General features: G+C 57.3%; 53 protein-coding genes and 4 tRNA genes (1 of these 57 cut by a window edge). 27 read left to right on the forward strand and 30 right to left on the reverse strand.

Going from position 1 to position 56,020, the window contains the following annotated elements; all coding sequences use genetic code 11:
* Together AC2FFA_RS18935 and AC2FFA_RS18940 are read right to left on the reverse strand one after the other, a co-directional pair.
* A tRNA-Asn gene (locus AC2FFA_RS18935) sits at positions 1 to 75 on the reverse strand.
* 76 nt (positions 76 to 151) lie between these two features.
* On the reverse strand, positions 152 to 1,066 hold the full coding sequence (locus AC2FFA_RS18940) for an MBL fold metallo-hydrolase (RefSeq protein ID WP_496852782.1): 915 nt from the start codon (positions 1,064 to 1,066) through the stop codon (positions 152 to 154).
* A gap of 44 nt (positions 1,067 to 1,110) precedes the next feature.
* Between AC2FFA_RS18940 and AC2FFA_RS18945 the strand changes: the two genes are divergently transcribed.
* Positions 1,111 to 2,430 carry an ATP-binding protein gene (locus AC2FFA_RS18945; protein ID WP_496852784.1) on the forward strand — a complete coding sequence of 440 codons (1,320 nt, stop codon included), beginning with the start codon at positions 1,111 to 1,113 and terminating at the stop codon, positions 2,428 to 2,430.
* A gap of 97 nt (positions 2,431 to 2,527) precedes the next feature.
* Positions 2,528 to 3,085 carry a hypothetical protein gene (locus AC2FFA_RS18950; protein WP_117868833.1) on the forward strand — a complete coding sequence of 186 codons (558 nt, stop codon included), beginning with the start codon at positions 2,528 to 2,530 and terminating at the stop codon, positions 3,083 to 3,085.
* Positions 3,086 to 3,138: 53 nt separating this feature from the next.
* Here the strand turns inward: AC2FFA_RS18950 and AC2FFA_RS18955 are convergent.
* A tRNA-Ile gene (locus AC2FFA_RS18955) sits at positions 3,139 to 3,215 on the reverse strand.
* A 107-nt stretch (positions 3,216 to 3,322) separates the two neighbouring features.
* Between AC2FFA_RS18955 and purM the strand changes: the two genes are divergently transcribed.
* The 3 genes from purM (at position 3,323) to rnd (ending at position 6,234) form a co-directional block, all read left to right on the forward strand.
* Positions 3,323 to 4,369, forward strand: a complete 1,047-nt coding sequence (gene purM / locus AC2FFA_RS18960; RefSeq protein ID WP_496852786.1) for a phosphoribosylformylglycinamidine cyclo-ligase — start codon at positions 3,323 to 3,325, stop codon at positions 4,367 to 4,369.
* Positions 4,366 to 4,962 carry a phosphoribosylglycinamide formyltransferase gene (gene purN, locus AC2FFA_RS18965; protein ID WP_496852787.1) on the forward strand — a complete coding sequence of 199 codons (597 nt, stop codon included), beginning with the start codon at positions 4,366 to 4,368 and terminating at the stop codon, positions 4,960 to 4,962. Before purM ends, purN begins: the two co-directional genes overlap by 4 nt.
* Positions 4,963 to 5,076: 114 nt before the next feature.
* A complete protein-coding gene (gene rnd, locus AC2FFA_RS18970; RefSeq protein WP_117868836.1) occupies positions 5,077 to 6,234 on the forward strand; it encodes a ribonuclease D in 1,158 nt (385 codons plus the stop codon).
* Between the two features lie 6 nt (positions 6,235 to 6,240).
* On the opposite strand, the gene AC2FFA_RS18975 is transcribed toward rnd, so the two are convergent.
* A complete protein-coding gene (locus tag AC2FFA_RS18975) occupies positions 6,241 to 6,771 on the reverse strand; it encodes a hypothetical protein (protein WP_117868837.1) in 531 nt (176 codons plus the stop codon).
* A 139-nt stretch (positions 6,772 to 6,910) separates the two neighbouring features.
* Here AC2FFA_RS18975 and AC2FFA_RS18980 point away from each other — a divergent pair, with 139 nt between their 5' ends.
* The gene (locus tag AC2FFA_RS18980; RefSeq protein WP_117868838.1) at positions 6,911 to 7,321 is read left to right on the forward strand and encodes a SufE family protein; all 411 of its coding nucleotides are present in this window, start codon (positions 6,911 to 6,913) and stop codon (positions 7,319 to 7,321) included.
* Position 7,322: 1 nt separating this feature from the next.
* Here AC2FFA_RS18980 and AC2FFA_RS18985 read toward each other — a convergent pair whose 3' ends face one another.
* From AC2FFA_RS18985 to AC2FFA_RS18995, 3 genes are all read right to left on the reverse strand, one after another.
* Positions 7,323 to 7,982, reverse strand: coding sequence for a DUF1638 domain-containing protein (locus AC2FFA_RS18985; RefSeq protein WP_299893660.1), 660 nt, complete (start codon positions 7,980 to 7,982; stop codon positions 7,323 to 7,325).
* A 77-nt stretch (positions 7,983 to 8,059) separates the two neighbouring features.
* Positions 8,060 to 9,097 (reverse strand): Hint domain-containing protein, encoded by a 1,038-nt coding sequence (locus AC2FFA_RS18990; protein WP_496852788.1) that lies wholly within the window; start codon positions 9,095 to 9,097, stop codon positions 8,060 to 8,062.
* 146 nt (positions 9,098 to 9,243) lie between these two features.
* Positions 9,244 to 9,942, reverse strand: coding sequence for a corrinoid protein (locus AC2FFA_RS18995; protein WP_496852789.1), 699 nt, complete (start codon positions 9,940 to 9,942; stop codon positions 9,244 to 9,246).
* A 274-nt stretch (positions 9,943 to 10,216) separates the two neighbouring features.
* Between AC2FFA_RS18995 and AC2FFA_RS19000 the strand changes: the two genes are divergently transcribed.
* Positions 10,217 to 11,284: a PA0069 family radical SAM protein gene (locus AC2FFA_RS19000; protein WP_496852791.1), complete on the forward strand. Its 1,068-nt coding sequence runs from the start codon at positions 10,217 to 10,219 to the stop codon at positions 11,282 to 11,284.
* Positions 11,285 to 11,414: 130 nt separating this feature from the next.
* On the opposite strand, the gene gltA is transcribed toward AC2FFA_RS19000, so the two are convergent.
* On the reverse strand, positions 11,415 to 12,710 hold the full coding sequence (gltA, locus tag AC2FFA_RS19005) for a citrate synthase (RefSeq protein ID WP_117872740.1): 1,296 nt from the start codon (positions 12,708 to 12,710) through the stop codon (positions 11,415 to 11,417).
* Positions 12,711 to 12,831: 121 nt separating this feature from the next.
* Complete coding sequence (gene gltX / locus AC2FFA_RS19010) at positions 12,832 to 14,232, reverse strand: glutamate--tRNA ligase (RefSeq protein WP_496852792.1); 1,401 nt, start codon at positions 14,230 to 14,232, stop codon at positions 12,832 to 12,834.
* 78 nt (positions 14,233 to 14,310) lie between these two features.
* Here gltX and AC2FFA_RS19015 point away from each other — a divergent pair, with 78 nt between their 5' ends.
* Positions 14,311 to 16,359 carry a ComEC/Rec2 family competence protein gene (locus tag AC2FFA_RS19015; RefSeq protein ID WP_496852793.1) on the forward strand — a complete coding sequence of 683 codons (2,049 nt, stop codon included), beginning with the start codon at positions 14,311 to 14,313 and terminating at the stop codon, positions 16,357 to 16,359.
* Here the strand turns inward: AC2FFA_RS19015 and lexA are convergent.
* The 6 genes from lexA to AC2FFA_RS19045 form a co-directional block, all read right to left on the reverse strand.
* Entirely contained in the window at positions 16,353 to 17,051 is a 699-nt protein-coding gene (lexA, locus tag AC2FFA_RS19020) for a transcriptional repressor LexA (RefSeq protein ID WP_299893653.1), read from the reverse strand. The two genes, AC2FFA_RS19015 and lexA, sit on opposite strands and share 7 nt — an antisense overlap.
* A 78-nt stretch (positions 17,052 to 17,129) precedes the next feature.
* Positions 17,130 to 18,302: a molybdopterin molybdotransferase MoeA gene (locus AC2FFA_RS19025; RefSeq protein WP_496852795.1), complete on the reverse strand. Its 1,173-nt coding sequence runs from the start codon at positions 18,300 to 18,302 to the stop codon at positions 17,130 to 17,132.
* On the reverse strand, positions 18,299 to 18,772 hold the full coding sequence (gene moaC, locus AC2FFA_RS19030; protein ID WP_496852796.1) for a cyclic pyranopterin monophosphate synthase MoaC: 474 nt from the start codon (positions 18,770 to 18,772) through the stop codon (positions 18,299 to 18,301). The genes AC2FFA_RS19025 and moaC overlap by 4 nt, the downstream gene beginning before the upstream one ends.
* On the reverse strand, positions 18,772 to 19,584 hold the full coding sequence (gene trpC, locus AC2FFA_RS19035) for an indole-3-glycerol phosphate synthase TrpC (protein WP_496852797.1): 813 nt from the start codon (positions 19,582 to 19,584) through the stop codon (positions 18,772 to 18,774). The genes moaC and trpC overlap by 1 nt, the downstream gene beginning before the upstream one ends.
* Positions 19,581 to 20,600 carry an anthranilate phosphoribosyltransferase gene (trpD, locus tag AC2FFA_RS19040; RefSeq protein WP_496852798.1) on the reverse strand — a complete coding sequence of 340 codons (1,020 nt, stop codon included), beginning with the start codon at positions 20,598 to 20,600 and terminating at the stop codon, positions 19,581 to 19,583. Before trpD ends, trpC begins: the two co-directional genes overlap by 4 nt.
* Positions 20,597 to 21,178: an anthranilate synthase component II gene (locus tag AC2FFA_RS19045; protein ID WP_257600807.1), complete on the reverse strand. Its 582-nt coding sequence runs from the start codon at positions 21,176 to 21,178 to the stop codon at positions 20,597 to 20,599. The genes trpD and AC2FFA_RS19045 overlap by 4 nt, the downstream gene beginning before the upstream one ends.
* 174 nt (positions 21,179 to 21,352) lie before the next feature.
* Between AC2FFA_RS19045 and AC2FFA_RS19050 the strand changes: the two genes are divergently transcribed.
* Entirely contained in the window at positions 21,353 to 22,810 is a 1,458-nt protein-coding gene (locus AC2FFA_RS19050; protein WP_254683796.1) for a polysaccharide deacteylase family 2 protein, read from the forward strand.
* Positions 22,811 to 22,868: 58 nt separating this feature from the next.
* Here the strand turns inward: AC2FFA_RS19050 and trpE are convergent, their stop codons facing one another.
* The 5 genes from trpE to fabI all read right to left on the reverse strand — a co-directional run bounded on the left by trpE (position 22,869) and on the right by fabI (position 28,831).
* Positions 22,869 to 24,380 (reverse strand): anthranilate synthase component I, encoded by a 1,512-nt coding sequence (gene trpE, locus AC2FFA_RS19055; protein WP_496852801.1) that lies wholly within the window; start codon positions 24,378 to 24,380, stop codon positions 22,869 to 22,871.
* A gap of 11 nt (positions 24,381 to 24,391) precedes the next feature.
* Entirely contained in the window at positions 24,392 to 26,233 is a 1,842-nt protein-coding gene (locus tag AC2FFA_RS19060; RefSeq protein WP_496852802.1) for a peptidylprolyl isomerase, read from the reverse strand.
* Positions 26,234 to 26,313: 80 nt separating this feature from the next.
* Positions 26,314 to 27,489, reverse strand: a complete 1,176-nt coding sequence (locus tag AC2FFA_RS19065; RefSeq protein ID WP_496676100.1) for an aminotransferase — start codon at positions 27,487 to 27,489, stop codon at positions 26,314 to 26,316.
* A gap of 21 nt (positions 27,490 to 27,510) precedes the next feature.
* Positions 27,511 to 28,020: a xanthine phosphoribosyltransferase gene (gene gpt, locus AC2FFA_RS19070; RefSeq protein WP_117868852.1), complete on the reverse strand. Its 510-nt coding sequence runs from the start codon at positions 28,018 to 28,020 to the stop codon at positions 27,511 to 27,513.
* Positions 28,021 to 28,024: 4 nt separating this feature from the next.
* A complete protein-coding gene (gene fabI, locus AC2FFA_RS19075; protein ID WP_299893634.1) occupies positions 28,025 to 28,831 on the reverse strand; it encodes an enoyl-ACP reductase FabI in 807 nt (268 codons plus the stop codon).
* A 135-nt stretch (positions 28,832 to 28,966) separates the two neighbouring features.
* Here fabI and pdxH point away from each other — a divergent pair, with 135 nt between their 5' ends.
* The 4 genes from pdxH to AC2FFA_RS19095 all read left to right on the forward strand — a co-directional run bounded on the left by pdxH (position 28,967) and on the right by AC2FFA_RS19095 (position 30,814).
* A complete protein-coding gene (gene pdxH / locus AC2FFA_RS19080; protein ID WP_496852804.1) occupies positions 28,967 to 29,572 on the forward strand; it encodes a pyridoxamine 5'-phosphate oxidase in 606 nt (201 codons plus the stop codon).
* A 142-nt stretch (positions 29,573 to 29,714) separates the two neighbouring features.
* Positions 29,715 to 30,221 (forward strand): cold-shock protein, encoded by a 507-nt coding sequence (locus AC2FFA_RS19085; RefSeq protein ID WP_371415306.1) that lies wholly within the window; start codon positions 29,715 to 29,717, stop codon positions 30,219 to 30,221.
* 5 nt (positions 30,222 to 30,226) lie between these two features.
* Positions 30,227 to 30,694 (forward strand): DUF192 domain-containing protein, encoded by a 468-nt coding sequence (locus AC2FFA_RS19090; protein ID WP_117868855.1) that lies wholly within the window; start codon positions 30,227 to 30,229, stop codon positions 30,692 to 30,694.
* Between the two features lie 43 nt (positions 30,695 to 30,737).
* A tRNA-Pro gene (locus AC2FFA_RS19095) sits at positions 30,738 to 30,814 on the forward strand.
* Positions 30,815 to 30,825: 11 nt separating this feature from the next.
* Here AC2FFA_RS19095 and AC2FFA_RS19100 read toward each other — a convergent pair.
* A complete protein-coding gene (locus AC2FFA_RS19100; protein ID WP_496852805.1) occupies positions 30,826 to 31,260 on the reverse strand; it encodes a hypothetical protein in 435 nt (144 codons plus the stop codon).
* Positions 31,261 to 31,802: 542 nt separating this feature from the next.
* Here AC2FFA_RS19100 and AC2FFA_RS19105 point away from each other — a divergent pair.
* On the forward strand, positions 31,803 to 35,423 hold the full coding sequence (locus AC2FFA_RS19105) for a vitamin B12-dependent ribonucleotide reductase (protein WP_496852806.1): 3,621 nt from the start codon (positions 31,803 to 31,805) through the stop codon (positions 35,421 to 35,423).
* Between the two features lie 540 nt (positions 35,424 to 35,963).
* Positions 35,964 to 36,209: an EF-hand domain-containing protein gene (locus tag AC2FFA_RS19110; RefSeq protein WP_496852808.1), complete on the forward strand. Its 246-nt coding sequence runs from the start codon at positions 35,964 to 35,966 to the stop codon at positions 36,207 to 36,209.
* Positions 36,210 to 36,254: 45 nt separating this feature from the next.
* Here the strand turns inward: AC2FFA_RS19110 and AC2FFA_RS19115 are convergent, their stop codons facing one another.
* Complete coding sequence (locus AC2FFA_RS19115) at positions 36,255 to 37,799, reverse strand: trimethylamine methyltransferase family protein (RefSeq protein ID WP_496852809.1); 1,545 nt, start codon at positions 37,797 to 37,799, stop codon at positions 36,255 to 36,257.
* Between the two features lie 401 nt (positions 37,800 to 38,200).
* Between AC2FFA_RS19115 and AC2FFA_RS19120 the strand changes: the two genes are divergently transcribed.
* Positions 38,201 to 38,731, forward strand: a complete 531-nt coding sequence (locus AC2FFA_RS19120) for an outer membrane protein (RefSeq protein ID WP_496852810.1) — start codon at positions 38,201 to 38,203, stop codon at positions 38,729 to 38,731.
* An 8-nt stretch (positions 38,732 to 38,739) separates the two neighbouring features.
* Here the strand turns inward: AC2FFA_RS19120 and AC2FFA_RS19125 are convergent, their stop codons facing one another.
* A complete protein-coding gene (locus AC2FFA_RS19125) occupies positions 38,740 to 39,927 on the reverse strand; it encodes a pyridoxal phosphate-dependent aminotransferase (RefSeq protein WP_496852812.1) in 1,188 nt (395 codons plus the stop codon).
* 56 nt (positions 39,928 to 39,983) lie between these two features.
* A complete protein-coding gene (locus AC2FFA_RS19130; RefSeq protein ID WP_496852813.1) occupies positions 39,984 to 40,481 on the reverse strand; it encodes an MmcQ/YjbR family DNA-binding protein in 498 nt (165 codons plus the stop codon).
* 66 nt (positions 40,482 to 40,547) lie between these two features.
* Here AC2FFA_RS19130 and cysS point away from each other — a divergent pair, with 66 nt between their 5' ends.
* The 3 genes from cysS to AC2FFA_RS19145 are packed head-to-tail and all read left to right on the forward strand — an operon-like array spanning position 40,548 to position 44,358.
* Positions 40,548 to 41,945, forward strand: coding sequence for a cysteine--tRNA ligase (gene cysS / locus AC2FFA_RS19135; protein ID WP_496852815.1), 1,398 nt, complete (start codon positions 40,548 to 40,550; stop codon positions 41,943 to 41,945).
* Complete coding sequence (gene cimA, locus AC2FFA_RS19140) at positions 41,945 to 43,579, forward strand: citramalate synthase (RefSeq protein ID WP_496852816.1); 1,635 nt, start codon at positions 41,945 to 41,947, stop codon at positions 43,577 to 43,579. The genes cysS and cimA overlap by 1 nt, the downstream gene beginning before the upstream one ends.
* Before the next feature lie 2 nt (positions 43,580 to 43,581).
* Entirely contained in the window at positions 43,582 to 44,358 is a 777-nt protein-coding gene (locus tag AC2FFA_RS19145; RefSeq protein ID WP_496852858.1) for a squalene/phytoene synthase family protein, read from the forward strand.
* Here the strand turns inward: AC2FFA_RS19145 and AC2FFA_RS19150 are convergent, their stop codons facing one another.
* Positions 44,359 to 45,585 (reverse strand): MFS transporter, encoded by a 1,227-nt coding sequence (locus tag AC2FFA_RS19150; RefSeq protein ID WP_496676074.1) that lies wholly within the window; start codon positions 45,583 to 45,585, stop codon positions 44,359 to 44,361.
* A gap of 97 nt (positions 45,586 to 45,682) precedes the next feature.
* Here AC2FFA_RS19150 and AC2FFA_RS19155 point away from each other — a divergent pair, with 97 nt between their 5' ends.
* Genes AC2FFA_RS19155 through AC2FFA_RS19170 form a run of 4 tightly spaced genes read left to right on the forward strand, consistent with a single transcriptional unit; the run spans position 45,683 to position 47,479 of the window.
* Entirely contained in the window at positions 45,683 to 46,315 is a 633-nt protein-coding gene (locus tag AC2FFA_RS19155; RefSeq protein WP_299893608.1) for a DNA-3-methyladenine glycosylase family protein, read from the forward strand.
* A complete protein-coding gene (locus AC2FFA_RS19160) occupies positions 46,312 to 46,977 on the forward strand; it encodes an alpha/beta hydrolase (RefSeq protein ID WP_117868865.1) in 666 nt (221 codons plus the stop codon). The genes AC2FFA_RS19155 and AC2FFA_RS19160 overlap by 4 nt, the downstream gene beginning before the upstream one ends.
* 11 nt (positions 46,978 to 46,988) lie before the next feature.
* Positions 46,989 to 47,360 (forward strand): GNAT family N-acetyltransferase, encoded by a 372-nt coding sequence (locus AC2FFA_RS19165; protein ID WP_496852864.1) that lies wholly within the window; start codon positions 46,989 to 46,991, stop codon positions 47,358 to 47,360.
* Positions 47,306 to 47,479, forward strand: coding sequence for a hypothetical protein (locus tag AC2FFA_RS19170; protein WP_496852859.1), 174 nt, complete (start codon positions 47,306 to 47,308; stop codon positions 47,477 to 47,479). The genes AC2FFA_RS19165 and AC2FFA_RS19170 overlap by 55 nt, the downstream gene beginning before the upstream one ends.
* Here the strand turns inward: AC2FFA_RS19170 and AC2FFA_RS19175 are convergent.
* Both AC2FFA_RS19175 and AC2FFA_RS19180 read right to left on the reverse strand, forming a co-directional pair.
* On the reverse strand, positions 47,464 to 47,889 hold the full coding sequence (locus tag AC2FFA_RS19175; protein ID WP_496852817.1) for a VOC family protein: 426 nt from the start codon (positions 47,887 to 47,889) through the stop codon (positions 47,464 to 47,466). The two genes, AC2FFA_RS19170 and AC2FFA_RS19175, sit on opposite strands and share 16 nt — an antisense overlap.
* A 32-nt stretch (positions 47,890 to 47,921) precedes the next feature.
* Entirely contained in the window at positions 47,922 to 48,527 is a 606-nt protein-coding gene (locus tag AC2FFA_RS19180) for an rRNA large subunit pseudouridine synthase E (RefSeq protein ID WP_496852861.1), read from the reverse strand.
* Positions 48,528 to 48,740: 213 nt separating this feature from the next.
* Between AC2FFA_RS19180 and AC2FFA_RS19185 the strand changes: the two genes are divergently transcribed.
* Positions 48,741 to 49,328 (forward strand): HNH endonuclease, encoded by a 588-nt coding sequence (locus tag AC2FFA_RS19185; RefSeq protein WP_117868868.1) that lies wholly within the window; start codon positions 48,741 to 48,743, stop codon positions 49,326 to 49,328.
* Here AC2FFA_RS19185 and AC2FFA_RS19190 read toward each other — a convergent pair.
* Together AC2FFA_RS19190 and AC2FFA_RS19195 are read right to left on the reverse strand one after the other, a co-directional pair.
* On the reverse strand, positions 49,325 to 49,795 hold the full coding sequence (locus AC2FFA_RS19190; RefSeq protein WP_117868869.1) for a disulfide bond formation protein B: 471 nt from the start codon (positions 49,793 to 49,795) through the stop codon (positions 49,325 to 49,327). The genes AC2FFA_RS19185 and AC2FFA_RS19190 overlap by 4 nt on opposite strands.
* A complete protein-coding gene (locus AC2FFA_RS19195) occupies positions 49,792 to 50,370 on the reverse strand; it encodes a YqaA family protein (RefSeq protein WP_117868870.1) in 579 nt (192 codons plus the stop codon). The genes AC2FFA_RS19190 and AC2FFA_RS19195 overlap by 4 nt, the downstream gene beginning before the upstream one ends.
* Before the next feature lie 147 nt (positions 50,371 to 50,517).
* On the opposite strand from AC2FFA_RS19195, the gene AC2FFA_RS19200 reads away from it, so the two are divergent.
* Positions 50,518 to 50,603: transfer RNA gene (locus AC2FFA_RS19200), tRNA-Leu, on the forward strand.
* Positions 50,604 to 50,994: 391 nt separating this feature from the next.
* On the opposite strand, the gene AC2FFA_RS19205 is transcribed toward AC2FFA_RS19200, so the two are convergent.
* Positions 50,995 to 51,612 (reverse strand): DUF4329 domain-containing protein, encoded by a 618-nt coding sequence (locus AC2FFA_RS19205; RefSeq protein ID WP_496852818.1) that lies wholly within the window; start codon positions 51,610 to 51,612, stop codon positions 50,995 to 50,997.
* A gap of 994 nt (positions 51,613 to 52,606) precedes the next feature.
* Here AC2FFA_RS19205 and AC2FFA_RS19210 point away from each other — a divergent pair.
* Positions 52,607 to 53,575 (forward strand): TAXI family TRAP transporter solute-binding subunit, encoded by a 969-nt coding sequence (locus AC2FFA_RS19210; RefSeq protein ID WP_117868872.1) that lies wholly within the window; start codon positions 52,607 to 52,609, stop codon positions 53,573 to 53,575.
* 98 nt (positions 53,576 to 53,673) lie between these two features.
* A protein-coding gene (locus AC2FFA_RS19215) for a TRAP transporter permease (protein ID WP_117868873.1) crosses the window boundary here: on the forward strand, positions 53,674 to 56,020 show its 5' portion. The gene runs 263 nt beyond the window's last position; only the first 2,347 of its 2,610 coding nucleotides appear in the window; it begins with the start codon at positions 53,674 to 53,676; its stop codon lies off the right edge, out of view.

Genomic DNA, 56,020 nt, shown 5'->3' on the forward strand with positions numbered 1-56,020 from the left:
TGGCTCCGGCGGTAGGGATCGAACCTACGACCAATTGATTAACAGTCAACTGCTCTACCGCTGAGCTACGCCGGAACTGAGGCGCGTATAGCAACCCCGATTCCAGACGTCCAGTGGTTAAGTAAGAGAACGATCAAAAATTTTTGCTGTTTTAGAGAAACCGTCGAAAAACAGATGCAACCGACAGTGGGCCAATGGGCGCCACTTTGGTTTTCCCAGTCAGATCAACGAGATGAGCGAAAACATTTCGCTCGGCCGCTGGCAACAATGCCGCTGGCGTATCCGTATAGATGCGCTCAGCCAGATGCCGAGCTGTCCCGTCTGCATCTTCCAACGCGCTCAGGATCTGGGCCTCGCGGGTCTGGCGATGCGCAATCAGCCAGTCCAAACGTTCGGCAGGGCTGGTGATCGGTGCACCATGGCCCGCGTGGAAAACCGACCAGTCGCGCGCGCGCAGCCGATGGCAGGCAGCCATGAAGTCGGTCAGATCACCATCCGGAGGGGACACCAACGAGCTGGCCCAACCCATGACATGATCCGCTGTGAAACAGATGTTCTGCCAGGCCAAGGCAATGTGATTGCCCAGATGGCCCGGAGTGTGAATGACTTCGAGCTGCCATCCGTCACCATTGATGAACTCACCGTCCGCCACTTCGACATCCGGGCGAAACGTGCTGTCGATTCCTTCGCCGCCGCCAGTCAGCCCCTGCGCGGCAAGATCGGTCATGACGGCGCTGCGTCCTGCCTCGGGCCCACCATAGGAATAAATCACTGCCCCCGTGCGCGCCGCCAGCGGAGCCGCCAGAGGTGAATGGTCCACATGCGTATGTGTGACAATGATATGGCTGATCCTTTGACCCGGCGCCAAGGAATCCAGAATCGCGCCCAGATGTGCTTCGCTTGCTGGGCCTGGATCGATGACCGCGATGTCGCGATCACCCAGCAGGTATGTGTTGGTGCCACGATAAGTCATCGGAGAGGGATTCGGGGCCAGAATACGCCGCAAACCCGGGTGCAGTTCCTCGGGTTTTCCAACGGGTGGATTGAAATCATCTGGTGATGGCATTCTGTGCTCTTCCTCTTGTCCGGGCAGCCCGCTAGGTTTAGCGCATGTCTTCGCACTGGCTCAAACCTTATATGCCTCGCAGTCTTTACGCCCGGGCGGCGCTGATCCTGGTTTTGCCTGTGATCGTGCTGTTGCTGGTCGTGGGTATCGCTTTCCTTCAAAAGCATCTTGAGGATGTCACCGGCCAGATGACGCGCGCGGCATCCCGTGAGGTGACGTTGATCACGACAATGATCGAGGGCGCGGAAACACAACAACAGGCGCTGGCGCCGATTCGTCCCGATTTGCAGGCCCTTGAGATGAAGGCCAGATTTCTTGGCGTTAACGAAGAGCCTGCGATCGGCGCGCGGCGATGGTATGACTTCATCGCACCACAGGTCGAATCTGAACTACATCTCTGGCTGCCCGATCTCGTCGCCGTCGCTTTGCCCAGCAGCAAGGAGGCTCGGGTTTACCTGGATACGCATCTGGGCCTGCTGCAATTGACATTTGATCGGCGCAGATTGTCGCCTGCGGCTCCGCATCAATTGATTGTCACCATGGTGTTCTTTGCGGTCATCATGACGACGATCTCGTTTCTTTACATGCGAAACCAATTGCGTCCCATTACGCGCCTCGCCGATGCGGCGCAGGCATTCGGGCGGGGGCGAATCGTTCCGTATTCACCCGGCGGAGCAATCGAGGTACGCGCGGCGGGTAACGCGTTTCTGGATATGCGATCCCGGATCGAACGCCAGATGGAGCAGCGGACGTTGATGCTGTCTGGTGTCAGTCACGATCTGCGTACTCCGTTGACTCGTCTGAAGCTTGGACTGTCGATGTTGCCCGAAGATGAGGCCGCACCATTGCAAAAGGATGTGACTGAAATGCAGTCCTTGCTGGATGCGTTTCTGGAATTTTCGCGTGGGGCCGCCGAAGGATCGACGGAAGAGGTCCGACCGGATGAATTTCTCCGCCAGATCGTAGATGACGCGAAACGGACCGGTCATCAGGCAGACCTGATTGCGGTCGAAGGGCAGGGTACAGTCATGCTGCGCCCCATGGCTGTGCGCCGGGCGGTCGAAAACCTGATAGGAAACGCCGTTCGCTATGGCAGCCGGGCCGAGGTCAGCCTGTTTCTGAACGCGAAATCGATGCGAATCCGCGTTGAGGATGACGGCCCCGGTATACCGGCGGACCAGCGTACTGAAGCGGTCAAGCCATTCACGCGTCTCGACCCGGCACGCAATCAGAATCAGGGCAGTGGCGTTGGCCTGGGTCTTGCGATTGTGGCCGATGTCGCACGCGCGCACGGCGGTACTTTGCGTCTGGGCAAAAGCGAACGTCTGGGCGGGCTGTGCGCGGATGTAATCATAGGCCGATAAATCCCCATTATGTCTGTGTATTGAATTCAATTTTGCTAATTTGTCTGTCCATGGCATCCTGTTCCCATATTTTTTTCATTTTTGGGGGACGCATGAGATGGTTATCGCAGGATTCGTAAAACTGGCCGAAAAGGGGTTCGTTGGTTGCGCAACAATTGCGGCCTTGCTGCCACTTTGGCAGTGGTATGAAGAAACCGATGAAAGACGGGTCGAACGTCTGATCGGCTTTATCGGTTCAGGCGATACCTGTCTGAAATGGTTGCGGTCCGACCTTGTTGAGTCGCTGGCGTCCGAGTTGTGGTACGCGTCGCAGCAGGAAGTAGTTGATGGCGACGAGGATCTTGCGCCGCTGCCGGTTCAGGTGCGTGCCAATATGGCGATTTTTTGTGCTGAAATGCTGGACTATTTGCAGAATGATTTTGGCAAGTTCGATGAACCTGTTGCCTTCGACTATTACATGATGATCATGGATGCTTCGTTCTGGGTCGATCCTGCGGATTTTGAAACGTATTTGGCTGCGGTGCATCAAGATCCGGACCTGTCCGGCAGTCACGAGAATTACAGCTTTGGTGGGCGCGACGGCTATTCCTTTGAGTGGCAAGTGACACAAGAAAAGTTCGACGCGTATTTCGGAATCGAAGAATCGAGTGAATGAGGCAACGCATTCGCGTGCAGGCGATAAAAGCTGATCCTGATGTTTCGGCGAAATGGTAGGCCCGGAGGGACTCGAACCCCCAACCAAAGCGTTATGAGCGCTCTGCTCTAACCAATTGAGCTACAGGCCCGCCTAGGCGCCTTGGGTATCACGGTGAACAGCCGCGTCAAGCCTGACCGTTGCAACAAACGCCACAATCGAATAACCCGCCCGCAAAGCTTTCTTGAGGGACCGAACATGACAGCGGGTAAAAACGGAATCACCTATGCCGATGCAGGTGTGGATATCGACGCGGGGAATGCCCTGGTCGATCGGATCAAGCCCGCCGCCAAGCGGACCAACCGACCCGGTGTGATGAGCGGCCTGGGCGGATTCGGCGCACTGTTCGATCTGAGGGCTGCCGGATACCAAGACCCTATCCTGGTAGGTGCGACGGATGGTGTGGGCACCAAGTTGCGGATCGCGATCGATACTGGTGTCGTGGACGGAGTCGGGGTCGATCTGGTGGCCATGTGCGTCAATGACCTGATCTGCCAGGGGGCCGAGCCGCTGTTCTTCCTCGACTATTTCGCAACCGGTAAGCTGGATACCGATACGGCGGCACGGATCATCGAAGGGATTGCCGACGGATGCGCACAGTCCGGCTGTGCCTTGATCGGTGGTGAAACCGCCGAGATGCCGGGCATGTATCCAGATGGAGATTTTGATCTGGCCGGTTTTGCGGTTGGTGCGATGGAACGCGGCGCAGATCTGCCTGCGGGCGTTCAATCCGGGGACGTGTTGTTGGGTCTGGCCTCGAACGGGGTGCATTCCAACGGCTATTCGCTTGTGCGTAAGCTGGTCGAGCTGTCCGGTCTGGGCTGGGATTCGCCGTCGCCCTTTGGTGAGGGGATTCTGGGTGAGGCGCTGCTGACGCCCACACGCCTTTACGTAAAACCGGCTTTGGCTGCGGTTCGTGCGGGTGGTGTACACGCGCTGGCGCATATCACCGGCGGTGGATTGACCGAAAATCTTCCGCGTGTGCTGCCCGAAGGGTTAGGGGCCGAGATCGATCTGGACAGCTGGCGGTTGCCGCCCGTCTTTAACTGGATGGCAGAGACCGGTGGCATCGTAGAGGCGGAAATGCTCAAGACCTTCAATTGCGGCATTGGCCTGATTGTCGTGTGCGCTGCGGACAAGGCTGATGACCTGTCGGCCCTGTTGACGGATGCTGGTGAAACCGTCGCTCGGATCGGTACCGTCACCGAAGCGCCCGGTGTTGCCTATTCAGGCAAACTGCTGTGAGTCACAAGCGCGTCGCGATCCTGATTTCCGGGGGCGGGTCGAACATGTTGTCGCTGGTCGACAGCATGACCGGAGATCATCCGGCGCGGCCTTGTTTGGTGCTCTCCAACGATGCGCAGGCTGGCGGGCTGAAAAAAGCTGCGGACCGTGGCATTCCGACCGCAGTGGTTGATCATCGCCCGTTCAGGGGGGATCGCATCGCGTTTGAATCCGAGCTTCTGAAGCCCCTGCAAGAGGCGCAGCCTGACATTGTCTGTCTGGCTGGCTTCATGCGGGTTTTGACAGCAGATTTCGTGTCCCGATTTCAAGGTCGGATGCTGAATATTCACCCTTCATTATTGCCCAAATACAAAGGGTTACACACTCATGCGCGCGCGATTGAGGCCAGGGATTCAGAGCACGGCTGCTCGGTGCATGAGGTGACGGCGGCGCTGGATGACGGTCCGATTCTGGGCCAGGCGCGGGTTCCAATTGAAACGGAAGATACACCAGAGTCGCTGGCTGCGCGGGTGTTGGTGTGGGAGCATAAACTGTACCCCGAAGTGTTGCGGCGCTTTGCAGAAGGCAACAGGTCGCCAGTCCTGTTGCCCTGAACACGTTCTGGGTGATTTACACCCGTATAAAAATCGGCCTATGGTCGTCGACAACGCTCGGGACGACGACAATAACGGGCAGTCACAAAAACAAGAGCGATTCTAGTACGGCGCATGAAAACCCTGACGACGACGCAAGAGCTGGCCGATTTCTGCAAGGCCGCTGCAGACAATCCCTATATCACAGTTGATACCGAATTCCTGCGCGAGCGGACCTATTACTCCAAATTGTGCCTGGTGCAATTGGCTGTCCCGTCCGAGGATGAAGACAGCGCGGTTCTGGTTGATCCGCTTGCCGATGGCCTGTCGCTTGAACCGCTTTATGACCTGTTCCGGAACGAAGACGTAGTTAAGGTGTTCCATGCTGCCCGTCAGGATCTTGAGATATTCTGGGTCGAAGCCGGTGTTTTTCCCAAGCCACTGTTTGACACACAGGTCGCAGCGATGGTGTGTGGCTTTGGCGAACAGGTTGGCTATGAAACTCTGGTCCGGAAAATCTGCAAGCAGGGCGTTGATAAGACTTCTCGGTTCACCGACTGGTCCCGTCGTCCTCTGACTGATGCTCAAAAAAACTATGCTCTGGCAGACGTGACGCATTTGCGCGGGATCTATGAATACCTGGCCGCAGAACTTGAAAAGACAGAGCGCAGCCATTGGGTTGCCGAAGAACTGCGGACGCTGACACAGCCCGCCACATATGACATCCGTCCCGAAGAGGCCTGGAAACGGGTAAAGACGCGTACGAACTCGGCCAAGTTTCTGGCTATCGTGCGCGAACTGGCGCAGTTTCGAGAAGCCTACGCACAGGAAAACAACGTGCCCCGGAACCGTGTGTTCAAGGACGATGCCTTGGTTGAGTTGGCTTCGACCAAACCCAAAACGCATTCGGATTTGGGCGGATCCCGCCTTTTGCTGCGCGAAGCCCGCAAAGGAGCGATTGCCGAAGGTATTCTGGCCGCAGTCCAGCGTGGCGTGAATTGCCCGGCCGACAAATTACCGAAGGTCGACAATTCGCGCGACAAGCTCAAGGTCAACCCGGCACTGTCAGACCTGTTGCGGGTTCTTCTTAAATCCAAAACCGAAAGCTCTGGTGTGGCGGCGAAATTGATCGCCACAAGCTCGGAACTGGATCAGATCGCGGCCGGTGAGCGCGATCTTCCGGCGATGTCCGGTTGGCGGTTCGAGGTCTTCGGCGAGGACGCGCTCAAGCTGTGTGAAGGAAAAATTGCCTTGGCGGCCAAAGGGCAGTCGGTCAAGGTGGTTACGCTTTAACGGCGCTTACCGGCGCCGTGATTCCAGAGCGTTCTGTTGCCCAACCACACGGACCAGACGAATACCTTCCAGTTCCTGTTTCGAGACATTGATGGCGTCTGATACCATCCGTGTACGCTCTGACCCTTGCGGTGTCTCATAGCTGGGGTAGGTCACGCGGAATACGAACTCCAGTGTTCCTTTTTTCTGGTTTTCGTCCGATTCAACAGGAACCAGACGCGCATCGTACGCCCCCTGTCGGACAGCCGTGCCGGACGCATAGATGATCGCGCCGGTGGGTGTTGGGTCGATGCGCAATTCGTCAATCTGACCAATTGGAATGCTGGTGTCTTCGGCATCGGGGCGTGAAAACAGACCGGTACCTTCGCTTTGCTGAGGAACGAGTGCGTCGGCGGCATTCGGATCGCGTGGGGTATCGGCATCAACAGATCTGCTGGATCCAAACCAGTTCGACGGGTTTACCCGAGAATCACGCCAGCTGCTGCAGGCAGTCAGGGTCAGCGTGGCGATGATGAGAACGGACAGAGATTTTTGCATGGACCCACAGACTTTCACACGAGTTCAGGCAATGGGTTAGCGCAATTTCTTCGCGTTGAAAAGCCACCGCGGGGGCTGGACAGTAGCTGGTCGTCGGCTTACGTCACAATTATGAATGTAACCGAAGGACCACCGCATCATGGCCACGCCCGCCTTTGAAGAGATTGTCGAGGATTTCGAATTTCTCGAGGATTGGGAAGACCGGTATCGCCATGTCATCGAGCAGGGCAAGGCGATGGAGCCTCTGGACGACGCGTTCAAGGTTCCGGCGACAAAGGTGCATGGATGTGCCAGTCAGGTCTGGTTGCATCCGATGATTGAGTCCGGTGTCTTCAAGTTTGATGGCGACAGCGATGCACTGATCGTGCGCGGGCTGATCGCGGTTCTTCGGTCTTTGTACAACGGGTTGCCGGTAGCCGAAGTTCCCAAAGTTGATGCAGGGGCTGAACTGGCACGCCTTGGGCTGAACGACCACCTGTCCGCTCAGCGCTCAAACGGTCTGCGGTCGATGATCGAACGCATCCGACAGGTCGCACAGGAAAATGCCTGATTCATCTTGGGCGGTTTGCCCAGTCTGATAACGTGTTTTCCAGATCGCCGTAACCGGTGAACCGGCGTTCGAACTCCAGTCCCATTCGGTCTGCACATTCGCGGGCGCGTTGCGTCAGGTCCGGGCTGTCGATCTGGGCCTGATAGATCAGTTTGGTGTAATTCCCGAAATACATGTCACGCAGTTCCGGGTGGCGATCCAATCCAAGGGGCTTCCATACAAAAGCGTCGAATTGCCGGGCCAGAAAATCTGTAAGATAGAAGGCCGTTGTTTCGTCTTCTCCACGGTCCTGAAAGGCCTGATTCCCTTCGAAGAAGGAATAGCAATGCGGTCCCTTCACCATTTCGACCCCCAGTTTCTCGCAGGCCGTTTGCAACAGACCTCCGGTCCCGCAATCGGCGTACACGACGTAGATCTTGTCAAAATTGCCCTGATGCTTGGCCACTGCGTCTTCCACGGCCTGCGTGATCCGTTCCGGGTGAACGTGCAGGATCGCCGGCAGGCAGGTCAGAGCCATGTGATCCCAGCCATTTCGCGTTTTGATGTCCAGTATTTCCCGCGCAAGAGCGCCGCAAGCGATCAATAGGATGCTGCCCTTGCCCACATCGTCATAGCCCTTTGTGGTCAGGCTTGCATCATCTGGCAGAGATTCGTTTGACATCAGTTGGCATCCTTCGGGGCTGTTTCCATAGGAGGATGATTGCGGCCATTGGGCAAGCCCCGATCCGACATCTCATGTCAGGCCGCCGACGCATGCGCCTCGAACGCCGCCAACAGGGGCCGGGCCAGCGGTCCGTACGCAGCGATGCCATTCAGCGACAGGTCCGGAAACAGCGACTGGATCTCTTGCCGTGCGGCAATGTCGAGACTGTTCCAGATTTGCGCGCCGGGGTGAAGGCTCTCGCTCAGGCACCCTTGTGCCCAGAGTAGCTCATGCTGGTCGAACAGCAAATGGATGTAAGTCACCATCCTTCCGGGTCGCAGAACGATGTCAGACCCATTCACGAGATGTTTGGCAGGTGCCAGTGCTTCGCAATGACCGGTATGTAGCTCAAGACGCCAATCCCTGATCAGCATGCGGTGCTGCTGCGACACCAGAAGATCGCACGTGTTTCCAACCGCACCAGCTTTGAAAAGAACAGGCGCATGCGGACCCGTTGCCTTGACGGATCGCCGCCCCATCCAGCGCAGGGTTTGCAGCCCATGATCATGGGTTTCGATACTGTCGCCAAGGGACAGGGTTTCAATCGGCCGCTCGCCCAGATCAGTGCGGATCAGCGTACCGGGTGTAAAGCAGGGAACCAGGTCCCAATCCTCGCGACGGGCTGTCAGGCCTGAATACCGGTTTCCGGCAAGACTGTTGAATGTGATCGAGCGGACAGGGCCAGCCTCCAAAGCTGATTGGTCTGAATTGTCCGAGAATTCCGGCATCAGATAGGTGTTGCCATCCACATCCTGCGCCACGACTGCGGTAATCTTGGTTGTTGATCCATCAAAACAGGTGATCGTGGCGTTGTAAATCGAAGTGCCATCGAATGTCTGCGGCGGCCCGCCATCGATCGAAAACCGATCATTGGTTGACATGTTGTTCATGTTGTAGATCGAACCCGGATTGCCGACCGCGCTCCAGGTGGCGCTGTCGTGAGCCAGCGGTTCGCCCGATCCGCCAAAGGTTCGCGCCACGAGCGCCGAGGCGTTCTCGGCTATGGTGTTGCCTTCGGAACTGTCGATATCGGCAAGATTGCCGAGCGAAATGACTGTGAACGTAGTTGGCACGAGACCCCCTTGGATTAGGATACCTCGTTTTATTAGACCCGCTTTCGTTTAAAATCGGATAATCCTCATCGTCTGATGAAGAAACGCCCCTGAATCGAAATGGCCGCCCTGGATCGGGCGGCCTTTCAATCAGGATCTTACGGGTCTTACCCAGCCAGTTGATTGTGCTTGCGGCCAACAAATTCCTTGGCAGTTTCCACTGCAACAGCAGCGTCGCGGCAATAGGCGTCTGCGCCGATGGCCTTGCCGAACTCTTCATTAAGCGGTGCGCCGCCGACCAGAATGATGTAGTCGTCGCGAACGCCTTGCTCGACCAACGTATCGATGACCACTTTCATGTATGGCATGGTGGTGGTCAGCAGGGCGGACATACCCAGGATATCGGGTTGTTCATTTTCCAGCGCTTCCAGATAGTTTTCGACCGGGTTGTTGATTCCCAGATCGACAACTTCGAAGCCTGCGCCTTCCATCATCATCGACACAAGGTTTTTGCCGATGTCGTGGATGTCGCCCTTTACGGTGCCGATGACCATCTTGCCGACGCGCGGTGCGCCGGTTTCTGCCAACAACGGCTTGAGGATGAACATGCCGCCTTTCATGGCGTTCGCAGCCAGCAGAACCTCGGGCACGAACAGGATGCCGTCGCGGAAGTCATGGCCCACGATGGTCATGCCACCGACCAGAGCCTTGGTCAGAATGTCATAAGGCGTCCATCCCCGTTCCAGCAGGATATTGGTGGCTTCTTCGATCTCTTCCTTCAGGCCGTCATAGAGATCGTCGAACATCTGCTCGACCAGTTCGTCGTCATTCAGTTCGGACAGGACGATGTCTTCTTCGTCGGACATGGGGTATTCCCTGTGCTGGGCGGGCTATAGGCCCGTGGTGGCATTTTTTCCGTTTTGGCCAAAACGTCGCATCCTGACTGTGACGATTGCGACGTCGGTCGTTTCGGGACCGACCTATAAGACAAAAAATGGGGTGGCTCGATAGAAAAGTCTGCAAGATTATCCTGTATTCCCTTCATCTCGTTCTCTTTGGTTGGAGATTTGGGATTGCTTGCGCAAACCCTTTAGTGTGCCTATGTTCGAGTTGGGAACAAATAGCGAACAAGTGAATGTTATGAGTGCAACGCAACCAATCAAGGCAAGAGGCGCAGCGTCGAACGAATCTGGTCGGTTCGAACGCTTCGCCACCGAGGCAATTGATGACGGATGGGATAACACCGAGGCACTGCCATTTCTTCGAACCGAGACGCGTGAAGAGTTTGCTCGCAGCGCTATTACCTACAACAAATCCCCCGATTTGCCCTTCGATCGTTCGATCAACCCGTATCGAGGGTGTGAACATGGCTGCGTTTACTGCTTTGCGCGGCCAAGCCACGCCTATCTGGGCCTGTCTGCCGGTTTGGATTTTGAAACGCGTCTGATCGCGCGGCCCAACATGAGCAGTGTTCTGCGCAAGGAATTGTCCGCCAAGTCTTACAAAGTGGCACCGCTTGCAATTGGTACAAATACAGACCCGTATCAGCCGATTGAGAAAAAGCATATGATTACAAAAGCATGTCTTGAGGTGCTGCGTGAATTTAACCATCCGGTTGCAATCGTCACCAAGGGAGCTCTGATTGAGCGCGATCTTGAGTTGCTCGCCGACATGGCCGGTCGGGGGCTGGTGCGCGTTGGTATTTCACTGACCACTCTGGACGCTGACCTTTCCCGCCGCATGGAGCCTCGGGCGCCGTCACCGCCTCGTCGTTTGCGTGTGATCAGGGCACTGAACGAAGCCGGTGTTCCGGTGCGTGTGATGACGTCACCCATTGTGCCTGGACTGACGGATCATGAACTGGAAAACCTGTTGGAAGCCGGAAAGGAAGCCGGTGCAGATGCCGCCAGCTGGATCATGTTGCGCTTGCCGCGTGAGGTTTCGCAGCTTTGGCAGGACTGGCTTGCCGGCCATGAGCCCTCAAGAGCGGAAAAGATCATGTCCAAACTGCGGGAAATGCATGGTGGGCGGGATTACGATCCGCGTTGGGGTCACAGAATGCGGGGCGAGGGTGAGTACGCGGGAATCATCGCTCAAAGGTTTTCGAAGTCCTGCAAGCGTCTGGGGTTGTCCGTAAAGTCGGCCCCGTTGCGCTGCGACCTGTTTGCGGTGCCACCGCAGCCCGGAGATCAGATGAGCCTGTTCTGAGGTCATGCGCCCCAATTTATTGTGCTGCCTTACGATTGAATACCGTTTTTCGAACTTCCATTGCTCTAACCCCCAAAAAAAGGCCCCGGTTGAACCAGGGCCTTTGGAATAGACTGCTTACATGCGCCAATCAGCGATTTTCGATATCGACGTAATCGCGCAGTGTTTCGCCTAGATACAGTTGGCGCGGACGCCCGATCTTGTTCTGAGGATCTGCGATCATCTCTTTCCACTGGCTGACCCACCCAACGGTGCGCGACAGGGCAAAGATCGGCGTGAACATCGAGGTCGGGAAACCCATCGCTTCGAGGATGATGCCCGAGTAGAAATCGACATTCGGGAACAGCTTTTTCTCGGCGAAATACGGATCTTCCAGTGCTTCCTTCTCCAGCTCCTTGGCGACCTGAAGTTTCGGGTTGTTCTCAATGCCGAGAAGATCCAGAACCTCGTCTGCCGACTGCTTCATGACCTTGGCGCGTGGATCGAAGTTCTTGTAGACACGGTGGCCAAAGCCCATCAGGCGGAACGGATCATCTTTGTCCTTGGCCCGTGCGATATATTCGGGAATGCGATCAACAGTGCCGATCTCTTCCAGCATTTCCAGGCACGCTTGGTTGGCGCCACCGTGGGCAGGACCCCAAAGGCAGGCAACACCAGCGGCGATACAGGCAAACGGGTTCGCGCCCGACGACGAGGCCAGACGTACTGTAGATGTCGAAGCATTCTGCTCGTGATCCGCGTGCAGGGTCAAAATCCGGTCCATGGCGCGGCTGAGGATCGGGTTGACCTCATATTCCTCGGCAGGGACGCTGAAGCACATGCGCAGAAAGTTAGACGCATAGTCCAGATCATTGCGCGGATATACGAAGGGCTGACCTGTATGGTACTTATATGCCCACGCAGCAATTGTCGGCATCTTGGCGATCAGACGATGCGATGCAATTTCACGCTGCCGCGGGTCGGCGACATCAGTTGAATCATGATAAAAGGCCGACATCGCGCCGACTACACCAACCATGATGGCCATCGGATGTGCGTCACGACGGAAACCACGATAGAAATACTGCATCTGTTCGTGCAGCATGGTGTGTCGGGTGATCGTGGTTTCAAACTTCTCCAGATCCTTCGCCGCCGGCAGCTCTCCGTACAACAGAAGATAGCAGACCTCGAGGAAGTGCGATTTCTCGGCCAGTTGGTCGATCGGATAACCGCGGTGCAGCAGCTCGCCTTTTTCGCCGTCGATATAGGTGATAGTGCTGTCGCAGCTTGCTGTCGAAGTGAAGCCGGGGTCGTAGGTAAAAACGCCAGCCTGGCTATATAGTTTTCGAATATCAATGACATCCGGACCAGCGGTCGGAGAATGAATAGGCAACTCATACTCTTTGCCGTGAACGGTCAGAGTGGCTGTTTTGTTGCTTTCAGTCATGGTTGTCCCTTCTTCATTCATGCGTACGCCAGAGAAACCTCCGGTGATACGGGCAACGACTGCGCGTGGACGCGCAGTCCGGGTGTTAGCGGAGCAGCGTTACCCGTTTATGAAACTTGGGTTATTTCGCTGCTTCAGAAAGCCGCGCCAGGGTTTCTTCCCGTCCCAGCACAAGCATCATGTCAAAAACCGAAGGCGTAACGGTACGACCCGCCAGAGCGGCCCTCAGCGGACCGGCCAGCTTGCCGAACTTGAGCTCCTTTGACTCGGCAAAGGAATTCAGGGCCTCCTCCAGTTCGTTCCGCGACCAGCTAGCATTTTGCAGCTGCGGCGTCAATTCCGTCAGTATACCATCGGATACAGATGCTAGTGCCTTTGCTGCCTTTTCATCCGGAACGATTGGTCGGATTGTCAATACAAAATGAGCTTTTTCAATCAGTTCTGGGAAGGTTTTGGCCCGATCCTTGAGGCAATACATCGCACGTTCCAGATCACTGGATTGTGTTTCCGTAAGGGGCTTCAGATCTGCTGCGGTCAGATATGCTTCGATCTCCTGCCGCAGCGCAGCATCATCCGAGATTGCGATGTGCTGTCCACACAGGTTTTCAAGCTTTTTCAGATCGAACCGCGCGGGGCTCTTGCCGATCCCATCCAGATCGAACCATTCCTTTGCCTGTTCATCTGTGAAAAACTCGTCGTCACCATGGCTCCAGCCCAGCCGGGCCAGATAATTGCGCATTCCGGCGGCGGGATAACCCATGGCCTGATATTCCTGCGCCCCAAGTGCACCGTGGCGTTTGGACAGTTTCTTGCCATCAGGCCCGTGAATCAGCGGGATATGTGCCCAGACCGGAACGTCCCAGCCCATTGCTTCGTATATCATCATCTGCCGCGCGGCATTGTTGAGGTGATCGTCACCGCGGATCACGTGGGTAACACCCATATCGTGATCGTCCACAACCACTGCCAGCATGTAGACGGGTGTTCCGTCCGACCGCAGAAGGATCATGTCATCCAACTGATCATTGTGGATGCTCACGTCGCCCTGAACCTGGTCGCGGATCACGGTCGACCCGTCCTGAGGCGCCTTGATGCGAATAGCAAAAGGCGCGTCCGGATGTGTCGAAGGATCGGCGTCTCGCCACGGGCTGCGGAACAGGGTTGATTTCCCTTCAGCCCGTGCTTGTTCACGGAATGCAGCGATTTCATCCTGTGTCGAGAAACATTTGTATGCTTTGCCCTCGGCCAGCAACTGATGCGCGATTTCGGCGTGACGGGCAGCCCCTTCGAATTGGCTGATGACATCGCCATCGTGGTCCAGTCCAAGCCATTCCATGCCCTGAAGGATCGCGGCGGTCGCTTCAGGCGTTGAGCGTTCGCGGTCCGTGTCTTCGATCCGAAGCAGGAACTTGCCGCCACGCCCGCGCGCATAAAGCCAATTGAACAACGCGGTCCGCGCGCCGCCGATATGCAGGAAACCGGTGGGCGAGGGGGCAAAACGAGTGACGACCTGGTCGGACATAGTGGGGATTAACCTTTTGGTAACCGTATCTGGCATAGTTTGACGCCTGTCTAACGAGCCCGAAGGACGGGGGCAACCATGCGTGTTCTTGCACGGGTCGAGGCCGCGCTGCTGCATCAGACAGGGTACCTGTTCCCCTGGACGCCGGTTTTGCTGGCAACGGGGATTGGTCTGTATTTCGGCGTCAGCGTCGAGCCGGATTGGTCAGTTTATTCCGGCCTTGCCTGTCTTGGAATCGCTCTTGTCGCCTTGTGCCGCCGGCTGCCACCGGGGGTGGGAACGTTGGCAATCGGGGGCGCGCTGATCACTGCAGGTTTCATTCTTGCAGGTGTTCGCGCCCATATGGTGGCAGAGCCGGTTCTGTCGTGGCGATATTATGGCCCTGTCGAGGGGAGGGTCGTCGCCATGGATCGGTCTGCCTCGGATGCGTTGCGGTTGACGCTTGATCAGGTACGTATAGGGGATGTACCTCAGGAGCGCAGGCCGCAGCGCATCCGTCTTTCCGTTCATGGTCCGGCGGGCACTATCGCTCCGGGGCAGCGTATTATGACCACGGGTCATCTTTCGCCGCCGCAAGGCCCGGTAGAGCCCGGAGGGTTCGACTTTCGCCGCCATGCCTGGTTTCAACGATTGGGCGCGGTCGGCTATACCCGCGTCCCGGTCATGACCATCGCACCAGCGACAGAGGGGATCGACGGCATTCGGGTCACTGCGATCCGCATGGCCATTTCGCAGCGGGTAAGGCAGATCCTGCCCGGAGAAATCGGTGGATTTGCCGCGGCCGTCACCACCGGAGATCGCAGTGGGATGGGGCAGGAGATGTTATCATCCTTGCGGGCTTCAAATCTGGCGCATCTGCTGGCCATTTCCGGGCTCCATATGGGGCTTTTGACCGGTTTCGTGTTCGTGGCTTGCCGATTGGGTCTGTCGCTGTGCCCTCCTGTGGCGTTGAGACTTCCAGTTCGGAAAGTGGCCGCTTTGCTCGCGCTTTGTGCCGCAACCCTTTATCTGTTGTTGTCCGGGGGCAACGTTGCGACCGAACGCGCCTTTGTCATGGTCAGTGTGATGCTGGGTGCCGTGTTGATCGACAGACGTGCGATTTCGCTGCGTGCGGTTGCTGTTGCCGCAGTAATCGTGCTGGTTCTTCGACCCGAGTCGCTGCTGAGCCCCGGATTTCAAATGTCGTTCGCCGCAACCACAGCGTTGGTTGCAGTCTTCGGAGCGTTGCGAGAGGCAGGCCCGTTGCCCGGCCCAAACTGGTTAAAACCAGTCGTTGGCGTGGTGATGTCATCTGCAATTGCTGGGCTTGCGACAGCCCCCATTGGTGCGGCGCATTTCAATACGATGTCCCATTACGGTCTGCTGGCAAACCTGCTTTCCGTACCTGTCATGGGCCTTTTTGTCGTGCCCTCTGCCGTCTTTGCGGCGCTTCTGGCCCCGTTTGGACTGGAGGCAATTGCCCTGACTGTCATGGGGTGGGCGTTGCATTGGATCCTTACGGTTTCCGGCTGGGTGTCGCACCTGGAGGGCGCGCAGAGTTTTGTTGTCAGCCCGCCTTGGTACATCCTGCCCCTGGTCGCATTTGGCGCCTTATGGATGGCCTTATGGCAGCGAAAAGCGCGATGGGCCGGAGCAATGCCTGTTGTCTTGGCATTTCTGCTTTGGAACTCGGGGCACAGACCGGATGTCCTGATTGCGGAAAACGGCGGATTGGTGGGCGTGATGACCGAAAAGGGCAGGGCCCTCAGCAAAAGCAAAGGAAGCGGGTTTGTCGCCGGTGTCTGGCTTGAAAATGACGGAGACGGCGTTGATCAGATCGAGGCGGCGCTCAGATGGCCGAACAGCAGCATCGTTCAACGATACCCGCTGAAGGACTATGAGATCATCCACATCACCGGAAAAAGGGCGGCGCAGGCCTTTGATGAATGTCGGGATAACCAGATCATCATCTCGGCTGTTGCGCTTACCCTGCAAGGTTCGTGCGGGGTATTTGATCCGGAACGGTTGTACAATACCGGCAGCCTGTCAGTTTCGAACGGAAAGCTGACCTCAAGCGCAGACATGACCGGCCATCGGCTTTGGTCCCCGAAACCTGCCTGGGACCGTCATTCCAAGCAGGCTCAATAGGTGCGGATCAGTCCGACCAACCTGCCTTGAACCTTGACCTTCTCGTCGGGCAGGACGCGCGTTTCATAGGCCGGGTTTGCAGCCTCCAGCGCGATTGCATTGCCGCGGCGGAAGTACCGCTTGAGGGTCGCTTCCTGATCCTCGACCAAGGCAACGACGATGTCACCGTTATCCGCGGTCGAGGTTTCCCGAATGACGACCACATCACCGTCATTGATGCCAGCGTCGATCATCGAGTCGCCGCGAACTTCCAATGCATAGTGCTGACCCTGTCCCGAAACCATGGGGCCAGGGACGGCCACGTGATGCGAAACATGGCTGATCGCTTCGATGGGAACACCGGCTGCGATCCGCCCCATGACTGGCAACTCCAGCGCGTCCACCGATACAGGTTCTACATTCGCAGGGCGAGGGCCCTTGGGCCTGTCGCCTTCGATAACGCGGGGCGTGAAGCCGGCCGTCGGCTCGCCGCCAAGGCTTTCGGGCAATTTCACAATCTCAATAGCGCGAGCGCGATGGGCAAGGCGGCGGATAAACCCGCGTTCCTCCAATGCGGTGATCAACCTGTGAATGCCGGATTTCGACCGCAGGTCGAGAGCAGCCTTCATTTCATCAAAACTGGGCGGAACACCGTCCGCCTGCACGCGTTTGTGGATGAATTCCAGCAAATCCAATTGCTTCTTGGTCAGCATCGCTCACACCTCGTCGCTCATGCGTTTTCTTTTGTTCTACGCATGTTCACGTTTTGTGTCAACAAATTTGAGAACATCCTAGATCGGCAGGTATTCAACCATTTCCCCGATGTCGCGCGCCGGATCGTGTGGGGCACGGACCAACAGCGCGTTGGACTGGGCCAGTACACTGAGAAGGGAACTGTCCTGATCTGCGCAAGTTTCGATTCCGGCATCAGTGACCACGGCGCGCATATAGTGTTCGCGCGGCCCGTTCTCCGGCAGGGGACCTCTCAGCCGTGCTGTGCGGAAGGGGGGCAGCACCTGTTCAAGCCCCAGCATCCGGCGCACCATCGGAGCCAGAAACAGATAGCCGCAGACCATGGCGCTGACCGGATTACCCGGTAACCCGACCATGGCCGCTTCGCCGATACGACCGGCCATCAGGGGTTTTCCGGGGCGCATTCGGATCTTGTAGAAAGATTGCTTCATCCCCAACCCCTGCGCGACGTCCGACACGAGGTCATAATCGCCAACCGACGCCCCGCCGATCGTCACGACAAGGTCTGCACCCCGCGCAAGTTCGAAGGCGGTTTCAAGCGATGATACTGTGTCGCGTGCAATTGGAAGCACGCGAACCAGAGCGCCCAATCCTTCGAGCATTGCCTGCAGGCCGAATGTGTTCGAGGCAATGATCTGATCCGGGCCGGGTTCTTCCCCAGGCATGACCAACTCGTCACCGGTCGAGATGAGGGCGATCACGGGCCTGCGTGAGACCGGGGCTCGATGGATATTCATCGCGGCCATCAAGGCAACATCTTCAGCGCGGATCAAACGCGGTGCGGATATGGATGTGCCAGCCTTGAAATCCACGCCAGCGGGTCGGATGTTCGTTTTGGTGCCGGGTGTTTCCGTGATTGTAAGAAGATCATTGCGGCGGTCTGTATCCTCTTGAATCACAACGAAATCCGCGCCATCGGGCACGGGGGCGCCAGTATAGATGCGAACTGCCTGTCCGGGGCCTACAGTGCCCTCAAAACGACGTCCGGCTGCTGACTCGCCCACAACTTTGAACATGGCGTGCGGTTCGACCTCGTCAGACTTGACTGCATAGCCATCCATCGAAGACGCGGCAAAAGGCGGTTGGTCCCGCGTGGCCGTGACGTCCCGCGACAAAACACGCCCTGCGGACTGGGTCAGTGGAACCTCTTCTGCCGGCAATGGTCCCACAAGATCGAACAGCAGGGCGCGCGCCTCTTCGACAGTAATCATTTTGCCTCGTAACGCCCTGACTTACCACCATCTTTAAGCAGAACGCGAATGCCGCCTATTTCCATCGCCTTATCGACGGCCTTGGTCATGTCGTATACCGTCAAGGCGGCTGTCGATACGGCGGTCAGCGCTTCCATCTCAACCCCGGTCTGGCCCGAGGTCTTGACGGTGGCCTCGATCAGAACACCCGGCAGATCCGGGTCAAGTGTCAGCTCGACCGCCACTTTGGTCACCGGCAGAGGGTGACACAACGGAATAAGGTCCGGCGTTTTCTTGGCGCCCATAATGCCGGCCAAACGGGCAATGCCCAGAACATCGCCTTTCTTGGCGCGGCCTTCCGAAATGAGTTCAAAGGTTTCTGACGCCATCTTGATGTGACCTGCGGCGACGGCGACACGATCTGTCACGTCCTTGTCCGAGACATCGACCATATGCGCCTGACCTTGGGCATCGAAATGGGTCAGCGGCATCACATTACTCCGGGGATCAGCGGTTTAGACAGGATGTGACGCGTTGCCGCTTCGACATCGTCCTGGCGCATCAGACTTTCACCGATCAAAAAGCAGCGGGCCCCATACCGCGCTATGTCCCTCAGATCGTCTGGCGTGCTCAGTCCGCTTTCGCAAACGATGGTGCGATCGGCGGGCACCAGCTTGGACAGGCGACGCGTCGTGTCGAGCGTTGTCTCGAATGTCTTCAGATTGCGGTTGTTGATACCGATCAGAGGGCTTTTCAGTTGTGCCGCGCGTTCAAGCTCTGCTTCGTCGTGGACTTCGATCAGAACGTCCATCTCCCAATCGAATGCAGTGTTTTCCAGTTCAGCCGCCTGATCATCACTGACCGAGGCCATGATGATCAGAATACAGTCCGCACCTAGGGCGCGTGCTTCGACCACCTGATACGGGTCGTACATGAAATCCTTACGCAAAGCGGGCAGAGATGTCGCCTCGCGTGCTTGCGTCAGGTACTCTTTCCTGCCCTGAAAACTAGGGGTGTCAGTCAGGACGGACAAACACGCCGCGCCACCATCTTTATAAGCCTTTGCAAGAGCGGGTGGATCAAAGTCAGGTCTGATCAGACCCTTGGACGGGCTGGCTTTCTTGATCTCTGCGATCAGGCCATAGCCTTGGCGAGATGCGGATTGCAGAGCCTTCGCAAATCCACGTGTTTCCGAGGCGGCCCGTGCCTCATCTTCCAGTGTTTCCAAAGATTTCTGGGCTTTGTCCGCCCCGACTTCTTCCAGTTTGTAGGTTTTGATTCTGTCCAGAACGGTTTCGGTCATGCGGCTTCCTGTGTCTTGGCGGCCAAGGCCGTGATTTTGTTTTTGGCATTGGCACTGTCGATACTGTCAGCAGCCATGGCCACGCCTTCGCGCAGATCGTTTGCGGCCTCTGCGACGACCAGAGCGGCGGCCGAATTCAGCAGCACGGCATCACGATACGCTGACGGGGCACCGTCCAGCAAAGCCCGGAACGCAACGGCGTTTTCCTCGGGTGTGCCACCGATGATTTCTTCGAAAGGATGCACGGGAAGACCTGCGTCTTCTGGGTGCAGTTCGACCTCTTTCACGATCCCGTCTTCCAGGGCGGCGACCCAGCTGATGCCGGTGATCGTAAGCTCGTCCGTCCCGTCCGAGCCATGCACCAGCCAGGCCCGGTCCGACCCCAGCAGGCCAAGCGTTTCGGCCATCGGACGGATCAGATCGCGGCTGAAGGCGCCGGTCAATTGTCGTTTGACGCCAGCAGGGTTGGTCAGGGGGCCAAGAATATTGAAAATCGTGCGCGTTCCCAGTTCCTGCCGGGTCGGCATTACGTGGGCGATGGCAGGGTGGTGCATTGGCGCCATCATGAAGCCAATCCCGACGTCTTTCAGCGCGTTCTCAACGACTTGTGGGCCAACCATGACATTGATGCCCATCTGGCCTAATGCGTCCGCCGCGCCGGATTTAGAACTCAGGTTGCGATTGCCGTGTTTCGCGACCGTTACTCCAGCACCGGCCACGACAAAGGCTGTCGCGGTCGAGATATTCAGGGTGCCTTTGCCATCGCCACCGGTGCCTACGATATCCATCGCTCCCTCAGGTGCGTTCACGGCATTGCATTTCGCGCGCATCACGGCCGCGGCCGCAGCATATTCATCGACCGTCTCACCGCGCGTCCGCATGGCCATGAGCAAACCGCCGATCTGGCTGGGCGTGGCTTCGCCATCGAACAATATGGCAAAGGCCTTTTCGGCCTCATCACGAGTCAAAGGGCGATCGGCAGCGGCTCCGATCAGCGGTTTAAGCGCGTCGCTCATGCCGGGACTTTCAGTTCTTGCAGGAAGTTCTTGAGAAGGGCGTGACCATGCTCAGAAGCAATGGATTCCGGATGGAACTGCACACCGTGGATCGGCAATTCCTTGTGTTGCAGTCCCATGATGGTGCCGTCGTCCAGCTCGGCCGTAATCTCCAGGCAATCGGGCAGGGTCTCGCGCTCGACCACCAGCGAATGGTACCGGGTTGCTTCAAAGGGTGAGGGCAGTCCGGCAAACAGGCCTTTGCCGGTGTGCTTCACCGTGCCCATCTTGCCATGAACGATCTCGTGACATCGAACCACCTTGCCGCCAAACACCTGACCTATGGTCTGATGGCCCAGGCAAACCCCCAATAGTGGTGTTTTGGTTTCGGCAGCAGCTTGTGTCAGTGCAAGACAAATCCCCGCCTGATCCGGGTCGCAGGGACCGGGGCTCAGCAGGATGCCGGCAGGGTTCATGGCCATCGCTTCCTGCACATCCAGCGCATCATTGCGACGAATGACCATTTCGGCACCAAGTTCGCCTAAATAATGTACCAAATTGTAGGTAAACGAGTCGTAGTTGTCGATCAGCAGCAGCATATGGGCACTTATCTTCGCTTGGGCATTTCGGGCTGGCGATGCAGCCCCGGGCCACGGTATAATGTCCGCACATACATGCTCAGGCTTGAGCGGCAGCGTCAAGAGGACATACCGTTTCTGACGCGTTCAATTGGCCGAGCGCCACACCAGATGGCGCAGAGCTGGACGAGGCAGATGAAAGAGGCGAAAGGCAGGAAAATGGGCGGATTTTTCGGAGGAATGGTCGCTGGGGCGGTCGTTGTTTTGATCTTGGGTGCGGTCGTGTCTCTCAAGACGCCGATGGTGAATACCCCGGTTGTCGCAACCAAAGCACCGGCGCCGACGATTTCTGAAACACCAGAGGCTCCGGCTGAAGTGGCTGAGGCTGGTTCCGATGCTGACCTCGTGGAACTGGCTCCGCGTGCGCCAGAAGCCGCCGATGACGCCGGCGAGGATCTGGCCGATCTGTCGGGTCTGGAAACATCAGTCGATTCTCAGCCAGTTGTTGGCGCGGCAACGGACGCGCTGAACCAACCGGAAGCAGCAGGTGCAAATGAAGTGTCTTTTGTGACCGAAGCACCTGCCGCCCTGCCAGAGCCAAGTCAGGTTCCGGCGATTCAGCCAGACGATGCGCTGCCTGCCGTAAGTGATGAAACACCGGCCCCGCCAGCAGAGCCCGAGAACACCGAGGTGGCCGTTCTTGCGCCCGAACCAGACCCTCTGCCACAGGCCGTGCCAGAACCGGAGCCAGAGACGACAGAGGCCGAAGAACAGAACCCCTTTGAAAACAGCCCGATTGCTGTGGAAGGGGATGAAGACACCCTGCCACGCGAACTGCCGCGTATTGCTGCGCTGCCCCAGATCGGGGGTGAGCAGGAAGCAAGTGCCAGTTCATTTATCGGAAAACGTGTCGCACCGTTGACGGAACGCGATGACGAGCCCGTCGTGGAACAGGCCTCGGTTGAACAGCCGAAATCGGCCAAACCGATCGAGCGTTTTGCGGCAAAGTTCGAAAACCCCGAAGCCAAGCCGTTGATGTCGATCATTCTGATTGATGACGAGGGCGCTTTCGGGTCCGAGGCGTTGCAGGACTTTCCGTATCCGATCAGCTTCGCCGTGAACCCATCGGATCCTGACGCGGCAGAAAAGATGGCACGTCACCGCGAGGCCGGGTTCGAGGTGCTGGCCCTGGCGGATCTGCCCGAGGCGGCAAGCGCACAGGATGCCGAAGTGTCGCTGTCGGTGTGGCTGGATACCCTGCCGGAAACAGTAGGTATTTTGGAAGGCGTGAACAGCGGGATTCAGGGCAATCGCAAACTGGCCGATCAGGTCGCTGCGATTGCTGCGGGAACCGGCCGGGGGCTGATTACGCAGGACAATGGGCTCAACACTGTGCAGAAGCTGGCGGCCCGAAACGGAATTCCGTCCAGTGTCGTTTTCCGTGATATAGACGGCGCACGGCAGGACCCCAAAATCATGCGCAGGTTCCTGGATCAGGCCGCTTTCCGTGCCGGTCAGGAAGGGACAGTGGTCATGCTGGGGCGCGTGCGTCCCGAGACGATTTCAGCCCTGTTGCTGTGGGGGCTGGAAGATCGGGGCAACCGTGTGGCAATGGCTCCGATCTCGGCTGTTATGATGAAACAGGTGCAGTGAACCGCGCAGAAAGCAACGAAAAGGGGCGGTGATCATCTGATCGGCCGCCCTTGTTTTTTTAGCCGTTTCCGTTCCCGGTGAACCGGGCGGCATCTGCCGCGGCGCGCCGTATGGCGTTGGATTTATGAACGGTTTCCATGAACTCGGCTTCGGGATCGCTGTCATAAACGACGCCACCGCCGGCTTGGATATAGAGTTTCTGGTCTTTCACGATGGCCGTGCGCAGGGCGATACACATGTCCATGTCGCCGCCCGCGCTGAAATAGCCGACGCCGCCGCCATAGACGCCGCGCTTTTCAGGCTCCAGCTCGTCGATGATCTCCATCGCGCGCACTTTGGGCGCGCCCGAGACCGTGCCTGCCGGCATCCCGGCAAAGAAAGCGTCTAGCGCGTCTTTGTCTTCGGCCAGTTCGCCCACCACGTTCGACACAATGTGCATCACGTGGCTGTAGCGTTCGATAATGAACTCTTCGGTCGGACGTACGGTTCCGATCTTTGAAACGCGACCGGTATCGTTACGGCCCAGATCCAGCAGCATCAGATGCTCGGCCAGTTCTTTCTTGTCGGCCAGCAGATCAAGCTCGTTCGCCTTGTCTTCTTCTGGCGTCGCGCCACGGGGGCGGGTGCCAGCGATGGGGCGAATGGTCACTTCATTGCCAAACACACGTACCAGAATCTCGGGGCTTGCGCCCACGACCTGAAAACCGCCGAAGTTGAAATAGAACATGAACGGCGACGGATTCGTGCGCCGCAAGGAACGGTAGAGTGCGAAGGGCGGCAGCGGAAAATCCTGCGTCCAGCGTTGAGCCGGAACAACCTGGAAAATGTCACCCGCGCGGATGTATTCCTTGGCTTTTTCAACCGCCTCCATATAGCCGGACTTGGTAAAGTTCGACACCGGTGCGGCGACTTCGCGCGCGTCACCCAGATCGCGGGTTTCTGCGGGCATCGCGCGTTCCAGATCCCGGACCGCATCCATTACACGCTCAGCCGCCTGCGCATACGCAGCTTTGGCGGATTGACCGTCACTGGCCCAGGCGGGTGAAACCACTGTTACCTCACCCTTGACCCCATCCAGCACCGCGATGACAGACGGGCGCAGCATGATCGCATCGGGCAGACCCAGGGGATCGGGGTTCACATCCGGAAGGCATTCCACCAGACGAACCATGTCATATCCCAGATACCCGAACAGCCCGGCAGCGGCCTGGGGTAAGTCATCGGGCAATTCCATTCGGCTTTCGGCCAGAAGCGCCCGCAGGTTGTCCATCGGGTTGCCATCTTGAGGCGAGAACGCCTCGGAATCGAAACGGGCCGAGCGGTTCAGCTCAGATGTTTCGCCGCGACAGCGCCAGACCAGATCAGGTTTCATACCAATGATCGAATAGCGGCCACGCACCTCACCGCCCGTCACCGATTCCAGCATGAACGCGTCTTTCTGCGCGCCCGTCAGCTTGAGCATCAGTGACACAGGTGTGTCCAGATCGGCGGCCAGACGTGTGTAAACCACCTGGTTTTCGCCCGCTTCATAGGCGCGCGCGAAGGTGTCGAATTCGGGTGTCAGGGCCATATCGGTCTCGTTTAAAAGCTCGCCTGCACGGCGTTCAGAGCCTGCTGATCCACGACGGGGCGCGCCCGGGTCTGGGCATCACGCACGTAGGCGTTGAAAATATTCTGTGCCAGAGCCTGATCCATCTGTGTGCTCAAGGCATCATGCAACTGGCGCAGTTCATCCGTATCTTCCGGAGGCAGGATTTCATCCAGACGTACAATCCAGGCCGCTCCGTTGCCGTCAATAACGCGCAACTCGCCGGGTTCCATGGCGAATACTTCGTTCATGAAATCGGCAGGAACGTCATCCAGAAACGCGGTACGGGTCAGGGCGTTTTCGACGCGGAAGGGCAGACCGGTCGTGGCAAAATCACCGTCAGTGGCCAGTTGGTTCAGTATGGCATCCGCCTTTTCCCGCAGGGCTTTGTTGGCCTCGGTCTGTTGCCAGGCCGCAGCGACACGGTCGCGTGCGCTCTCCAGTGGTTCTGGGCGGCGCGGCAGAACCTCGTCCAGGCGCAGGGCAAAAACTGACCCGTCTTCGAGGAATGCGATTTCAGGGAAATCCCCTTCCTGCACAGCTTCCGCGGCCGCTCGGAACCCGTCATATGCCGCAACGCCTTCAGCGCTGTCGCGGGTCCAGTCGATCTGACCCAGTTCCATTTCGGTTTCTTCAGCCAGTTCTTCAAGAGTGGCACCGCCGGCCAGCATGTCGTTGATATCTTCGGATTGCGCCTCGATAAGACGGCGGGCGCGTTCCGTCGCCAACTCTTCCCGAAGTGCCGGCTCGGCCTCTTCAAATGGAACATTGTTCGCGGCCAGTGATCCGTTGACACGGAACAGGGCCGGACCAAACACCGAAGGCAACGGGCCTACGACTGTGTCAAGCTCGGCCGCAAATACGGCGTCCGCAGCATCGCCCAGATCCTCACGTGTCACGTCGCCCAGATCGATGTCGTTGAGTTCAAGATCGCGATCCCGAACCAACTGTTCAAAGGTCGTGCCACCAACTTCAAGCTGCGCCAAAGCGTCATTGGCGGCCTGTTCGTTCGAGAAGTTCAGGCGTTCAACTAGGCGGCGTTCGGGCTGGTTGTATTCGTCGGACCGTTCTTCATAAAGTTTCCGCAGCGCGTCTTCGTCGATTTCCACCGTGTCAACCAACATTGCAGGCGACAGAATCGTATAGCTAAGTTTCTTGGTGCGGGGCAGCGTAAACTGGTCACCGTTGTCATCATAGAATGTCTGGATCTGCGCATCCGTTGGGTCGGTCACGGGTGTATCCAGCGCTTCGGTTCCAACGGTTGCGACCGTAAAGCTGCGCCGCGCACCGATGTAGTCGACCATCGTGTCCGTCAGCGTTGCCGGCATTTTCACGCCGCCCATGATTGCGCCCTGTACGATCGTTCGGGCGGATTCCTTGCGCAGATCGGATTCGAATTCGGAATCGGTCATGCCGACCTGTTCCAGCTGAAAGCGATAGGATTCACGGTCAAAAGTTCCGTTGACACCCTGAAACGCCGGAATCGAGATGATCTCTTGCTGAAGGTTCTCATCGCCGATGGAAATCCCAAGCTGACCGACCTCGTTATCCAGCGCTGCCAAAGCGGTCAGGCGGGCAAGGGCGTTTCGGTCCAGACCGAGCTCGCGCGCTTGCGACATCTGCAAAGGTTGCCCGGATTGTGCTTCGACCGCTCGGATCTCGCGCTGCAATTCGCGCACATAATCTTCTACCGAGATGCTTTCGTCGCCGACTTGCGCAACTGTGCGGATCGTCCCGCTGAGGTTGACCGCGCCGAATCCCGCAAGGCCCAGCATCAGCAGGCCCATCAGAATCCAGACAAAGGTTTTCGAAAGACTTTTAGCGCCTGCGGCCATGATGCCCTCTTGTTTTTTCGGCAGAGTTCTGCCCTGTCGGTTGCGGCCCTGAATACGACGCACACCGCCGAGGGGCAAGCTTAGAAGGACAGGTCCTGCAACCGGTCGAACAATTGACCCAGCCCGGCCCGATCCAGATTGGCAAAAGCAATGCGAACCTGTCGTTTTCCGGCCGGGTCATGATCCGGCATGAACATGGTGCCGGGTAACAGCAGCACACCTGCTTCGCTGACCAGACGACGGGCAAACTCATCCGACGGCATGTCAAACGGATGTTCGAGATAGGCGAAATAGGCTCCAAGTCCCAAAAGTCGCCACCCCCGGACTTCAAGCGCCGGAATCCCTTCTGCAATGGCTGCGCGGCGGTCCAGAATTTCATCGCGCTCGCCGGCCAGCCATTGCGACAGGTTTTGCATCCCCCATAACGCTGCGAACTGGCCGATCTGGCCCGGGCAAATGGCGACCGTGTCCAGAAATTTCTCCACCTCGGCCAACAGCGCCGGGCTTGTCGCGATGGCGCCAACCCTGTGGCCCGTCAGACGATAAGCCTTGGAAAAAGAGTACAGGTGGACAAGGGTTTCGTCCCAGTCTGGTTGCTGAAACAGATCATGAGGGGGGCCACTGCGACTGTCAAAATCGCGATAGGTTTCATCGACGATCAGGCGAATCCCGGTTTCACGGGCCAGGTTATAGAAGGCCCTGACAAGTTCGGCAGGGTATTCGACACCGCCCGGATTGTTGGGCGTGACCAGTGCAATGGCGCGGGTCTTGTCCGTAATCAAACCGCGCGCACGCTCTGGATCGGGTAGAAGGTCATCGCCGGTCGGCAGGTCCACGGCCTGTACGCCGGCCATGTCCAACCACATTTTATGGTTGAAATACCATGGGGTTGGCAGAATGACCTCATCCGCTTCGCCGGTGATCGCCGATATCACGGCCGAAAACGCCTGATTGCAGCCTGAAGTGATGGCGATCCGAGGTGCATCTACCTGTGCTGCATAGTGAGAACTGATCTGCGCCGCCAGTTCAGCGCGCAGATCGTCATTGCCCAAAACCGGGCCATAAAGATGTGCGCTGTCTTCGCGAACGGCAAACTCGGCCATGGCCTGCCGCAAGGCCAGCGGCGGCGGATCGACCGGGGCCGCCTGGCTTACGTTGATCAACGGGCGGTCGGATGAGAACGCAACGCCCTCGACCCATCGGCGTGCCTCCATCACCGGAGGTGCGAATGTAGCGGCGGTACGGCTGAGCGTCATGTGCGGTCTACTGTTCTGGAATCAATCGGTGCCGCGATACGGCTCGACATATTGAAGGGCCATATCCCATGGGAAAAAGATCCATGTGTCCTGGCTGACCTCGGTGATGAAGGTATCCACCATCGGGCGGCCCTTGGGTTTGGCGTAAACCGTTGCGAAATGTGCCTTCGGATACATATCCCGCACCAGTTCCAGCGTCTTTCCACTGTCTACAAGGTCGTCGATGATCAGAATACCGGTCCCGTCACCCATCAGATCGACGTCCGGAGCTTTCAACACCTCTGCCTCACCCTGTTCCTGATGGTGGTATGAACGTACGCTGATCGTATCGACTGTGCGGATGTCCAGTTCGCGGCTGACGATCATTGCAGGCGCCATGCCCCCGCGCGTGATCGCGACAACACCCCGCCAGTTGCCATCATCGGGCCCTTGCCCGTCAAGACGCCAAGCCAGTGCTCGCGAATCGCGATGAATTTGGTCCCAGCTGATGTGAAAGCCTTTTTCGTGGGGCAGGCGGTCTTTGGCGCTCATGTTCTTAACCTTTTTCAACGTCCGGTGCGTCAACGGCCTTCATGCCGACAATATGATACCCGGAATCCACGTGCAGGTTTTCACCGGTTACGCCGCTGGACAGATCCGACAACAGATACAGGGCCGAGTTTCCGACATCGTCAATGGTCACGTTCCGACGTAGGGGAGAGTTATATTCATTCCACTTCATGATATAGCGGAAGTCACCGATACCACTGGCGGCCAGAGTTTTGATCGGGCCGGCTGAAATAGAGTTCACCCGGATGCCATCCTTGCCCAGATCTTCAGCCAGGTATTTGACCGACGCCTCAAGCGCGGCCTTGGCAACCCCCATCACATTGTAATGCGGCATGACCTGTTCGGCCCCGTAGTACGTAAGCGTCAAGGCACTACCGCCTTCGGACATCATCTTTTCTGCGCGCTGCATCACTGCTGTGAAAGAATAGACCGACACATCCATCGTCAGTTTGAAATTGGCGCGGCTGGTGTCGACATACCGGCCGCGCAGTTCGTTCTTGTCAGAAAAGCCGATGGCGTGAACGACGAAGTCCAGTTTGCCCCATTTCTCTTCCAGTGCCGTAAAAAGCGCATCAATAGATGCCTCGTCACTGACGTCGCAGGGCAGAACGATTTCGCTCGCCAATTGCGCCGCCAGTGGGTCGACGCGCTTTTTCAAAGCGTCGCCCTGATAGGAAAAGGCCAGCTCGGCCCCGGCATTCGACAAGGCGCGGGCGATTCCCCATGCTATTGATTTGTCATTGGCCAGTCCCATGATGAGGCCGCGCTTGCCGGCCATCAACTGATTTGACATGTTCGGTTCTCCGCCTGTCTTCGCGTTATGTTGAGTTGGTTTATGCCATTGGTTGCGTTGCATCAAGGCCGTGCGCTCTTGCCCGCAGCGGGTTCTCGCCTTAGGTTCGTCGTTAATACTTTCCAGGGGATGGAAATGACCGAGCGTGATGGCATCTTTGCTGGCTCCGATCCGTTTGAAATAGCGGCCCGGTGGTTGGCTGAGGCTGAAGAAACCGAACTGAACGATCCGAATGCGATTGCGCTTGCAACCGTTGACCCGGGTGGCTTGCCCAATGCACGCATGGTGTTGTTGAAGGAAATCGAAGCGGATTCGTTTGTTTTCTTTACCAACTACGAAAGTGCCAAAGCCAGAGAACTGGACACCGCCGGAAAAGCTGCGTTTGTGATGCATTGGAAATCTTTGCGGCGTCAACTTCGTGTTCGTGGTACAATAAGTCGTGAAAACGGGCCCCAGGCAGATGAGTATTATGCATCAAGGTCATTGAAAAGCCGGCTGGGCGCGTGGGCTTCAAAGCAGTCGCAACCGCTTTCGAGCAGGACAGCTTTGATGGCAGAGGTCGCAAAAGTGACCGCGAAACTTGGGCCGAATCCACCGCGTCCGCCATTTTGGGGCGGGTACAGATTGACGCCTACAGAGATTGAGTTCTGGGCCGATGGAGCATTCCGCTTGCATGATCGGTTCAGATGGCAACGAATTGAGCCGGGATCGGCGTGGCATGTTGAAAGGTTGAATCCATGACGTTCACGTGTCGTGAAATGCAACAAGCAGAAAATAAAGGATTTTTTCAGCTTGAATTTGCCTGCCATTCCCATAAACAACAAACCCTTAACGAACTGTTGATATTCGCGATGGGAAAACCGTGCCAGAAGACCTGAACAACATGTACCGCGTCCGTGGACACGTAAAATGGTTCGACCCTGCCAAAGGGTATGGCTTTGTTGTGTCCGAAGAGGGCGGCCCTGATATCCTGTTGCACGTGAATGTTCTGCGCAATTTCGGCCAGAGCTCGGTTGCGGACGGTGCCAGCATTGAAATCATGACTCACCGCACGGACCGGGGGGTTCAGGCGGTAGAGGTTGTTGCCATTGATCCGCCGGCGCGGACCGACTCGATGATGCTTGCCGACTTCGCCGAGCTGGATCCGGAGGTTATTGCAGAAGCGCCCCTGGAAGCCGCGCGGGTGAAGTGGTTCGACAAAGGTAAAGGTTTCGGATTTGCGAATGTCTTTGGGCGTAACGAAGACGTATTCCTTCACATTGAGGTGTTGCGCCGCTCGGGGCTCGCTGATCTTCAGCCCGGCGAAGCGCTGGCCATGAGAGTGATCGACGGCAAGCGTGGCCGGATGGCCGCGCAGGTTCTGGCCTGGGAAGCAGCATTGGATAGCTGAACCGCATGAAACGGATTCTGGCAGTCTTGACCATATTCTTAACGTTGTGGGCAGGAAGTGCTGTTGCTGCATGCAGGTCGGACCGGGTGGCGCTCAGAAATGACAGTGCGACGGTGCAGTTTAACGTCGAAGTCGCTGTCACGCCGCAGGAGAGAGCCCGCGGATTGATGTTTCGCGAATCGTTGCCGACTCGATCCGGCATGTTGTTCGTGTTTGATCCGCCGCAGCCTGTTGCCTTCTGGATGAAGAACACCCTGATCCCGCTTGATATGATTTTTGTGGATCGCACCGGTTTGGTGACGCGTGTGCATGAAGGGGCGATTCCGGGTGATCTTACGCCGATTGAAGGGGGCGATTCCGTTTTTGCGGTGTTGGAAATTAATGGCGGATTGTCTGCGCGCTACTCCATCGCGCCCGGGACAGAGATGAAGCACGAAATTTTTTCGCAAGGACCCGCAATTTGGCCCTGTTAGGGCTTTTCAAATCAGATCGGCATCGTTAGGAAGGCGCACGGTCCGGGGCGTGGCGCAGTCTGGTAGCGCACCTGTTTTGGGTACAGGGGGTCGTAGGTTCGAATCCTGCCGCCCCGACCATTTCCATCAAGCTAATTCGGCGAGCCTCCCATTGACTGGTAGAGCTCGCTGATGGCCTGGTCCAAAACCTTGCTTTCAACTGGAACTTCAACTGCGGTGCCGGATTTTTGCGGCACGTGGAAGAAAACGCGTGCGTCTACGCGATATCCGGCGTTTGTTTTCGTTGATGTAAGGCGCATGACACTTTGAGGAAGATCCTGCGGATGGCCGTCATAGTTCAGAATCAGATAAGCCGTCGCCTTGGGAGGCAGGAACTCACTGCATTCAAAAACTTGATTCCTGATTTTCTTGAAAGACTCGCCGGGGCCCGAACAACTGGTTTCAAACGTGTCGAACAGGCGCTGAGGGAAGGTGTCAAACTGTGCGCTGCGTGACGCGATGGGCACATCTTGTGGTGCGCACGCCACGATGCAGGCTACCGCCGGGATAGAATGAAACAACTTCATTCGTTTGAGCCTCCTCCCTCTTGGGGGCACCGTTTTGTGCAGGTCGCGGGTCCGTCTGCCCGAACGGTGTTGATTCTCGTTCAGCGTAACCAGCATGCCATTAGTTGATTAAATGCTGATAACTATGCTGGTAAAAACGGGAATTCGTTATGAGACTTCCAAGCGCCGGCGGAAATTTGCCGTGGATGAAGCTGTGGAGGAATCGCCGCCCGCTCGCAGACGGGCTTACACAACGGTCAGGTCAATATAAAAGATTTCAAAAATGACCGAAAAAGGGCGTTGACCTACTATGGGAACATACGTCAAATTGTATGAGCCAACGAGAGTGCCACAATATCTGGTGTTTAAACCAGAAAAGGCAGCGGGCGAGGGTCGGATAAGCGCAAGCGATTTACGTGCGGTCGCACTAGCGGCTTTACGCTGTCTCAGGCAGCGAACAGTACCTTTTTGCACGCTTCTCAGGGCGTTGTGGGCGACACCCTGCAACACAAGATTTGGTGTCGGGAATCGGAAATTGAGCTGTATTAACCAGGGCTGCGGACATGAAGATTGAAAGAAAATTCACCAAATCGGATCAGGACGCCTATGCGGAACTGAATTTTGTGTCCGCAACGTCTGAAATCCGAAATCCGGACGGTACAATTGTTTTTCGGCTGGATGACGTCGAAGTCCCTTCCAGCTGGTCGCAGGTCGCAAGCGATGTAATTGCGCAGAAATACTTCCGCAAGGCGGGGGTGCCCACCAAGCTCAAGAAAGTGAAAGAAAAAGATGTTCCCGAATTTCTGTGGCGCTCGGTTCCGGCTGAGGGCGCAGAGTTCGAAGGAGAAACATCGTCGAAGCAAGTGTTCGACCGTCTGGCCGGTGCCTGGGCCTATTGGGGCTGGAAGGGCGGCTATTTCTCGGCCGAGGAAGACGCGCGCGCCTATTTTGACGAGATGCGCTATATGCTGGCGACCCAGCGCGCGGCACCGAACTCTCCGCAATGGTTCAACACTGGCCTGCACTGGGCCTACGGCATCGACGGACCGGCGCAGGGGCACCACTATGTCGACTACAAGACCGGCAAGCTGACCAAGTCGAAATCGGCCTATGAACATCCGCAGCCGCATGCCTGCTTCATCCAGTCGGTTGATGACGACCTGGTGAACGAAGGCGGCATCATGGATCTGTGGGTGCGCGAGGCGCGCCTGTTCAAATACGGCTCGGGCACCGGGACCAACTTCAGCCATCTGCGTGCAGAAGGTGAGGCGCTGTCGGGTGGCGGTAAGTCTTCGGGGCTGATGGGCTTTCTCAAAATCGGCGACCGCGCCGCTGGCGCGATCAAATCAGGCGGGACAACCCGTCGGGCAGCAAAGATGGTGATCGTCGATGCAGATCACCCTGACATCGAGAAATTCATCGAATGGAAGGTGATTGAAGAGCAGAAGGTAGCCTCGATCGTTGCCGGATCGAAGATGCACGAGAAGATGCTGAACGGCCTTTTCGAGGCTATCCGCACGTGGGACGGCGCGCAGGAAGATGCCTACGATCCGAAAAAGAACGACGCGTTGAAAACGGCCGTTCGAGAGGCAAAAAAGGTCGCGATCCCGGAAACCTATATCAAACGCGTTCTGGATTACGCCAAGCAGGGCCACGACAGCATCGAGTTCCCGACTTATGATACAGACTGGGATTCGGACGCTTACAGCTCGGTCTCGGGCCAGAACTCGAACAACTCGATCCGCGTGACCAACGCGTTCCTGACTGCTGTCGAGAAAGATGCGGACTGGCAGCTGATCAACCGCACCGATGGCAAAGTCGCAAAGACCGTCAAGGCGCGCGATCTTTGGGAAAAGGTTGGTCACGCCGCATGGGCTTGTGCTGATCCGGGCATCCAGTTCCACGACACGGTCAACGAATGGCACACATGCCCCGAAGATGGTGAGATCCGCGGCTCGAACCCTTGCTCGGAATACATGTTCCTTGACGACACGGCCTGTAATCTGGCGTCGATGAACCTGCTGACCTTCCTCAAGGATGGAGAGTTCCAGGCAGCGGACTATATGCATGCCTCACGCCTGTGGACCCTGACGCTGGAAATCTCGGTGACGATGGCGCAGTTCCCGTCGAAAGAAATTGCGCAACTTTCCTATGACTTCCGCACCTTGGGTCTGGGCTATGCCAATATCGGCGGATTGCTGATGAACATGGGCTACAGCTACGACTCGGACGAGGGTCGGGCGATCTGTGGCGCGCTGACTGCGATCATGACCGGCGTGGCCTATGCGACCTCGGCCGAGATTGCCGGTGAGCTTGGCCCGTTCACAGGCTATGAGCGCAACGCGGACCACATGCTGCGCGTCATCCGCAACCATCGCCGTGCGGCGCAAGGCGTGACAGACGGATACGAGAAACTGGCGGTCAAGCCAGTGCCGCTGGATCATGGCAACTGCCCCGACAAACGTCTGGTCGATTTGGCCATGTCAGCCTGGGATGAGGCGCTGAGCCTTGGTGAGAAGAACGGCTATCGCAACGCGCAGGCCACCGTGATTGCTCCAACCGGCACCATTGGTCTGGTGATGGATTGCGACACCACCGGGATTGAGCCTGACTTTGCACTGGTGAAGTTCAAGAAGCTGGCCGGTGGCGGCTACTTCAAGATCATCAACCGCTCGGTGCCTTCGGCGCTGGAAAAGCTGGGCTATTCCTCGTCGCAGATCGAAGAGATCGTATCCTATGCCGTAGGTCACGGCACCATCGGCAACGCGCCGGGGATCAACCATACCTCGCTGACCGGTCATGGCTTTGGCCCGAATGAACTGGCAAAGGTGGACGCCGCGCTGGAAAGCGCCTTCGACATCCGGTTCGTCTTCAACCAATGGACACTGGGTGAAGATTTCTGCACGGGCGTTCTTGGCATCCCGGCGACCAAACTGAACGATCCGACCTTCGATTTGCTGCGGCATCTGGGCTTTACCCGTGCGGATATCGAGGCAGCCAATGACCACGTTTGCGGAACCATGACACTGGAAGGTGCGCCGCATCTGAAGGAAGAGCACTACTCGATCTTCGATTGCGCCAATCCGTGTGGCAAGAAAGGCAAGCGTTTCCTTGGAGTTGACAGTCATATCACCATGATGGCGGCGGCACAGAGTTTCATCTCGGGTGCGATCTCGAAAACGATCAACATGCCGAATGACGCGACCATCGAAGACTGCCAGAAAGCCTATGAACTCAGTTGGTCGTTGGGTGTGAAGGCCAACGCGCTTTATCGTGACGGCTCGAAACTGTCGCAGCCGCTGGCGGCTGCACTGGTCGAGGATGACGACGAGGCGGCAGAAGTGCTGGAAAGCGGTTCGATGCAGGAAAAGGCCGTCGTCCTGGCAGAAAAGGTGATCGAGAAGGTTGTGGTCAAAGAGATCATCCGCAGCCATCGCGAGAAACTGCCGCATCGCCGCAAGGGCTATACCCAGAAGGCAATCGTCGGTGGCCACAAGGTGTACCTGCGCACAGGTGAGTTCGAAGACGGTCAGTTGGGCGAGATTTTCATCGACATGCACAAGGAAGGCGCTGGCTTCCGGGCGATGATGAACAACTTCGCCATCGCCGTGTCGGTTGGCCTGCAATATGGCGTGCCGCTGGAAGAGTTCGTGGATGCGTTCACGTTCACCAAGTTCGAACCGGCCGGGATGGTGCAGGGTAACGATTCGATCAAGAATGCGACGTCGATCCTGGATTACATCTTCCGCGAACTGGCCGTGTCCTACCTGGATCGCACCGATCTGGCCCATGTGAAACCCGAGGGCGCCACCTTTGACGATCTGGGTCGCGGTGAAGACGAGGGTGTCTCGAACGTCTCTGAAATCAGCGAAAGTGCCGCGTCCAAGTCTTTGGAAGTGTTGAAACAAATCAGCTCGACTGGGTATCTGCGTAAGCGCTTGCCACAGGATCTGGCTGTGTTCAATGCTGGCCAGGCTGAATTGAATGGCATGGCCGAACCCGCAGCTGCTTTCGAAGAACCGCCAGCCGAAACGGCGGTGGCCACCAGCATGGACGCCCGCACAAAGGCCAAGATGCAGGGTTATGAAGGCGATCCTTGCGGCGAATGCGGAAATTACACGCTGGTGCGTAACGGCACGTGCATGAAGTGCAACACCTGCGGCGCGACAAGCGGGTGTAGCTGAGAACAACGCCCCGGCACCCCGGGGCGTAGGGGTCGGACGCTGCCCTAGGTAACCGACCCCGACGAACACGGAGAAAGGACACAAAGCTTACCAATTGACCTTTCTCCACTCGGCCGACATGCCCGTGTTGGCCGGGAACAGGGTGGGGCGGAATACTTGCTCCTTCCCACTCTTTCACGGAACGGGTGCGCTCGTTCCATGCGACGTCCAGGCCGCAGGCAAAAAAATACCGGGCGGTCAACGAAATGAGCCTGGATGGCGAAACTGTCAGGGGGCTTCGGCCCCCTTTCTTTTTTGCGCCGAGCTGCTCGGATAAGCGCAGTCTTGCCGGATCAGGCAATGCCTTTCGGGCATGTCCCGCCGAAATGGGTCTGGCGGAGTTTTGCCCGGCGGCGCTTCGCGACTCCGACTCGGTCAAACACGCAAGGATTGGCGCGATTTCCTCCCGATCGCGCAAAACGGGTGACGCGCGCGGCGGTTGCGGTGTTTCTGGGGCCTGTCCGGACGAAGACATAATCAACCTATCCAGGAGGCACCAAAATGAAACCGCAGTATTTGATTGGGATTTCCATCGCTGCTCTGATCCTGCCGGGAGTGCTCTCGGCGCAGTCCTCAACCGATGCCAATGGCGATGGCGTTCTGACCATCGAGGAAATCCAGGCCGTGTTGCCCGACGTTGACGCCGACACGTTCTCGGCGATGGACGCAAACGGCGACGGGGCGCTGGACGCTGATGAGGTGGCCGTTGCGCAAGAGGCAGGATTGCTTCCGCCCAGCAACGGGTAAACAAGAAAGGGCGGCCCGACACTCATCGGGCCGCTTTTTCAGATGCTATATCGGCAAGTGAATGTTGAACTTTTCCCGAAGTTCCGCGTCAAGCAGCGGGTCGAACTGGGCCGCTGACGGGGTGGACAGTATCTCTTCCTTGCGGGCAGTTGCCTTTTCAACCAGATCCGGCTTGCCGAGCTCCACCCACTCCTTGGGGGAAGAGCGGTCACCAAACGTCGGATAGACATAGTCAACCTGCATACGGCTGAGGGTTGCATCCGTTCCCAGATAATGACTAGGCCCCCCCATGCATACGGAAGCGATCTGATCCAGTGCCAAGGTTTCATCCGTCACTTCGATCCCGCGCACACAGCGCTGTGCCTGACCGATCAGGTCGTCGCTGAGAATGAGGCTTTCAAAGCAGAAACCCAGCAGAGAAGCGTGCATACCAGCGGCCTCATAAACCATGTTCAACCCGGACAACCCCGCCATCACGTTCGAGCACATCTGTTCCCATCCGGCTTGCATGTCAGGCAGCTTCGAATCTGATGCACCGGCTGCTGCGCCTCCCGGCAAATCGTAGAAACGGTGCATCTGGGCACAACCTGCCGTCAACAGGGCTTGTTCACCCGAACCGATGGACATTGCGCCAGTTCGCAGATCAAGGCCAAAGGGCCAAGTGCCAAAAATTGCGGGGGCACCGGGGCTTACGGCATTTACATAAACCAGACCAGCAAGGCATTCCGCTGTCGCCTGGGCGATTGCACCGGCGATTGTCGATGGCGCGGTGGCACCAGCCATCCCGGCTGACAGCAACAGCACCGGCATACCGGCCTTGATGCACTCCTCCATCACTTCACAGCTTTCTGTGGCGAATTTCATCGGCGGGACGACGAAGCAGTTCGAGTTCGAGACAAAAGGGCGCTCGCGATATTTGTCTTCGCCGCCCGCGATCATGTAGATCATCTCCATCGCGGGGGCGACGTGGCTTGGTTCCGTGAAGGACGTGCCGATATGTTTGAACGTTCCCGAACAACTTGCGTAGATCGTGTTCAGGTCCATTTCCAGGTTGTCGGCGATATCGCGACAGACCATGGGGCGTTGAACAAAGTGAATATTGTCAAGCTGCTGGCAGATGCGTGCGGCATCATGCAGGTCTTGCACGGTTGAATCGCGATATTCACGACCATGAACGTCGACCATGGAAACGGCGGCGCCAGCCGTGCCGTAATGTACTTTGGTACCTGCCAGTTCCAGATCGGTCTTTCCATCGCGGCTGTACAACGTAACCTTGCGGTTCGCTTTTGCGATCGTGTCTTCGACAAGGGCGCGGGGAAAGCGGATGCGGCCATCATCACCCAAAATACAGCCTGCACCGACCAAATAGTCGATTCCGCTTTGCGGAGCGTCGGCAAGACCAATAGTCTCAAGTGCTGTCAGGGCGGCCTCGTGGATACGTTCTATCTGTGCCTGCGTCAGGACATTCAGAACGCCGCCTTCCATACCGGGGCGCACGGGGCGCAGATGATCAGGCAATGCAGTGGCACGGGCCGCACGACGCGCTGCGCGTCCGCCGCTGCGCGAGGTGTTGCGGGATTGGTCGTTCATTTCTTTTTCCGATCGTTGAGAGATGTTTGGGGAACTGGCTAATGGCCGCTTACGGCCGCCCTCTCGCTGCACGCCCCCTGTCCGCACCAATGGTGCGGCTGATCAGGCTGATTTTCCAGTCGTGGTCCGTCATTCCGCCTCTCAACGTTTGGCGCAAGAATTCCAAAACACGGCGACGCATTCTGTTCTGTTTGCGACCTCAACGGAATTTACTTCAGCAAATATCTGCCCAACAAAACTCTGACGGATTTCTGAGACAGATTTTCTCCCGCGATGACTGAAATCTGTTATACTGCATTCACTTACCCTTGAGCTTTACGTGCAGGGAATTGAATTCCGACAAAAGCGATCCCAGTTAATTTTGAACCTAACACATGATCTGAAGCCCGAGCGAAGTTGCGTTGAACCAGACTTTTAAACCTCTTCCTGCCCTGATTGCTGCGGCTCTGATCGTCAGCGCCAGCTCTGGTTTTGCAGAGGATTGGACAGGCGGCTACGTAGGGCTCAGCTTTGGATACGCGGATGCGGATGGACCGGGGGGATCAAGCGGGGATGACACTTCTTTTGGGGCGCATGTAGGCTATGATCAGGACTTCGGGAATTTCGTTCTTGGCGGTGAACTTGAATACAACCGCCTGTCCCTGAACCTAAACCAGTCTCAGGGAAGCCTGGACAGCATGACCCGTTTGAAACTGCGTGGCGGGTACGATTTCGGCAGTGCGCTGGGGTATGTGGTCGTTGGCGCGGCACGGGCCGAAACATCCGTCGATAGCGATACCGCCGCCGTTTACGGAATCGGCATTGCTTATCCGATTGGTGAGAATTTTGTCATCAGCGGTGAAGCGCTGCGGCAAGACTTCGATGATGTTACCCGATCCACCGGTGGCTTGGATTCCAACGTCTTCAATCTGCGTACAACATTCCGTTTCTGACAAACGGTCTATTCTGCTGCGTGCTTCCTCGCAAGTTGTGACGCGAAAGTACAAAGCGTTTTCAGTGCCACTGCAAAGCGTTCATCCTCCACGGTCATGGCAACCCGTATGTGCCCGGTAGCAGCCTTGCCGAAGCTTTCGCCGGGCATGACGGCAATTCTGTGTGCGTTCAGCAGCGCGTTGGCAAACGCGTCCCCCGACAACCCGGTCGCGCGGATATCCAGCATCAGATACATGGCACCCTGCGTAGGTACGAGGCCTACGGTGTTTTGCGAGGCCAGTATATCCATCGCCAGGGCACGTCGACGGCGGAACGGGGCGGCGATCTTTTCTTCCAGTTCAACACCTGCGGTCAGCGCATAACTGGAGGCATCCTGCACGAACCCGGGAACGCCGTAGGTGGTGTGGGTGGCCAGGTTGATCAGATGGCTGATGACCTCTTCGGGGCCGACGACCCATCCACACCGCGACCCGGTCATGGCGTGGGACTTTGACATGGATCCAACCACAAGTGTGCGTTCTGCCATGCCGGGCAGCGTACGCGGAGAAATGTGTTCGCCGTCCCAGACCTGCGTGTCGTAAACCTCATCCGAGATCAGCCAGAGATCGCGCCGCTGGCAGACATCGGCGACCTCCTCCAGCGATTGACGGGAATAGACCACACCGGTCGGATTGTTCGGCGTGTTGATCAACAGCGAAACAGCGCCTTCAGCAGCAGCGTCGATCCACTCGGCTTTGAGCTGGAAAGCGTCTTCAGCGGTGGTTTGAACCGCGCGGGCAACAGCGCCAACGCCCCGAATTGTTCCGGGATAGGTGGCATAGTAAGGGTCGAGGAACAGGCCCACATCACCGGGGTCGCACACGGCCATATGTGACGCGAACAGGGCGGCTTGCCCGCCGGGGGTGATCAGAACGTTCTTCCGCGAGGTCGGAACACCTGTGCGGGTCTGAACCCGTGCGGCAACCGTGTCGCGCAGCAGGTCCGTGCCGGGCACCATCGCGTAACCTGTATGTCCGTTGCGGGCCGAGAATTCCATCGCCTGAAGAATCGAAGGGTCGGTTCGGGTGTCATGTTCACCGATTGTCAGCTCGGTTACGGCTAGTCCTTCGCTCAGCATCCGGCGGGCGCGGTAAAACACGTCCCAGCCGTCGCTGCCGCCGCCGGTGATCTGCGTGATGCGTTCAGACAATTTCATACCATCGCCCCTGGTTGCCTTGCGCTGAATGGGGCAGAGCGGAAACGGTTTGTCAATCAGCTTCGCGGTGGCAAGGTCGCCTGAAGTTTTTTAGTCAACGACGCGCGAACGAGGTCATATGAAACCGTCAAACGATGGCGCAGCTCGTCTGTTTCGACATCAAACGGCAGGCGGACCCAGCTGCGGTGAAAATAGGGGGCTTTCATTCCGACACCAGCATCGATCACCATCTGCGCCGTTTCAACGTCGGGCGTTTTGACCGACACGCCGTCATTTGCAATTCCGATACAGGCAAACATCTTGCCGCCGATTTTCCAGGCGTCATGCCCGCCGCCCCACGGGTCTGACAGCTCGGCTCCGGGGAGTTCTTTGCAGATGGAATTGACGTAGTTTCGATCCATGACCGGCACTGTGCCGAAGCGTTCGAGTAAACTCAATGCTTGGCTTGAGGGTGACGCCATGATAACCGATGGGATATGAACCCGGTGACCTGCATCATTATCTGCTGCATTACCTGCTGATTTATCAAGCGGGCCGGTTTCTTTCGTTTTCATCCCTGAGACAAGTTGCTAAGCCCGCGCCAACGCGCAAGCCTTTGCTGTTTCCTAGGAGCCCGACCGATGACGACGATCAAGCTGCACAACACGCGGACGCGGACGAAAGAAGACTTCGTACCGATCGATCCTGAAAACGTGCGGATGTATGTCTGTGGTCCGACGGTCTATGACCGCGCGCATCTGGGCAACGCCCGCCCGGTTGTGGTGTTCGACGTTCTTTATCGTCTGTTGCGCCATGTCTACGGCGCAGAACACGTGACCTATGTGCGCAACTTCACAGACGTGGACGATAAGATCAACGCGACCGCCCTCAAGCGCAAGCAGGCCGGGGCCGAAGGAACGCTCGAGCAGTTGGTGCAGGAACGATCTGATGAAACCATCGGCTGGTACCTGCATGATATGGGTGCTTTGGGCACGTTGGAGCCAACCGAGATGCCGCGCGCGACCCAGTACATTGCTCAGATGATCGTAATGATCGAAGATCTGATCGCCAAGGGCCATGCCTATGCCGCCGAAGGCCATGTTCTGTTTGCTGTCGACAGTTGGAAAGAGAGCTACGGAAAACTGTCGGGGCGCTCGGTGGACGACATGATCGCAGGCGCGCGGGTCGAGGTGGCGCCCTACAAGAAGAACCCGATGGATTTTGTTCTGTGGAAACCGTCGACTGATGAACTGCCGGGCTGGGACAGCCCATGGGGGCGGGGACGTCCGGGGTGGCACATCGAATGCTCGGCCATGAGCTATGAATTGTTGGGCGAGAGTTTTGATATCCACGGTGGCGGAAACGACCTGATGTTCCCGCACCACGAGAACGAGATCGCGCAGAGCAAATGCGCGCACCCGCATGGTGAATTCGCGCGGGTCTGGCTGCACAATGAGATGTTGCAGGTCGAAGGCAAGAAGATGTCCAAGTCTCTGGGCAATTTCTTTACCGTGCATGATCTGCTGGAGCAGGGCGTTCCGGGCGAAGTGATCCGGTTCGTTTTCCTGCAGACGCATTATCGCAAGCCGATGGACTGGACCGAGAAGAAGGCCCGTGAGGCAGAGGCGACGCTGCGCAAGTGGCGGGCGCTGACATCGTGCATCGAACCCGCTGCCAGCGCGGCACCTGAAGTGATCGCAGCGCTGAGTGACGACCTGAACACAGCAGGTGCCATGGCCGAGCTTTACCGTCTGGCGTCAGATGGTGACGCCGCGGGATTGCTGGCAAGCGCACGATTGCTGGGCCTGCTGCTGCCTCAGATGGGAGGTTGGGCGGACACGACGTCCATAGACCTGAGCGGCCATGCGGACCGTTTGGCGAAGGCGCGCGCATCTGCAATGCAAAACAAGGATTTCTCAGAGGTCGATCGCCTGAAGGCGGCGTATCTTGCGGCGGGGCTTGAGGTTCGAATGAGCAAGGAAGGTGTCGAACTGGTGCCGGGCGCGGGCTTTGATGCGGCCAAGCTGGAGGAGGTCTGATGACCAGAGAACGCCTCTACCTCTATGACACCACCCTGCGTGACGGGCAGCAGACGCAGGGCGTGCAGTTTTCGACCGCTGAAAAAGTACAGATCGCACAGGCGCTGGACGCATTGGGGGTGGATTACATCGAAGGCGGCTGGCCCGGCGCCAACCCCACCGACAGCGCGTTTTTCGAAGCGGCGCCAAAGACCTCGGCCCGGTTGACGGCCTTTGGCATGACCAAGCGGGCGGGGCGCTCGGCCGAGAATGACGACGTTTTGGCAGCCGTGATGAATGCGGGTACGCAAGCCGTCTGTCTGGTTGGCAAGTCCCATGACTATCACGTGACCCATGCGCTTGGTATTTCGCTTGAAGAGAACACGGAAAACGTTCGTGCTTCGGTGGCACATATCGTTGCGCAAGGGCGCGAGGCGCTGTTCGATGCGGAACATTTCTTTGACGGGTACAAGGACAACCCGGAATACGCGTCCGAAGTTTGCCGGGCCGCGCTGGAGGCGGGTGCGCGATGGGTTGTGCTGTGCGACACCAACGGTGGCGCGTTGCCGTCCGAGGTCGGACGGATTGTATCAGAGGTGATCGCAGCAGGCCTGCCGGGTGAACGGTTGGGTATTCACACCCATAACGATACCGAGAATGCAGTAGCCTGTTCACTGGCGGCCGTCGAAGCAGGTGCCCGGCAGATTCAGGGAACGCTGAATGGTCTGGGTGAACGCTGTGGCAACGCGAACCTGACGGCCCTGATTCCGACATTGCTGTTGAAGGAACCCTATGCGTCGCAGTTTGAAACCGGCGTCAGCCCTGAGGCGCTGGCCGGGCTGACCCGCATCAGCCGCATGTTGGATGACGTTCTGAACCGGGTTCCCAGCAAGCAGGCGGCTTATGTCGGCGCGTCGGCTTTTGCGCACAAAGCGGGGTTGCACGCCAGCGCGATTCTCAAGGACCCATCGACTTACGAGCATGTGGACCCGGCGAGCATAGGCAATGAACGCATCATTCCTATGTCGAACCAGGCTGGTCAGTCGAACCTGCGCAAACGCCTGACCGAAGCAGGGTTGAGCGTTGAATCCGGTGATCCCGCATTGGGCCGAATCCTTGAACGGATCAAGGACCGTGAAGCGGATGGGTATTCCTATGACACCGCACAGGCCAGTTTCGAACTGTTGGCACGGGATGAACTGGGGCAACTGCCAGAATTCTTCGAGGTCAAGCGCTACAAGGTCACCGTTGAGCGGCGGAAAAACAAATACAACAAGATGGTCAGCCTGTCCGAGGCTGTCGTTGTGGTGAAAGTGGATGGTGAAAAGAAACTGTCGGTCAGCGAATCCATGGACGAGTCTGGCAACGACAGGGGGCCTGTGAACGCGCTGGCCAAGGCGTTGGCGAAGGATTTGGGTCAATACTCGCAGATTTTGTCGGACATGCGCCTTGTCGATTTCAAGGTCCGTATCACCCAGGGCGGCACCGAGGCGGTGACACGCGTCATTATCGACAGTGAAGACGGTCAGGGGCGACGTTGGTCGACCGTTGGCGTAAGCGCGAACATAGTTGATGCGTCCTTTGAGGCGCTGCTGGATGCGATCCAATGGAAACTGGTCCGTGATTGTGATCCGCAAAAGGCAGCGGCCGAGTGAGCGTGGTCTTTGACGATGATGTCAAAGCCTGCGCCGCGCTGGTGCAGCGGGCTGATCCTGACAGGTTCCGCGCGACGATGGCGGCTCCGGTGTCGGCCCGGTCGGTGTTGTTTCCGGTCTATGCGCTGAATGTTGAAGTCGCCCGCGCGCCTTGGGTGACGCAAGAGTCCATGATCGCCGAGATGCGGTTGCAATGGTGGCGCGACGCGCTGCAGGAAATCGCAGAAGGCACCGCAGTTCGGAGGCATGAGGTGGTGACGCCTCTGTTCCGGGTCCTCTCGCCGCATCTGGCAGGTATTCTGGATGAATATGTCGCTGTAAGGCGTTGGGACATATATCGGGATCCGTTTGAAGATCAGGAACATTTTGACGCTTATATCAATCACAGTTCCGGGTCGCTTTTCGTAGCCTCAGCTCAGGCGCTGGGTGCGGCGGAGGAAAGCGTGCTGCGCGATTTCGGGTACGGAGTCGGTGTGGCAAATTGGTTCCGCGCCATTCCCGCACTGGAAAAGCGGGGTCGCGTACCTTTGCTTGATGGTACGATGGGTGGAGTTCAGCAACTGGCACAATCTGCTTTGGACCGATTGCGCAAGGCGCGATCAAACCGGGACGACATAGCGCCTGATGCGCGTCCCGCGCTGTATGCAGGTTGGCTGGCGGAATGGGTTCTGAAGCAGGCCATCGCCCAGCCCGAGCGTGTGGCGGCAGGAACGCTTGAACAAGGCGAAATGCGTCAGCGACTGTCCCTGATGTGGACCGTCGGCAGCGGGCGCTGGTGATCAGACGCTTTCGGGGTCGGCCGGGCGTAGTACCAGCCACAACAATGCACCGCCTGCCAGAGTCAGCAAAGGGATCATGGCGAGGTTAACAGCATTCCACCCCTCGATTGCAGAGCCGCCTGAGCAGTTCATCAACCCGCCCGAGGCCAGCGATGCAAGTGTCACACCACCAAACACCAGCAGGTCATTAAGGCCCTGCATCCGACCACGCTCTTGCGGTTCATGAGATGCGGCCAGCATTGTGGTCGCGCCGATGAAACCAAAGTTCCAACCAATGCCCAAAAGAACAAGGGCGACAAAAAAGTTACCAAGTTCAACGCCTTGCAGTGCAACCACCCCTGATGCGGCAAGTATGGCCAGGCCCAGAGCGACGATCTTTTCAACGCCAAACCGGGCAATCAGGTGCCCTGTGAAGAAGCTGGGGACATACATTGCCAGCACGTGACTTGTCACGATATCCGCCGCGTCATTGGCCGAAAACCCACAACCGACAACTGCAAGCGGTGTCGAGGTCATGACAAGATTCATCAGCGCATAAGACACCATGGCACAGATGATCGCGACGGCAATGCGGGGCGTTTTCAATAGCTCGATCCGTGACCGCCCCTTGGGTTCATCGGCCGCAGGTTTCGCAGGCGTGGGAATGTCGAGAAAAAAGAACAGGGCCGAGCCTAGAACGTTGATCCCGATTACAGCCATATATGTACCCAGAAAAGGGATGACGTAAGCTTCAGACGTAAGCTTCACGATCTGTGGACCGATGATGGCGGCCGCCAATCCGCCCGCCATGACGTATGAAATCGCCTTCGGGCGGTAATCGTCTGACGCGGTGTCTGCTGCTGCAAACCGGTAGAACCCGTGCGCACTCATGTAGATACCAGTCAGCAGGCTGCCGACAAGAAAGATGGGGAAGGAACCAAGGAACAGGCCATAGGCTCCGATCAGCCCGCCCAATGCGCCGGCGGTTGCCCCAACAAGAAACCCGACGCGACGGCCCCATTTTTGCATGATGGCCGAGATCGGCGTGGCCGCCAGCATCGATCCCAGAACGATCAGGGATATCGGCAGTGTCGCCAAACAGGGGTTCGAGGCCAGCGACTGACCTGCAAGTCCGCCAACGATGAACATCATGGGCATCTGCGCGCCCAGTATGGCTTGGGCAGCCACCAGCACGGCCACATTGCGTTTGGCCCGTCGGTCGTCCGGAAGGGTTGAAATCATGGTCATGGGCGAATGGTTATCGGCTAAGTGTTTGAGGCACAACCGGGTTGCATCTGCGTCACATGCGCCTAACGTGCCCGAGATAGCAGAGCAGGGAGGCCGCATGTCCGTAGGCCGCATCATCGAAACACCGGACTGTGTTGCGGAAGGGGCCGAATGGCTGGCCCAATCCTGTCCGCGCATGGCCTACGCGATGGATCAGACCGGCCCGTTGCCGCTGCGCCGCCGCCCTGACGGGTTTGCGCAATTGCTGAGTGCAATTGTCAGCCAGCAGGTGAGTGTGGCTTCGGCAAATGCGATCTGGAAACGGCTTCGGGATGCCAAGCTGACCGGCCCGCGCAAGATCATGTGGGCGACGGATGAAGAACTGCGGGCAGTTGGCCTGAGCCGGCAGAAGATCAGATATGCACGGGCTCTGGCCGAAGCACGCATCGACTATAAGGCACTGCGCGATGCAACTGACGCAGATGTCGTCGCTACATTGACGCAAGTTCCGGGTATCGGTGTCTGGACAGCCGAAATCTATGCCATGTTCTCACTGGGTCGTGCGGACGTCATCGCACCCGGTGATCTCGCCCTGCAAGAAGCAGCGCGTATCCTCTATGACCTGCCTGACCGTCCGACAGACAAGAAATTGCGCATAATGGCCGAAGCCTGGTCTCCCTGGCGTTCGGTTGCGGCGCGGGTGCTGTGGGCCTATTACCGGGTTGCAAAACAAAGAGAAGGGATCAGATGACACGGGTTTTGAATGCGCTCCGGAAAGAGCCTGTTTCGGGAGACACGCGCTCGGTCGTGGTGTTCGTGCATGGCTATGGCGCAAACGGTGCCGATCTGCTGGGTTTGGCCGATCCACTGGGCGAGCATCTGCCTGACACATTGTTCGTGGCCCCGGACGCGCCCGAGCAGATCCCCGGAATGCCCAATGGGTATCAGTGGTTCCCGATTCCCTGGATCGATGGGTCTTCCGAGGATGAGGCCCGCCGTGGCATGGAAATGGCTGTCGAGGACTTCAACGCCTTTCTGGACGCGCTGATGGTGGACGAAGATGTGCTGCCCGAACAGGTTGTTCTGTTTGGTTTCAGCCAGGGCACGATGATGAGCCTGCATGTCGCACCACGCCGGGAAGATCCCGTGGCCGGGGTTGTAGCCTTTTCAGGCCGTTTGCTGGAGCCCGATCTTCTGCCGGATGAAACCGTCAGCCGGATGCCTGTCTTGCTGGTGCATGGCGACGCTGATGACGTTGTCCCGCCTCAATCGTTGCCGGAAGCGGCCGAAGCCTTGCAAGCTGCTGGTTTCAAAGAGGTCTATGCCCATGTTATGAAAGGCACGGGGCACGGTATCGCGCCGGATGGGCTCAGCGTGGCGCTGGCCTTCATGCGCGACAAACTGAGCTTGTAAAAGTGATCGTCGTGCGACCAATGATGCGGGAGGATGTGACCGAAGCGTGCCGCATCCTCAATCAGGTCATCGAGATTGGAGGCACAACCGCGTTCGAGGTTCCGTTTTCCGAGCCTTTGTTCGCGCAAAGCTATCTGGAAGGCTTGGACAAGATATGCTGCCACGTTGGCTTGGATGAACAGAGTGACGTGGTGGGCTTTCAGTGGTTGGGTACGCATGACACGTTGCCTGAGGATTGCGCGGACATCGCCCGTTCACACGTCGCAGACCCGCACTTCGTGGTGCTGGACGTGCCCTGTTTCGGGAAACGATCAAAACGGCCGCCGCATTGGGGTTTCGTGCAATCAATGCGACAATCCGGGCCGATAACGTTTCGGGTCTAAGTTATTATGAAAAAATGGGTTTCCGGGATTACTCGATCGCTTATGGAGTGCCGTTGCGTGATGGCACGCCGGTAAACAGAATCTCGAAACGGTTTGAACAGGTTCAGTCCCACAAGTGACCTTCGGCGAACTCTACCGAGTTTCCGGCCGGATCGCGCACATACAAGGACCGTGCGCCTCCGGGCCAGTCAAACTCGGCGTCTACCGGAATATTCCAGTCCAGAAGGTGTTTGCGCATCGCCGCGATGTCCTCACGCGACAGCACAAGACACACATGTCCGGGGCCGCGCGCACCATGAGGCGGAACGGGCATGTCGGGGCTGAGGGGCGGTTGTTCGGTCTTGTCGGGATTAAAAATCAGCAGCACCGATCCGCCGATGCGATAGAAAACATGGCGATCAGCAACACGTTGAATACGCTCCAGCCCAAGAACTTCACCGTAAAACTGTTCTGCCGCGTCCAGATCGTCGACGTAGAGCGCCGCTTCCAGAATGGCCGACGGGGCCGGGATGTCAGGCGTTATCTTCATGACCCCAGTTTAGCAGATCAGGGCAGGGTCTGTCACCGGCGCGGGCGACGGTCGCGCTTGCGTTGCGAGGCCGCGTTCAGCGTCGGCATTGGCAGACTGTCCCAGCACCCGGGTTCAAGATCATCCAGGGTCCAGTCTCCGATGCGGTACCGGATCAGGCGTAGGGTCGGCAGGCCAACTGCCGCCGTCATCCGCCGCACCTGTCGGTTCTTGCCCTCGCGGATGGTCAGTTCAATCCAACTGTCCGGCACGGTCTTGCGGTCGCGGATCGGTGGGGTTCGGGGCCAGAGCGCCACGGGCTCGTCGATCTGGCGGGCCTTGGCAGGGCGGGTCAGGCCGTCCTTCAATTCGACCCCGTTGCGAAGCGTTTTCAGGGCAGCCTCGTCGGGGATGCCTTCGACCTGAACCCAGTAGGTCTTGGGCATCTTGTGGCTTGGGTCCGAAATCTGGGATTGCAGCCTTCCATGATCCGTTAGCAGCATCAAACCTTCACTGTCACGGTCCAACCTTCCCGCCGGATAGACACCGGGCAGATCGATGAAATCGGACAGCGTGCTGCGTGGGCTATCCGCATTGGCGCGGTCCGTAAACTGCGGCAGCACGTTATATGGCTTGTTGAAGCGAATGAACCAGGACATGACCCGCGCATAGCCCGAAGGGCGCCCCTGGCGCAAGCTGTGGATAACTGTCATGTGTCTGTTACGGATTCGCTTTACCCAGTCTGCGACATATTGTGGAAACTCAGGGCTTGTCAGAGCTTTAACACGATATATAGTTATTAAAAGACCGGGGCGGGTGCTCCCCGCTCTGGTGTCACAAACGGGCAGCTGAGAGCGAGGAGCGATTCTGTGATGGACGGAGACTTCAGGACCGAATTTGTAAGGGAGCCGGGTACGCTCAAACAACACCCGGCCCTGGTTTTGAACGCCGATTATCGCCCCTTGTCCTATTACCCGCTGTCACTGTGGCCCTGGCAAGAAGCGATCAAGGCCGCCTGGTTGGACAGGGTGGATATCGTGGCTGAATATGACGAAGTCGTTCGCAGTCCGAGCACCGAAATCCGAATACCTTCGGTCGTTGTTTTGAAAGACTATGTAAAACCCAGAAAGCGCGTGGCCTTCACGCGCTTTAATTTATTTTTGCGGGATGAATTCCGCTGCCAGTACTGCGGCAGCCGGGACAACCTGACCTTCGATCATGTGGTGCCGCGGGCCGCCGGTGGTGTGACCAGTTGGCAGAACGTGGTGGCGGCGTGCAGCCCGTGCAACCTGCGCAAAGGATCAAAATCGCTGCGCCAGGCCCGGATGACCTTACGCAAGCCGCCGCGCCAACCTGATGCCGAAGCGCTGCGCAATATCGGACGGAAATTCCCACCGAACCACCTGCATGAAAGCTGGATCGATTTTCTTTACTGGGATGCAGAGTTGGATCAGTTCTAAACCGCCCGGGATTTCCACGCGGCCAGCCAGATCAGCACCAGTATGGCAGAAGCAACGGCGTTCCAACCTGCCATCGAGATGCCGAACATCTCCCAAGGGATGTCGTCGCAACGCACCAAAGGCGCGGACATGATTTGATCGAACAGATCGTCAGTGGACAGGCCGCTGATGCTACCCGATGTGCAGCTGCTTGGACCTTCCCACCAGCCTTGCTCGACTCCGGCGTGAAATGCACCCACAGCCGAAGTCGCCGCCGCAGCTGCCGCGCCCAGCAACGGCAGGAAGCGCAGCCTGGGCAACACCAGCGCCACTGCGCCAATCGCGATGGCCACCGCATGAGGATAGCGCTGCCAGATGCACATTTTACATGGTGCAAGCCCGCCCAGATGCTGAAAGCCAAAAGCGGCCAGAAGAAGGGCCAATGATCCAAGACTTGCCAGTGCGACAAGTTGCGAACGTCTTGTCATAAGTATTTCACCACCAGAAATCCGCCAAACAGGAGGATGATGAACAGAGTGAACATTAGCCCCAGGCGCTTTTCGATGAAATCGCGTATCGGCTCACCGAATCTCCAGAGCAGGCCTGCGACAAGGAAGAACCTCAAGGCGCGGGCCAGAATCGAGGTCGCTATGAAGGTTCCAATCGGCATGCCGGTCCAACCCGACATAATGGTGATGACCTTGTAGGGGAAGGGGGTCACACCAGCGGCCAGAACGGCCCAGAATCCGAAGTCGTTGAAACGGGTATTGAATTCTTCCATGGCATGGGCTTTCCCCATGGATTCCAGAATGGGCTGCCCGATGCTTTCATAGAAAAACGCACCAATCGCATACCCCAGCATGCCACCCAGAACCGAAGCCACCAGCGCCACGGTTGCGATCAACCATGCCCGGGACGGGCGGGCCAGAATCATCGGAATCATCAACACATCCGGAGGGATCGGAAAAAACGAACTTTCGATGAAAGCCACTATGGCCAGCGCCCACAGCGCGTGAGGGTGTTCGGCCAGACGAATGGTCCAGTCATAAAGCGATCGTAACATAAAGCACTCAAATCCCGTTCTCGGTCTGGAGCTAAGCCAAACCATGCGTCTGACGGACCGTCAACAGCCGAGGTTGAAACAAATGGATTATTGGATGGTTTTTGCCTCTGGACCTTCGCTTGGATGAGCGCTAATTCAGTGTCCGTGGCCCAAGTGGCGGAATGGTAGACGCAGGGGATTCAAAATCCCCCGGTAGTGATACCGTGCCGGTTCGAGTCCGGCCTTGGGTACCAAAGTAAAAACAGAGGGTTAGGAGAACCTACCCTCTGTTTTTTCTTTTCGGGGTTTTGGCTTGCTCACACTTTCGACTTAAACTCTCACGTTCTGACCCCGTTCTGTTCCGGCAGCAAAAAGTGATTGTTCAATCGTGAGTCGTTGATCTCAAGTACGATTATGCGTGGCATGTCCTGCGAATTTGAAGCGAAGTGAAGACAGGCTGGTCATCAAGCTAACCTTCGCTGCAGGTGCTAAGTCAACTTCTTGAGCTCAAGTCGTCAATGAAATCCGAGACCGATGAGCTTTTTCAGCGAGCCCAGGTGCGGACATTCAGAAACGCCGAAGGCATCCGATTGTGATCTACGGTTTTAATGGAGAACAAAGGTTTCGTGGTGTTCTTGTCCCAACCTAATCACTCTCGTAATCAAGAAGATCTTCATAAGAATAGACTGAGGAGATTTCGCCCTCGAGACCCGAAACAAAATTGGGGTCTTTCGGCAAGCATCCGATATCGCAGATTTGTCGTACTTCCATTCGCTCCGTATCAACGTACCACAAGCGTCCGCCAGGCGTTGCTACAAAGCCGTCGATACCTTCATCTTCGTCTGCCTCAATGTCGGCAACGCTCGGAACTTCAGCACTGTATTCTGGGTCAAACCCCCCGTGCGTGTGGTAAGACAAGACAAGTGCCATGCCATCTTCATCTTGATCCCAAACGCAACTTTCATTGTCACCTGGCTGAGCTGCGGTGGCAACGAGTTTTCCGGCTGCATCATATGCAAGGTAGCCACAATATTCTGTGTCATTTTTGAACGAAATGCCCTGCAGGCTGGACAATGTCGCTTTCGCCAAGCTGATTTCTTCCTGTGATTGGGCCATGACGGCCACAGGCGACCAGAGTGTCAAAACCGCAATTGCCGTACGAAAACAACACGTGGCATCACGCATACTGCTGGCAAGACCAAAATGATAAGCCGCGAACGGAATGCAAAGAACCAACAAAACAGTAAAAGTAATCTCGATCATATTTCCCCCTATTTTCAAAACCCTACAATCCGCGCGGTTTGGAACTGCGAAGGCAACCAGCAGGCGTTCCACCTGTACCTGCGTAGGCCGTCAGTTTACATGTTTGACAACCCCACGCCGTCAAGCTTCTGTGGTCACTCGAAGTGTCTCTCTTCCATCGGCAAGCCTTGCCCTTACTGGCCCCGTTCTTCGAGCTATGACAAAAAACAATATCGCAATGCAAAAAGTTCCGACCAGTATTGCCGCGATCAGCCAGGCGTCAATCCTGCTTTCCGACAATGTGATCGTCTTCAGGACGCTGCCCCTTATTTGTAGGCATCATTAAACAAAGTTGATAGAGTTTTGGTCCCCCGCCTTCACGGGCGTGAGAGTTCGAGTCTCTCCTTGGTACCACACCCAACATATCAACCGCAAAGGCGTCAGCAAACAGCCCAGAAGCCTTGATCAAACTGCTGACCCCGCCTTTGATCTTCATGTCGTATTTGAGGTGTTCTGTAATCTGCTACGAAAGCCACAACTTTCTCGTCCTGCATCAGCAGAAAGGTCATCTCATCTTCGACAGAATAGAACGTGGCTTCGCTCTCGATCGAGCTGGTCCTGATGCACCACTTGTCAGATCCGCCAGAACGTTCAAGCGTGACATGCCCTCCGACCACATCCGAGACGCGGTTCGCGCTGTCTCGAGGTGAATTGCGCCGGAGAGAAGGTCAAGTGTTGGATTTGGAGCGTTCGGAGGGACCCACACTGTACCCGATGAAGTGATGGGGAAAGTTAAGGATTTAACCTCAAATATGCGAATTGACGCAGGTCAGGCAAGTGCTGGCCTTGACATTGAGGGTATCTGAATGAAACCTCACAAGGGTTGGGAGAAATTGGAAAATTCAAAGAGTTGTAGCCGTTGCGATGCGGGCCGGTTTGTATTATCGGCACGCTTCTCTGAGCAAGGCGATCAATCTGATTTCCAACTGCCAGACAAAAAAGTGGGAGTTAACAAATGAAAAACAGCAGCAAATTGAGCGTCGGCGCCTTCGTCACGGCAGCCCTTTTGGCTCCGGCGGCATATGCCGAAGAGTTCATTACAATCGGTACCGGCGGTGTAACCGGCGTTTACTATCCGACCGGCGGCGCGATCTGTCGTCTGGTCAACAAGGGCCGGAAAGAGCACGGCGTGCGCTGCTCGGTCGAATCGACCGGTGGTTCAGTTTACAACATCAACACCATTCGCGAAGGCGAGCTGGAGTTTGGTGTGGCCCAGTCTGACTGGCAGTACCACGCCTACAACGGCACCTCGAAATTCGAAGAAGCTGGCCCGTTCGAAGGCCTGCGCGCCGTGTTCTCGGTCCACCCCGAGCCCTTCACCGTCGTGGCCCGTGCCGATTCCGGCATCACCAACTTCGAAGACCTGAAGGGTAAGCGCGTCAACATCGGCAATCCGGGTTCCGGTCAGCGCGGCACCATGGAAGTCCTGTTGGGCGAAATGGGCTGGACCACCGACGATTTCGAACTGGCGACCGAGCTGAAAGCGGCTGAACAGTCGGCAGCCTTGTGCGACAACCAGATCGACGCGATGGTTTACACCGTTGGTCACCCCTCGGGTTCGATCCAGGAAGCCACCACAGCCTGTGACTCGGTTCTGGTGAACGTCAGCGGTGAGGCCGTGGACAAGCTGGTCGGCGACAACTCGTTCTACCGTACCGCAACCATTCCCGGTGGCATGTACCGTGGTTCGGACGGTGACACCGCGACCTTCGGTGTCGGAGCAACTTTCGTGACCTCGGCAGATGTATCGGATGATGCTGTATATGCGGTCGTCAGCTCGGTCTTTGAAAACTTCGATGATTTCAAAAAGCTGCACCCGGCATTTGCAAACCTGAAGCCCGAAGAGATGATTGCGGACGGCCTGTCGGCTCCGCTGCATCCGGGTGCCGAGAAGTACTACAAAGAAAAAGGCTGGATTCAGTAAACCAGACCTGACGCAGGGCGCCCAAGGGCGCCCTGCACAAAACCCGTAAGAAACGGGGTTTAGATGGCCGAAAAATGGCCGCGACGGGGAGACATTTGATGAATTCCGACACTCAATCCAATCGTCCGCTTTCCGAAGAAGAGCTTCAGGATCTGGTTGCATCTTCTGACGCAGGAGGGCGCAATCCGGTCGGGAACGTGGGCGTTTTCCTGGCGATCGTGGCCGCGATCTGGTCAATATTTCAAGTTGTTCTGGCTTCGCCCCTGGCGAACTATGTCTTGCCCGGAAGCGTCGTGAACAATGCACGGCAATTCCACCTGGCTTTTGCCCTATTTCTGGCTTTTGCGGCCTATCCTGCGCTCAAATCCAGCCCCCGGAACTATATCCCGATTCAGGATTGGATCATGGGATTGGTGGGTGCGTTCGTCGCGCTGTACGGCTACTTCTTCTACGACAAGATCGTCAATGCGGGCGGTTTGGCTGACGACACCGACAAATGGGTTGCGTTGCTTGGCTTGATCCTGCTGTTCGAGGCTGCGCGCCGTGCGCTTGGCCCGGCCATGGCAATCATTGCAACGATATTTTTGGCTTATGTCTTTTTCGGTGCCTCAGAATGGGTGCCTGAAGTTATCCGCTGGAAGGGCGCGAGCCTGAAAAAGGCGATGAGCCACATGTGGATCACGTCAGAGGGCGTGTTTGGTATCGCACTGGGTGTTTCCACGAAATTCGTCTTCCTGTTCGTGCTGTTTGGAGCATTGCTGGATAAAGCCGGGGCAGGGAACTACTTTATCAAGATGGCCTTTGGGGCCCTGGGCCACCTGCGTGGTGGTCCGGCCAAGGCGGCGGTTGTGGGTTCGGCTGCGACCGGCCTGATCTCGGGTTCGTCGATTGCCAATGTTGTCACCACCGGCACATTCACCATCCCGTTGATGAAACGTGTCGGGTTCAGCAGTGAACAAGCGGGCTCGGTCGAGGTTGCCAGCTCGGTCAACGGGCAGATCATGCCGCCGGTGATGGGGGCCGCTGCATTCCTGATGGTTGAATATGTGGGCATTTCTTACGTCGAGGTGATCACCCACGCCTTCCTGCCTGCCGCGATTTCCTACATCGCGCTGGTCTATATCGTGCACCTTGAGGCGGTGAAGCGGAACATGCCCACACTGGGCGACCGCGATGTGCATCTGGCGCGGACCGTGGTGGGGATGCTTGGGTTCTTCCTGGTTTTTGCAGGTCTTTGCTATGGGTCACAATTCCCCGTGGATGCCGTGACAAGCTTGGTGCCGTCGGCGGCCGGTCTGGTGCTGAGCCTGATTATCTGCGCGGTATATGTCGCCCTGCTGTATCTGGCTGCCCAGGTGCCTGACTTGGAACCGGACGATCCGAACGCAAAAGAGGTTACGCTGCCGGTTATCGCCGATATCTACAAGGCAGGTCTGCATTACCTGCTGCCGATCATCGTTCTGGTTTATTTCCTGATGATCGAACAGAAGTCACCGGGCCTGTCTGCCTTCTGGGCCACATCGCTGCTGTTTGTCATCCTGCTGACGCAGAAGCCGCTGAAAGCGATGTTCCGAGGGCAGAGCAACCTATACAACAGCTTTATCGATGGTGTTGCCGACCTGTGGCAAGGACTGATCGACGGGGCACGCAACATGATCGGCATCGCGCTTGCCACGGCAACCGCGGGCGTGATCGTGGGAACCGTCACGTTGACGGGTGTTGGTCAGGTGATGGCCGATCTGGTCGAGTTCCTGTCGGGCGGCAATCTGATCCTGATGCTGGTCATGGTCGGGCTGCTCAGCCTGATCCTGGGCATGGGTTTGCCGACAACGGCGAACTATATCGTTGTCAGCTCGCTGATGGCTGGGGTGGTTGTTGAACTGGGTGCGCAAAGCGGGCTGATCGTTCCCCTGATCGCTGTCCATCTGTTCGTTTTCTACTTCGGGATCATGGCCGACGTGACACCTCCGGTCGGACTGGCCAGCTTTGCCGCTGCGGCTGTGTCGGGCGGCGATGCAATCAAAACCGGTTTCACGGCGTTCTTCTACAGCCTGCGTACCGTGGCGCTGCCCTTTGTCTTCATCTTCAACACAGATCTCCTGCTGATCGATGTAACGTGGGTTGAGGGGATTCTAGTCGCCATTTTCGCGACCATAGCGATCCTGGTGTTTACGGCTGGAACGATGGGGTATTTCCTGACCCGCAGCCGGATCTATGAAAGCATCGCCCTGATTTTCGTGGCATTCGCCCTGTTCAGGCCGGACTTCTTCATGGACCGCATCGCGCCTCCATTCCAAACGGTTGATCCGGCCGCGTTCGAAGAGACAATCGGTCAAACTCCGCCCGGAACGGAGGTACGGTTGGTGGTTTCCGGACCTGATTTCGACACGCTCGAGATGGTGGATACCACCGTCGTCGTCACCGTCGGAGAAGAGGAAGGCGGAG

Source organism: Ruegeria sp. YTSB088 (assembly GCF_059609825.1).

Bases quoted from the DNA above. Each gene is read 5' to 3' on its own strand.
- AC2FFA_RS19000 (WP_496852791.1), top strand. From the start codon at position 10,217: ATGAGTGCAACGCAACCAATCAAGGCAAGAGGCGCAGCGTCGAACGAA.
- AC2FFA_RS19060 (WP_496852802.1), bottom strand. From the start codon at position 26,233: ATGGCCGCAGGCGCTAAAAGTCTTTCGAAAACCTTTGTCTGGATTCTG.
- AC2FFA_RS19150 (WP_496676074.1), bottom strand. From the start codon at position 45,585: ATGACCATGATTTCAACCCTTCCGGACGACCGACGGGCCAAACGCAAT.
- AC2FFA_RS19110 (WP_496852808.1), top strand. From the start codon at position 35,964: ATGAAACCGCAGTATTTGATTGGGATTTCCATCGCTGCTCTGATCCTG.
- AC2FFA_RS19015 (WP_496852793.1), top strand. From the start codon at position 14,311: ATGCGTGTTCTTGCACGGGTCGAGGCCGCGCTGCTGCATCAGACAGGG.
- AC2FFA_RS19065 (WP_496676100.1), bottom strand. From the start codon at position 27,489: ATGACGCTCAGCCGTACCGCCGCTACATTCGCACCTCCGGTGATGGAG.
- AC2FFA_RS19160 (WP_117868865.1), top strand. From the start codon at position 46,312: ATGACACGGGTTTTGAATGCGCTCCGGAAAGAGCCTGTTTCGGGAGAC.
- AC2FFA_RS19050 (WP_254683796.1), top strand. From the start codon at position 21,353: ATGAAAGAGGCGAAAGGCAGGAAAATGGGCGGATTTTTCGGAGGAATG.
- lexA (WP_299893653.1), bottom strand. From the start codon at position 17,051: ATGCTGACCAAGAAGCAATTGGATTTGCTGGAATTCATCCACAAACGC.
- AC2FFA_RS19205 (WP_496852818.1), bottom strand. From the start codon at position 51,612: ATGATCGAGATTACTTTTACTGTTTTGTTGGTTCTTTGCATTCCGTTC.
- cimA (WP_496852816.1), top strand. From the start codon at position 41,945: ATGACCAGAGAACGCCTCTACCTCTATGACACCACCCTGCGTGACGGG.
- trpC (WP_496852797.1), bottom strand. From the start codon at position 19,584: ATGACCGAAACCGTTCTGGACAGAATCAAAACCTACAAACTGGAAGAA.
- AC2FFA_RS19185 (WP_117868868.1), top strand. From the start codon at position 48,741: ATGGACGGAGACTTCAGGACCGAATTTGTAAGGGAGCCGGGTACGCTC.
- AC2FFA_RS18975 (WP_117868837.1), bottom strand. From the start codon at position 6,771: ATGCAAAAATCTCTGTCCGTTCTCATCATCGCCACGCTGACCCTGACT.
- AC2FFA_RS19115 (WP_496852809.1), bottom strand. From the start codon at position 37,799: ATGAACGACCAATCCCGCAACACCTCGCGCAGCGGCGGACGCGCAGCG.
- AC2FFA_RS18995 (WP_496852789.1), bottom strand. From the start codon at position 9,942: ATGTCCGACGAAGAAGACATCGTCCTGTCCGAACTGAATGACGACGAA.
- AC2FFA_RS18940 (WP_496852782.1), bottom strand. From the start codon at position 1,066: ATGCCATCACCAGATGATTTCAATCCACCCGTTGGAAAACCCGAGGAA.
- AC2FFA_RS19155 (WP_299893608.1), top strand. From the start codon at position 45,683: ATGTCCGTAGGCCGCATCATCGAAACACCGGACTGTGTTGCGGAAGGG.
- AC2FFA_RS19105 (WP_496852806.1), top strand. From the start codon at position 31,803: ATGAAGATTGAAAGAAAATTCACCAAATCGGATCAGGACGCCTATGCG.
- AC2FFA_RS19195 (WP_117868870.1), bottom strand. From the start codon at position 50,370: ATGTTACGATCGCTTTATGACTGGACCATTCGTCTGGCCGAACACCCT.
- AC2FFA_RS19190 (WP_117868869.1), bottom strand. From the start codon at position 49,795: ATGACAAGACGTTCGCAACTTGTCGCACTGGCAAGTCTTGGATCATTG.
- AC2FFA_RS18945 (WP_496852784.1), top strand. From the start codon at position 1,111: ATGTCTTCGCACTGGCTCAAACCTTATATGCCTCGCAGTCTTTACGCC.
- trpE (WP_496852801.1), bottom strand. From the start codon at position 24,380: ATGGCCCTGACACCCGAATTCGACACCTTCGCGCGCGCCTATGAAGCG.
- AC2FFA_RS19100 (WP_496852805.1), bottom strand. From the start codon at position 31,260: ATGAAGTTGTTTCATTCTATCCCGGCGGTAGCCTGCATCGTGGCGTGC.
- gpt (WP_117868852.1), bottom strand. From the start codon at position 28,020: ATGAGCGCCAAAGACCGCCTGCCCCACGAAAAAGGCTTTCACATCAGC.
- AC2FFA_RS19180 (WP_496852861.1), bottom strand. From the start codon at position 48,527: ATGTCCTGGTTCATTCGCTTCAACAAGCCATATAACGTGCTGCCGCAG.
- pdxH (WP_496852804.1), top strand. From the start codon at position 28,967: ATGACCGAGCGTGATGGCATCTTTGCTGGCTCCGATCCGTTTGAAATA.
- AC2FFA_RS19210 (WP_117868872.1), top strand. From the start codon at position 52,607: ATGAAAAACAGCAGCAAATTGAGCGTCGGCGCCTTCGTCACGGCAGCC.
- AC2FFA_RS19130 (WP_496852813.1), bottom strand. From the start codon at position 40,481: ATGAAAACGAAAGAAACCGGCCCGCTTGATAAATCAGCAGGTAATGCA.
- AC2FFA_RS19090 (WP_117868855.1), top strand. From the start codon at position 30,227: ATGAAACGGATTCTGGCAGTCTTGACCATATTCTTAACGTTGTGGGCA.
- fabI (WP_299893634.1), bottom strand. From the start codon at position 28,831: ATGTCAAATCAGTTGATGGCCGGCAAGCGCGGCCTCATCATGGGACTG.
- AC2FFA_RS19175 (WP_496852817.1), bottom strand. From the start codon at position 47,889: ATGAAGATAACGCCTGACATCCCGGCCCCGTCGGCCATTCTGGAAGCG.
- trpD (WP_496852798.1), bottom strand. From the start codon at position 20,600: ATGAGCGACGCGCTTAAACCGCTGATCGGAGCCGCTGCCGATCGCCCT.
- AC2FFA_RS19085 (WP_371415306.1), top strand. From the start codon at position 29,715: ATGTACCGCGTCCGTGGACACGTAAAATGGTTCGACCCTGCCAAAGGG.
- AC2FFA_RS19125 (WP_496852812.1), bottom strand. From the start codon at position 39,927: ATGAAATTGTCTGAACGCATCACGCAGATCACCGGCGGCGGCAGCGAC.
- AC2FFA_RS19025 (WP_496852795.1), bottom strand. From the start codon at position 18,302: ATGATTACTGTCGAAGAGGCGCGCGCCCTGCTGTTCGATCTTGTGGGA.
- AC2FFA_RS18950 (WP_117868833.1), top strand. From the start codon at position 2,528: ATGGTTATCGCAGGATTCGTAAAACTGGCCGAAAAGGGGTTCGTTGGT.
- rnd (WP_117868836.1), top strand. From the start codon at position 5,077: ATGAAAACCCTGACGACGACGCAAGAGCTGGCCGATTTCTGCAAGGCC.
- AC2FFA_RS18980 (WP_117868838.1), top strand. From the start codon at position 6,911: ATGGCCACGCCCGCCTTTGAAGAGATTGTCGAGGATTTCGAATTTCTC.
- AC2FFA_RS19045 (WP_257600807.1), bottom strand. From the start codon at position 21,178: ATGCTGCTGCTGATCGACAACTACGACTCGTTTACCTACAATTTGGTA.
- gltX (WP_496852792.1), bottom strand. From the start codon at position 14,232: ATGTCCGACCAGGTCGTCACTCGTTTTGCCCCCTCGCCCACCGGTTTC.
- moaC (WP_496852796.1), bottom strand. From the start codon at position 18,772: ATGCCGCTGACCCATTTCGATGCCCAAGGTCAGGCGCATATGGTCGAT.
- purM (WP_496852786.1), top strand. From the start codon at position 3,323: ATGACAGCGGGTAAAAACGGAATCACCTATGCCGATGCAGGTGTGGAT.
- cysS (WP_496852815.1), top strand. From the start codon at position 40,548: ATGACGACGATCAAGCTGCACAACACGCGGACGCGGACGAAAGAAGAC.
- gltA (WP_117872740.1), bottom strand. From the start codon at position 12,710: ATGACTGAAAGCAACAAAACAGCCACTCTGACCGTTCACGGCAAAGAG.
- AC2FFA_RS18985 (WP_299893660.1), bottom strand. From the start codon at position 7,982: ATGTCAAACGAATCTCTGCCAGATGATGCAAGCCTGACCACAAAGGGC.